The sequence below is a fragment of the Streptomyces sp. AC512_CC834 genome (assembly GCF_019049325.1).
GTDB lineage: Bacteria > Actinomycetota > Actinomycetes > Streptomycetales > Streptomycetaceae > Streptomyces.
The window spans coordinates 56860-102173 of record NZ_JAGMUO010000048.1 but is presented as its reverse complement, the minus strand read 5'-3'; the positions used below and the strand labels follow the sequence as shown (position 1 = coordinate 102173).

General features: G+C 72.2%; 42 protein-coding genes, 2 tRNA genes and 1 pseudogene (1 of these 45 running past the window's edge). 28 read left to right on the top strand and 17 right to left on the bottom strand.

Annotated elements, in window-relative coordinates:
• Positions 1-669: 669 nt before the first annotated feature.
• From KUM40_RS41420 to mnhG, 19 genes and pseudogenes are all read left to right on the top strand, one after another.
• A pseudogene (locus KUM40_RS41420) lies at positions 670-1027 on the top strand (MBL fold metallo-hydrolase); the annotation flags it as partial.
• A 224-nt stretch (positions 1028-1251) separates the two neighbouring features.
• The gene (locus tag KUM40_RS18905) at positions 1252-3072 is read left to right on the top strand and encodes a hypothetical protein (RefSeq protein ID WP_217167162.1); all 1821 of its coding nucleotides are present in this window, start codon (positions 1252-1254) and stop codon (positions 3070-3072) included.
• 405 nt (positions 3073-3477) lie between these two features.
• Positions 3478-5439 carry a sensor histidine kinase KdpD gene (locus tag KUM40_RS18900; RefSeq protein WP_217167161.1) on the top strand — a complete coding sequence of 654 codons (1962 nt, stop codon included), beginning with the start codon at positions 3478-3480 and terminating at the stop codon, positions 5437-5439.
• A gap of 65 nt (positions 5440-5504) precedes the next feature.
• Positions 5505-5939, top strand: coding sequence for a roadblock/LC7 domain-containing protein (locus tag KUM40_RS18895; RefSeq protein ID WP_217167160.1), 435 nt, complete (start codon positions 5505-5507; stop codon positions 5937-5939).
• 2 nt (positions 5940-5941) lie between these two features.
• Complete coding sequence (locus KUM40_RS18890) at positions 5942-6316, top strand: DUF742 domain-containing protein (RefSeq protein ID WP_217167159.1); 375 nt, start codon at positions 5942-5944, stop codon at positions 6314-6316.
• Positions 6294-6923 (top strand): ATP/GTP-binding protein, encoded by a 630-nt coding sequence (locus KUM40_RS18885; protein WP_217167158.1) that lies wholly within the window; start codon positions 6294-6296, stop codon positions 6921-6923. Before KUM40_RS18890 ends, KUM40_RS18885 begins: the two co-directional genes overlap by 23 nt.
• Positions 6920-7495 carry a GAF domain-containing protein gene (locus KUM40_RS18880; protein WP_217167157.1) on the top strand — a complete coding sequence of 192 codons (576 nt, stop codon included), beginning with the start codon at positions 6920-6922 and terminating at the stop codon, positions 7493-7495. Before KUM40_RS18885 ends, KUM40_RS18880 begins: the two co-directional genes overlap by 4 nt.
• Positions 7496-7699: 204 nt before the next feature.
• Positions 7700-8728: an L-threonine 3-dehydrogenase gene (gene tdh, locus KUM40_RS18875; RefSeq protein ID WP_217167156.1), complete on the top strand. Its 1029-nt coding sequence runs from the start codon at positions 7700-7702 to the stop codon at positions 8726-8728.
• 61 nt (positions 8729-8789) lie between these two features.
• Complete coding sequence (locus tag KUM40_RS18870; protein WP_217167155.1) at positions 8790-9983, top strand: glycine C-acetyltransferase; 1194 nt, start codon at positions 8790-8792, stop codon at positions 9981-9983.
• A 34-nt stretch (positions 9984-10017) separates the two neighbouring features.
• Positions 10018-10920, top strand: coding sequence for a LysR family transcriptional regulator (locus KUM40_RS18865; protein WP_217167154.1), 903 nt, complete (start codon positions 10018-10020; stop codon positions 10918-10920).
• Between the two features lie 107 nt (positions 10921-11027).
• A complete protein-coding gene (locus tag KUM40_RS18860; RefSeq protein WP_217167153.1) occupies positions 11028-11387 on the top strand; it encodes an MmcQ/YjbR family DNA-binding protein in 360 nt (119 codons plus the stop codon).
• A gap of 165 nt (positions 11388-11552) precedes the next feature.
• Positions 11553-12896, top strand: a complete 1344-nt coding sequence (locus KUM40_RS18855; RefSeq protein WP_217167152.1) for an MFS transporter — start codon at positions 11553-11555, stop codon at positions 12894-12896.
• 105 nt (positions 12897-13001) lie between these two features.
• Positions 13002-13075: transfer RNA gene (locus tag KUM40_RS18850), tRNA-Pro, on the top strand.
• Between the two features lie 179 nt (positions 13076-13254).
• A complete protein-coding gene (locus KUM40_RS18845) occupies positions 13255-16158 on the top strand; it encodes a Na+/H+ antiporter subunit A (protein WP_217167172.1) in 2904 nt (967 codons plus the stop codon).
• Positions 16155-16919, top strand: coding sequence for a Na(+)/H(+) antiporter subunit C (locus tag KUM40_RS18840; protein ID WP_217167151.1), 765 nt, complete (start codon positions 16155-16157; stop codon positions 16917-16919). Before KUM40_RS18845 ends, KUM40_RS18840 begins: the two co-directional genes overlap by 4 nt.
• Positions 16916-18724, top strand: coding sequence for a Na+/H+ antiporter subunit D (locus KUM40_RS18835; RefSeq protein WP_217167150.1), 1809 nt, complete (start codon positions 16916-16918; stop codon positions 18722-18724). Before KUM40_RS18840 ends, KUM40_RS18835 begins: the two co-directional genes overlap by 4 nt.
• Positions 18721-19320 carry a Na+/H+ antiporter subunit E gene (locus tag KUM40_RS18830; protein WP_217167149.1) on the top strand — a complete coding sequence of 200 codons (600 nt, stop codon included), beginning with the start codon at positions 18721-18723 and terminating at the stop codon, positions 19318-19320. The genes KUM40_RS18835 and KUM40_RS18830 overlap by 4 nt, the downstream gene beginning before the upstream one ends.
• Before the next feature lie 26 nt (positions 19321-19346).
• The gene (locus KUM40_RS18825; protein WP_254395314.1) at positions 19347-19634 is read left to right on the top strand and encodes a monovalent cation/H+ antiporter complex subunit F; all 288 of its coding nucleotides are present in this window, start codon (positions 19347-19349) and stop codon (positions 19632-19634) included.
• Positions 19631-19996, top strand: a complete 366-nt coding sequence (mnhG, locus tag KUM40_RS18820) for a monovalent cation/H(+) antiporter subunit G (RefSeq protein WP_217167147.1) — start codon at positions 19631-19633, stop codon at positions 19994-19996. Before KUM40_RS18825 ends, mnhG begins: the two co-directional genes overlap by 4 nt.
• Positions 19997-20009: 13 nt before the next feature.
• Here the strand turns inward: mnhG and KUM40_RS18815 are convergent, their stop codons facing one another.
• The 7 genes from KUM40_RS18815 to KUM40_RS18785 form a co-directional block, all read right to left on the bottom strand.
• A complete protein-coding gene (locus KUM40_RS18815) occupies positions 20010-20537 on the bottom strand; it encodes an NUDIX hydrolase family protein (protein ID WP_217167171.1) in 528 nt (175 codons plus the stop codon).
• Between the two features lie 85 nt (positions 20538-20622).
• Positions 20623-21768, bottom strand: coding sequence for an amidohydrolase family protein (locus KUM40_RS18810; protein WP_217167146.1), 1146 nt, complete (start codon positions 21766-21768; stop codon positions 20623-20625).
• Between the two features lies 1 nt (position 21769).
• Positions 21770-23170, bottom strand: coding sequence for a glutamine synthetase family protein (locus KUM40_RS18805; protein WP_217167145.1), 1401 nt, complete (start codon positions 23168-23170; stop codon positions 21770-21772).
• A gap of 153 nt (positions 23171-23323) precedes the next feature.
• A complete protein-coding gene (locus KUM40_RS18800) occupies positions 23324-24205 on the bottom strand; it encodes a hypothetical protein (RefSeq protein WP_217167144.1) in 882 nt (293 codons plus the stop codon).
• A 263-nt stretch (positions 24206-24468) separates the two neighbouring features.
• Positions 24469-25119: an endonuclease gene (locus KUM40_RS18795; protein WP_217167143.1), complete on the bottom strand. Its 651-nt coding sequence runs from the start codon at positions 25117-25119 to the stop codon at positions 24469-24471.
• 2 nt (positions 25120-25121) lie between these two features.
• A complete protein-coding gene (locus KUM40_RS18790; protein WP_217167142.1) occupies positions 25122-25454 on the bottom strand; it encodes a DUF3140 domain-containing protein in 333 nt (110 codons plus the stop codon).
• A gap of 158 nt (positions 25455-25612) precedes the next feature.
• Positions 25613-26425, bottom strand: a complete 813-nt coding sequence (locus KUM40_RS18785; RefSeq protein ID WP_217167141.1) for an alpha/beta hydrolase — start codon at positions 26423-26425, stop codon at positions 25613-25615.
• A 222-nt stretch (positions 26426-26647) separates the two neighbouring features.
• Here KUM40_RS18785 and KUM40_RS18780 point away from each other — a divergent pair, with 222 nt between their 5' ends.
• Together KUM40_RS18780 and KUM40_RS18775 are read left to right on the top strand one after the other, a co-directional pair.
• On the top strand, positions 26648-27835 hold the full coding sequence (locus KUM40_RS18780; protein WP_217167140.1) for a thiolase family protein: 1188 nt from the start codon (positions 26648-26650) through the stop codon (positions 27833-27835).
• Between the two features lie 100 nt (positions 27836-27935).
• Positions 27936-28709: a sulfite exporter TauE/SafE family protein gene (locus KUM40_RS18775; RefSeq protein ID WP_217167139.1), complete on the top strand. Its 774-nt coding sequence runs from the start codon at positions 27936-27938 to the stop codon at positions 28707-28709.
• Here the strand turns inward: KUM40_RS18775 and KUM40_RS18770 are convergent.
• The 3 genes from KUM40_RS18770 to KUM40_RS18760 all read right to left on the bottom strand — a co-directional run bounded on the left by KUM40_RS18770 (position 28636) and on the right by KUM40_RS18760 (position 32208).
• On the bottom strand, positions 28636-30756 hold the full coding sequence (locus tag KUM40_RS18770) for an MDR family MFS transporter (protein ID WP_217167138.1): 2121 nt from the start codon (positions 30754-30756) through the stop codon (positions 28636-28638). The two genes, KUM40_RS18775 and KUM40_RS18770, sit on opposite strands and share 74 nt — an antisense overlap.
• 86 nt (positions 30757-30842) lie before the next feature.
• Entirely contained in the window at positions 30843-31616 is a 774-nt protein-coding gene (gene cobF / locus KUM40_RS18765; RefSeq protein ID WP_217167137.1) for a precorrin-6A synthase (deacetylating), read from the bottom strand.
• A 67-nt stretch (positions 31617-31683) separates the two neighbouring features.
• Positions 31684-32208, bottom strand: a complete 525-nt coding sequence (locus tag KUM40_RS18760) for a DUF309 domain-containing protein (protein ID WP_374227393.1) — start codon at positions 32206-32208, stop codon at positions 31684-31686.
• A 91-nt stretch (positions 32209-32299) separates the two neighbouring features.
• Between KUM40_RS18760 and KUM40_RS18755 the strand changes: the two genes are divergently transcribed.
• Positions 32300-32373, top strand: a tRNA-Pro gene (locus tag KUM40_RS18755).
• A 163-nt stretch (positions 32374-32536) separates the two neighbouring features.
• A complete protein-coding gene (locus KUM40_RS18750; RefSeq protein WP_217167135.1) occupies positions 32537-33523 on the top strand; it encodes an aldo/keto reductase in 987 nt (328 codons plus the stop codon).
• Between the two features lie 35 nt (positions 33524-33558).
• Here the strand turns inward: KUM40_RS18750 and KUM40_RS18745 are convergent, their stop codons facing one another.
• The 5 genes from KUM40_RS18745 to iolC are packed head-to-tail and all read right to left on the bottom strand — an operon-like array spanning position 33559 to position 39088.
• Positions 33559-34344: a GntR family transcriptional regulator gene (locus KUM40_RS18745; protein WP_217167134.1), complete on the bottom strand. Its 786-nt coding sequence runs from the start codon at positions 34342-34344 to the stop codon at positions 33559-33561.
• 57 nt (positions 34345-34401) lie between these two features.
• Positions 34402-36276: a 3D-(3,5/4)-trihydroxycyclohexane-1,2-dione acylhydrolase (decyclizing) gene (gene iolD, locus KUM40_RS18740; protein ID WP_217167133.1), complete on the bottom strand. Its 1875-nt coding sequence runs from the start codon at positions 36274-36276 to the stop codon at positions 34402-34404.
• Complete coding sequence (gene iolB, locus KUM40_RS18735) at positions 36273-37190, bottom strand: 5-deoxy-glucuronate isomerase (RefSeq protein WP_217167132.1); 918 nt, start codon at positions 37188-37190, stop codon at positions 36273-36275. Before iolB ends, iolD begins: the two co-directional genes overlap by 4 nt.
• Before the next feature lie 25 nt (positions 37191-37215).
• On the bottom strand, positions 37216-38112 hold the full coding sequence (locus tag KUM40_RS18730; protein WP_217167131.1) for a deoxyribose-phosphate aldolase: 897 nt from the start codon (positions 38110-38112) through the stop codon (positions 37216-37218).
• Positions 38113-38125: 13 nt separating this feature from the next.
• On the bottom strand, positions 38126-39088 hold the full coding sequence (gene iolC, locus KUM40_RS18725; protein ID WP_217167130.1) for a 5-dehydro-2-deoxygluconokinase: 963 nt from the start codon (positions 39086-39088) through the stop codon (positions 38126-38128).
• Positions 39089-39334: 246 nt separating this feature from the next.
• Here iolC and KUM40_RS18720 point away from each other — a divergent pair, with 246 nt between their 5' ends.
• The 5 genes from KUM40_RS18720 to KUM40_RS18700 all read left to right on the top strand — a co-directional run bounded on the left by KUM40_RS18720 (position 39335) and on the right by KUM40_RS18700 (position 43884).
• On the top strand, positions 39335-40357 hold the full coding sequence (locus KUM40_RS18720; RefSeq protein ID WP_217167129.1) for a sugar ABC transporter substrate-binding protein: 1023 nt from the start codon (positions 39335-39337) through the stop codon (positions 40355-40357).
• Positions 40357-41433, top strand: a complete 1077-nt coding sequence (locus tag KUM40_RS18715; protein ID WP_217167128.1) for an ABC transporter permease — start codon at positions 40357-40359, stop codon at positions 41431-41433. The genes KUM40_RS18720 and KUM40_RS18715 overlap by 1 nt, the downstream gene beginning before the upstream one ends.
• 6 nt (positions 41434-41439) lie before the next feature.
• Positions 41440-42441, top strand: a complete 1002-nt coding sequence (locus tag KUM40_RS18710) for an ATP-binding cassette domain-containing protein (RefSeq protein WP_217167127.1) — start codon at positions 41440-41442, stop codon at positions 42439-42441.
• Between the two features lie 2 nt (positions 42442-42443).
• Positions 42444-43346: a sugar phosphate isomerase/epimerase gene (locus KUM40_RS18705; protein ID WP_217167126.1), complete on the top strand. Its 903-nt coding sequence runs from the start codon at positions 42444-42446 to the stop codon at positions 43344-43346.
• 124 nt (positions 43347-43470) lie between these two features.
• On the top strand, positions 43471-43884 hold the full coding sequence (locus tag KUM40_RS18700; protein ID WP_217167125.1) for a VOC family protein: 414 nt from the start codon (positions 43471-43473) through the stop codon (positions 43882-43884).
• A gap of 51 nt (positions 43885-43935) precedes the next feature.
• On the opposite strand, the gene KUM40_RS18695 is transcribed toward KUM40_RS18700, so the two are convergent.
• Positions 43936-44940 (bottom strand): Gfo/Idh/MocA family oxidoreductase, encoded by a 1005-nt coding sequence (locus KUM40_RS18695; protein WP_217167124.1) that lies wholly within the window; start codon positions 44938-44940, stop codon positions 43936-43938.
• 199 nt (positions 44941-45139) lie between these two features.
• Positions 45140-45314: the 3' end of a phytanoyl-CoA dioxygenase family protein gene (locus tag KUM40_RS18690; RefSeq protein ID WP_217167123.1), read on the bottom strand. It continues 986 nt past the right edge of the window; the window shows 175 of its 1161 coding nt (coding positions 987-1161); its start codon lies off the right edge, out of view — the gene reads right to left on this strand; its stop codon occupies positions 45140-45142.

Genomic DNA, 45314 nt, shown 5'->3' with positions numbered 1-45314 from the left:
GAGACGACACTCGGGCCCTCAGCCTGCACAACCTCAGCTCACGGCACGAAAACGGGCCACCGACTCCGTCGGCGACCCGTCACGCAAGATCGAGGCTAATCTGCATCGATGCGGCTGTTCCAGTCCCTCACCTGCGCGGATGAGTCTTCCAGTGTCATTCGGATCGTGCTGCGTTACGCGGCCGATTCGACTTCTAAGCTACATGTGTGCGCTGGCCATGCGGAGGTGCTCTTCGCCTGCGAACGGCGTCCGCAACAGGCTGCGGAAGTGGGCAGCTGACGGCACCTGGAAAGGGTCGTCACGAACCTCCTCTCACTCGGCAGGCCCTGAGATCGAACCGCCTTCAAGTGACCCGAAAGTGAACTCCTAGGCGTACAGGGTGACCCGCTCCTTCGTCGCGACTGGCGAGTACCGAGGAGCCGGGGGAGAACGCCGGCGAGGCGACGGCCCCGTCATGGGCGACGGAGGCGCCAGGAGCGCCGCCGCCAGGCCGCTGCGCACGGCCTGTCTGCGATAGATCCAGCCTCAGAGTCCGAACGTGACCGTCCTGCTGCGCCGAGGGGACTGCACGCTCTACCCGACCGACGCCGGGTGGGTGACGTGGTAGTGCTGGCCACGCTCGGCTGGCAGCGAGACGCTGTTGAGCCGCTGTGGACTGAGAGAATCAAGAACGACTTCTGGCCGGACATCCACATGACGCCCGAGGAGGGCGTACGCGCACACCTCGACCTGCAGGGCGGCCGACCGGGCGGTGCCCTGCTGCCGATCCACTGGGGGCACCTTCAACCTGGCGCCGCACGCGTGGGCGGAGCCGGGGGAGTGGACGCTGGCCGCGGCCGAGGAGGCCCGTCAGGCGGTGGCGTTCCCGCGGCCCGGTGAGCCGTTCGAGCCGGCGGGGGATCTGCCGGTGGAGCCGTGGTGGCGGGCAGTCTCCCCTGCGACCGCGTACCCGTGGCGTCGTCCCCGGCCCGTTGAGGGTGTGACCGGGACGAATAGGGATGATCTCGATCTCGCTGGTGATCGGTGACGCGGGTCTGAGACGAGCTGGGTGAGATGGGACGGATGCTGGAACGTCTCTCGGCTGAAGCAGGAACGTTCGCCGGCAGACGCGGCGCGGCGACTTGTGTGCAGTAACCTCACCTCGGCTGCTGTTCTCCTGAAACGCCTGGTTCCCACGACGTCGGAGGAGTTCCCGCGGGGCAGCCGCAGCCTCAACGGCAGAACTCTGACAGAACAAGGGGCCAGCAAGTCATGGAATCCAACCACGTCCGCCCGGCGAATCCACAGCCTGCGGACACTCTGCCCCGCACGTCGGAAAACTACAGGACGGTGACGACCCGAAACCCCGAGATACGTGTCGAGAAGTGGGGTAACTGGGAGATCGAGTACGAGTTCACGCCCGCCGCGGGCGACCATGGAAACCTTCTCGTCGTTTTCTCCTCCGTAGGTTCGAAGTACGGATTCGGAAACGCCCTGTCGGGCGTCCAGTGCAACGTCCTGCGCATTCGGGATCGGTTCGACGGGGGAACGTCCTATTACGTCTGCCGGGATATGGACTTTTCCGTCTCCGAAGCGGTCGAGGAGCTGATCTGCGCCTATACAGAGAAGCTGGGCCTGTCGCGTGACGAGGTGGTTCTCGCAGGATCGTCCAAGGGAGGCAGTGCAGCGATATTCTACGGCCTGAAGTATGGCTATCGGAACATCGTCGCCTCCACCCCGCAGTACTTCATCGGCAGCTACTCGCAGGGACACGGAGTCCTCGGCGCGTACGTTCTCGGCGAGGGGGAGCCTCAGGAGAATGTGGACACGCTCGACGCCGTGCTGCCGACGCTGCTGGCCGAGGACGAGGACCGTGACCGCAACGTCTACCTTGTCTCGTCCAGCCGGGACTACCAGTACGAGGAGGAAGTAGTCCACTTCCTCACGGCTTTGCGGAAATACTCCAACTTCAACTTGTTCATGGTGGAGTCCCCCGCTCTGGTCAAGCATGCAGAGGTGACGCGACAGGGCCTGTCCGTCATTCTGAGCATCATCTACGCGCTGACCGAAGGCACCGTTCCGAGATGGGGCGATGTCCAGATCGGCTCCAACGACGTGGACGAGCACGCCGCGGCCACGTATCTGGCGGATCTCCGGACGCGGGACACCGCGCTGGCTGTCCTGACCGGCGCCACCCTTACGCACCAGCAGGCCAGATTGACGGGGCATGCCTTCATACCCGGCGTGGCCGCTGCCACGCAGGAATCCGGGAACAGCGGATCGCGGGAGACCAAGCAGCTCGTTCTTGTGCGGGAAAGCAAAGCCTGGGTGGCCGATGCGGACAGCGTGCCGGCGGACCAGCTCTATCTCAAGTACTTCGATACGCACTTCGCCGCGTACGAGGATGGCGGGTTCGCATGCGATGTGCGGGAATTGTCGGATTCTTTGCCCGAAGGCGCGTATGACGTGTTCGCCCGGGTGATGAGCAGGAACGAGGCCATTGACCGAAGGGTTCCCCTCGTCACGTACAAGCCGATCGATCGCCGAAGCGCCTCCCATGGCTTCGAAGTCGTACTCAAAGGCGACCAGAAAGGCGTCCGGCTGATCAAACGCAGCCTCGCGGACGGCGGTCCCGGCGGCACCGTGTTCTCGGTGCGACGCTTCCTGATGGATGGTCAGAAGCTACGCGTGTACGGCGTCTTCTACCTCCCCGGTCGCAACGCGGACCACAAGAACCACGCCGCCTACTACCTGACACTGCATGGCCAGGACACCGCTCATACCTTCGACCTCAAGCCCCTGCAGATGACCGAGCAGGTCCGCCCGCATGTGAGGTCGGGCGACTTCGGCTCGTACGGATACGGGTTCTTCACCTCACCGGACGGGAAGGGCGTCGACCTCTCCGCACTCCCGGCAGGCACGTACACGGTCCAGGTCACGATGAGCGCCGGCGGTGCCCTGTTCTCCCACCCGGCAGGCCGCGTCGACCTGCGCCAGGGCGACGGCGAGGCGTTCGCCCACCCAAGCGACAGCCAGGGCGAGGCCAAGACCAGTGGTCGCAAGACCCTGCGGGCGAGACTTCGGCGATCCTAACTCCGCATCGGTCGGTCATCGGCCGCGATGCAGGCAGCATCGACGTGACGGTCCCTGTGGCGGGCGGCGAGGAGCCGACGGGCGCCCGAACTGCTCGCGCTCACTGACGCAGTCGAGCGCGTCGTCGAAGGCGCGGCGCGCTGGGCCGCCGCCGGGCGTACGGCGACGCTCCACTGTCACTCACCGTGACTGAATTTGATCGGGTCCGATCGGTCCTCGGTGCTTCGCGAACGGGTGCTTCACCGGCTTATCGGTCTGTCGTACGAGACCTCATACCAGAGCGGGACGTTGGCCGGGAGACTTTGGCAACTGCCCACCGCACATGAGGGGCAGCCGACTACTGTCAGTGTCCGTCGGGCGACGTAGGGCCGACGTATCAGTACACGGACCAGTACGAGGACACCGATGTCTCACCTCCGCGCCCCGGCCGCGCGAGCAGACCGCCGTGAGGGCGGGCGGCACGGCCGGCCGGCCCCACGTACCACCGCCGCGCTGCCCGAGCACCACATACGGCCCCAACTCCTGCGGCTCGCCGTGCTGCCGCCGGTCGCGGTCGCCCTCAGCGCGTGCGCGGTCGTCCTGTTCACCGTCCGGTCCACCGGCGCCCGTCCCGGCCTCGTCCTGTGGTGCGCGCTCGCCGGTGCGGTGTCGGTGACCGTCGCGGCCGTCGCCATCGCCGCCGTCGCCGCCGACCGCGCCGCCCGGTCCGTGCACGACCGCGTCGGTGCCCTGCGCCGCGGCACCGCACGTCAGGAGGGCGATCTGCGCGCCGTCGTCGAGGCGTTGCGCCGCGGCGAGACCCCGTCGCGGCGCACACCGCGCGGCGGTCCGCCGGACGACGCCGACGACTTCGAACTGCTCGCCGCCGATCTCTCCCGCGCCCACGACGGCGCCGTCACCGCCGTCGTCCGGGCCGCACAGCTCTCCAGCCAGGCGGGCAGCGAACAGAAGCTGGAGGTCTTCGTCAACCTCGCCCGGCGCCTCCAGTCGCTGGTGCACCGCGAGATCTCCATCCTGGACGAGCTGGAGAACGAGATCGAGGACCCCGACCTCCTCAAGGGCCTCTTCCACGTCGACCATCTCGCCACCCGCATCCGCCGCCACGCCGAGAACCTCGCCGTGCTCGGCGGCGCGGTCTCCCGCCGCCAGTGGAGCAACCCGGTCGACATGACCGAGGTGCTCCGCTCGGCCATCGCCGAGGTCGAGCAGTACTCCCGGGTCCGGCTGGTCCCGCCGATCGACGGCACCCTGCGCGGCCACGCCGTCGCCGACGTCATCCACCTGCTGGCCGAACTCGTCGAGAACGCCACCCTGTTCTCCGCCCCGCAGACCCAGGTGCTGATGCGCGCCAACCTCGTCACCTCGGGCCTCGCCGTCGAGGTCGAGGACCGCGGACTCGGCATGCCCGTCGGCGAGCAGAGCCGGATGAACGCCCTGCTCGCCGACCCCGACCAGGTCAACGTCGCGCGCCTGCTCGCGGACGGCCGCATCGGGCTGTTCGTCGTCTCCCAGCTCGCCAAGCGGCACGGCATCACCGTCCGGCTCCAGACCAACATCTACGGCGGTGTCCAGGCCGTACTGGTCGTACCGCAGGCCCTGTTGGGCGCGGAGCCTGGGACGCATCCCGGGGGCGGCGCGGTCCGTCCGGCCGAGGGCACCGGTGCCGGGCCGGTGTCGCCCGTACCGCCTGCCCTGCGGCAGCAGGGGCCGGGGGCTCCCGCCGTGTCGCAGGCCCCCGCGATGTCGCTCGCTCCGGTCGCGCCCGTCCCGCCCGCGCCCGCCCCTGCCGGATCTGCACCGGCCTCGTTGGCTCCCGTGCCGTCCCCGCCGACCGTGCCGTCCCCGCCGACCGTGCCGTCCCCGTCGGCCGGGTCGGCCGCGTCGGCTCCGCCGACACCCGGTCCGGTAGCTCCCGTGTCGGATCGGGACCGGAGGGCCGACGGCGAGCCCGTGCCGTTGCCCGTGCGCGGCACGCACCGCAACCGGCCCACCCCGGCCGCCGCCGTACCGGGCGTGCGGCCCGACGACCGGGGCGTCCTCGCCGAACACGCGGCCACCCCGCCCGTCCCGCGCCACAGCGCGGTGCGCGGCACCATGGGCAAACCCCAACTGCCCCGCCGCCGCGCCCAGGAGCACATCGCACCCCAGTTGCGCGGTGGTCCCGCACCGCGTCAGGAACCCGAGCAGTACACCGGTCACGATCCCGGCCTGATGGCGGCCTTCCAGCGCGGCATCGGCCTCGCCGAGGCCCAGCAGCACACGGAACCGACCCCCCTGGCACCGACCTCCGTGAGGCCCGCCCCGAGGGAACCGGCGCCGATGGAGCCGGCCTCGATGGAGCCGGCCCCCGGGGACCCGGCCGGATGACCACCCCCACGAGCGGCGCGACCAGCGCTCCCGCAGACCTTCGTACCCCAAGGAGTCGATCCACCATGGCCAGCGATGCGCCGACCGGCCAAGTTTCCGACCTCGACTGGCTGATGAGCGGCCTCGTGCAGCGCGTGCCGCACACGAGCAGCGCGGTACTCCTGTCCGCCGACGGACTGGTGAAGTCCGTCCACGGCCTCGACGCCGACAGCGCCGACCACATGGCGGCCCTGGCCTCCGGGCTCTACTCCCTCGGCCGCAGCGCCGGAGTCCGCTTCGGCGACGGCGGGGACGTGCGGCAGGTCGTCGTCGAACTCGACTCGACCCTGCTCTTCGTCACCACCGCGGGCTCCGGCACCTGCCTCGCCGTGCTGGCCGGCCGCGAGGCCGACGCGGCCGTGCTCGGCTACGAGATGGCGATGCTGGTCAAGAGCGTCCGCCCCTACCTCGTCACCGCGCCCCGGCAGCACGCCGCGGAACCCCCGGCGATGAGGCCTTGAGGGTGGCCGCGGCCGGCGACGGGCCCTGGCTCGACGACGCCGCCGGACGGCTGGTGCGCCCCTTCACCGTCAGCAACGGCCGTACCCGGCCCACCGTCGCGCTCGACCTGATGTCCCAGGTGATGGCCACGGGGGCGACCCCCCTCGGCTACCTCGGACCCGAGCACGCGCAGGCACTCGACCTGTGCCGGGCGCCGCTCCCGGTCGCCGAACTCGCCGCCCATCTGCGGCTTCCGGTGGCCGTGACCAAGGTGCTGCTCTCGGACCTCGTCGACTGCGGCGCGCTGACCACCAAACCCCCCGCCTCGTTCCACCACCACCCCACGGACCGGGCCCTTCTGGAGGCAGTGCTCGATGGACTACGACGACAGCTCTGACCACGCCCACGGCGAAGGCGCCGACCCGTTCCCCACCGCCCTGAAGATCCTCGTGGCGGGCGGATTCGGTGTCGGCAAGACGACCCTTGTCGGCGCCGTCAGCGAGATCGCGCCGCTGAGCACGGAGGAACTGCTCACCACGGTCAGCGCCGCGACCGACAACCTCGACGGAATCGAGAACAAACTTGAAACGACCGTGGCCATGGACTTCGGCCGCATCACCCTCGACGCCGAACACGTCCTGTACCTGTTCGGAACGCCCGGCCAGGAACGCTTCTGGTTCATGTGGGACGAACTGTGCGAGGGCGCCCTCGGGGCGGTGATCATCGCCGACACCCGCCGTCTGGAGGAGTCCTTCGCGGCCGTCGACTTCTTCGAGGAGCGCGGACTCGGCTTCATCGTCGCGATCAACGAGTTCGACGGCTCCTACCGCTACGACCCCGAGGAGGTGCGCGCGGCCATGGACCTCCACCCCGAGATCCCGATCGTGCGCTGCGACGCCCGGATCTCCAGTTCCGGCGTACAGACGCTGCTCACCCTCGTACGCCACCTCATCGCCCACACCCCGGCCCCCACATCGGGGTTCGGTGCCGGAGCCCGCCCATGAGCTACGACCCACCGCGCCCGACCGGACGTCTGCTGCTCACCCCCGAGGACCGGGAGGCCCCCGCCCGGGTGCGACGACTGCGCCGGCTCGGTCTGGCGGAACGGCCCGACCCGGCCCTGGACGCCTTCGCCGCCCACCTCGCGGGCCTCGCCGAGGCGCCGTACGGGATGGTCAACTTCCTGGTCGAGGGCGGGCAGTTCTTCGCGGGCCTCAGGGTGCCGGAGGTCCCGCCGGTGACGCGCGGGGACGGCACCAGTCCCGAGTTCCGCCGGGTCCAGCCCCGCGACCACGGCTTCTGCCCCCATGTGGTGGTCCGGCGCAAGGCCCTGGTCCTGGAGGACGTGCGCGACTACCCGCGCTTCGCGGGCAACCCCGTCGTCGACGAGTTCGGCATCCGCTCCTACCTCGGTGCCCCGCTCATCGACAGTACGGGGACGGTCCTCGGCACGGTGTCCGCCGCCGACATACAGCCCCGGACCTGGGGGACGGCGGGCCTGGCGACGATCAAGTCGACGGCGGCCGACCTCGTACGGCGCATCGAGCGCAGCGCGGAGGACGGGCTCCCCCTGTGAGGGGTGGCAGACGGGCTCTCCTGTGAGCGGCGGCAGACCCTCGCGGGCGGCGTGAAGGAAAGCTGCGACGGGGCTTAAGAAAGGCTCGATGGACCCGGGGCGGTGTCGTACGGCAGATTGCTGTGCGATTCCCCTCCCCTCCCCGGACGCGGGCCGCTTCGGCATGCCCACCGCCGGGACCCCACCCCGTCAGGAGCCGTTCAGTTGAAGGCGCTGGTCAAGGAGAAGGCGGAGCCCGGGCTCCGGCTCGCGGACGTACCCGAGCCGGTCGTCGGACCCGGTGACGTACTCATCAAGGTGCTGCGCACCGGCATCTGCGGCACCGACCTGCACATCCGGGCCTGGGACGGCTGGGCACGGCAGACCATCCGCACCCCGCTCGTCGTCGGGCACGAGTTCGTCGGCGAGGTCGTCGACACCGGCCGGGACGTCACCGACATCAAGGCCGGTGACCGGGTCAGCGGCGAGGGCCATCTGGTGTGCGGCAAGTGCCGCAACTGCCTGGCCGGACGGCGTCACCTGTGCCGGGCCACGGTCGGTCTCGGCGTCGGCCGGGACGGGGCGTTCGCCGAATACGTGTCCCTGCCCGCCACCAACGTCTGGGTGCACCGCGTCCCCGTCGACCTGGACGTCGCCGCGATCTTCGACCCGTTCGGCAACGCCGTGCACACCGCCCTGACCTTCCCGCTGGTCGGCGAGGACGTGCTCATCACCGGCGCCGGACCGATCGGCCTGATGGCCGCCGCCGTGGCCCGGCACGCCGGGGCGCGCAACGTCGTGATCACCGACGTGAGCGAGGAGCGTCTCGACCTCGCCCGCAAGATCGGCGCGAGCCTCGCCCTGAACGTGTCGAAGTCGGCCATCGCCGACGGGCAGCGCGAGCTGGGCCTGCGTGAGGGCTTCGACATCGGCCTGGAGATGTCCGGCCGCCCCGAGGCCATGCGCGACATGATCGCCAACATGACGCACGGCGGCCGGATCGCGATGCTCGGCCTGCCGTCCGAGGAGTTCGCGGTCGACTGGGCCCGGATCGTCACCTCGATGATCACCGTCAAGGGCATCTACGGCCGCGAGATGTTCGAGACCTGGTACGCCATGTCGGTGCTGCTCGAGGGCGGCCTCGACCTCGCCCCCGTGATCACCGGCCGGTACTCCCACCGCGACTTCGAGGCCGCGTTCGCCGACGCGGCCGGCGGCAAGGGCGGCAAGGTCGTCCTCGACTGGACCGCGTAAGCCACCGCTGGACCGCGTAAGCCAGCGCGCCCACACGTACGTACTCCTAGGAGCTTCAGAGATGTTCGACTCCGTGCGCGACGACCTGCGCGCCACCCTCGACGAGATCCGCGCCGCCGGCCTGCACAAGCCCGAGCGCGTGATCGGCACCCCGCAGTCCGCGACCGTCGCCGTCACCGCCGGCGGCCGCCCGGGTGAGGTCCTCAACTTCTGCGCCAACAACTACCTCGGCCTCGCCGACCACCCCGAGGTCGTCGCCGCCGCCCACGAGGCGCTGGACCGCTGGGGCTACGGCATGGCGTCCGTGCGCTTCATCTGCGGCACCCAGGAGGTGCACAAGGAACTGGAGGCCCGGCTGGCCGCGTTCCTCGGCCAGGAGGACACGATCCTCTACTCCTCCTGCTTCGACGCCAACGGCGGCGTCTTCGAGACCCTCCTCGGCCCCGAGGACGCGGTGATCTCCGACGCCCTCAACCACGCCTCGATCATCGACGGCATCCGCCTCAGCAAGGCCCGCCGCTTCCGCTACGCCAACCGCGACATGGCCGACCTGGAGGCGCAGCTCAAGGCCGCCGGCGAGGCCCGCCGCAAGCTGATCGTCACCGACGGCGTCTTCTCCATGGACGGCTACGTCGCCCCGCTCGCCGACATCTGCGACCTCGCCGACCGCTACGACGCCATGGTCATGGTCGACGACTCGCACGCCGTCGGCTTCGTCGGCCCCGGCGGGCGCGGCACCCCCGAACTGCACGGCGTCATGGACCGCGTCGACATCATCACCGGCACGCTCGGCAAGGCGCTGGGCGGCGCCTCCGGCGGCTACGTCGCGGCCCGCGCCGAGATCGTCGCCCTGCTGCGCCAGCGGTCGAGGCCGTACCTCTTCTCCAACACGCTGGCCCCGGTGATCGCCGCCGCTTCCCTCAAGGTGCTCGACCTGCTGGAGTCGGCCGACGACCTGCGCGTCCGGCTCGCCGAGAACACCGCCCTGTTCCGCGGCCGGATGACCGAGGAGGGCTTCGACATCCTCCCCGGCGACCACGCCATCGCGCCCGTCATGATCGGCGACGCGTCGAAGGCGGGCCGCATGGCGGAGCTGCTCCTGGAGCGCGGCGTCTACGTCATCGGCTTCTCCTACCCGGTCGTGCCGCAGGACAAGGCCCGCATCCGTGTGCAGTTGTCCGCCGCCCACTCGACGGACGACGTGAACCGCGCGGTGGACGCCTTCGTGGCGGCGCGGGAGCAGCTCGCCGCCTGAACGTCCGGCGACGTGACCTGAGAGAATCGATCCCGTGATCGAAGCGCGGCGGCTGCACATCCTCCGAGCGGTGGCGGACCACCGCACCGTGACGGCGGCTGCCGCCGCGCTGTACCTCACGCCGTCGGCGGTCTCCCAGCAGTTGGCCGCCCTGGAGCAGGAGACCGGGCACCGCCTGGTCGAGCGCGGTGCCAAGGGCGTACGGCTGACCCCGGCCGGCGAGATCCTGCTCAGCCACACCAACGCCGTCCTCGCCCAGCTCGAGCGGGCGGAGGCCGAGCTGGCCGCGTACAGCTCGGGCGCGGCCGGCACGGTCACGGTCGCCTCCTTCGCGACCGGCATCGCCCTCGTCGTCGCGCCCGCCCTGGCCCGCCTCGCTGCGTCGGCGCCCGGCATCCGCCTGCGCGTCCAGGACGCGGAGGGCGACGCCAGTCTGCCGATGGTCCTCGACCGGCAGGTCGACGTGGCCGTCGCCGTCGAGTACCGCGGGGCGCCGTCCGCCGACGATCCGCGGCTGACCCACGTCTCCCTGTACGCCGAGCCCTTCGACGCGGTCGTCCCGGTGGCCCACCGCCTCGCCGACGCCGACGAGGTGCCCCTCGCGGAGCTGGCCAAGGACCCCTGGATCGGCCCCTACCCGGGCAATCCGTGCCACGACGTGGTCGTGCTGGCCTGCGAGAACGCCGGGTTCCAGCCCCGACTCGAACACTCCTCGGACGACTTCCGCGCGGTGGTGTCCCTCGCCGCGGCCGACGCCGGGGTGGCGCTCGTGCCGCGCTCGGCCCTGCACGGCACCGACCTCACCGGCGTGGTCGTCCGCCCGGTCGACGGGGTCGCGCCCACCCGCCGCGTCTTCGCGGCCGTACGCCGGGGGGCCGAGGAACACCCGCTGATCCGCCCGGTCCTCGACGCGCTCGGTGAGGCGGCCCGGGCGTGAGGTTTCTCCAAGCAGGTCGCGGTGCGGGCCGGCGGGCCGGCGGCCCGGGGGACGGCGCACCCGACGGCACCGGGTGACTGTCAGTGGCGGCGGTTACCGTGCCTGACATGCCGGACGCAGAAGACGTACGCCGTATCGCCCTGTCCCTGCCGGACACGACGGAGAAGACCGCCTGGAACATGCCCACCTTCCGGGTCGCGGGGAAGATGTTCGCGACGCTGCCCGAGGACGAGACCTCCCTCGCGGTGCGCTGCCCGAAGGAGGAACGCGACGAACTGGTGCTGGCCGAGCCGGACAAGTTCTGGATCGCCGGCCACGAGGCCCAGTTCGCCTGGGTGCGGGCCCGGCTCGCCGCCGTGGAGGGCGAGGGCGAACTGCGCGACATCCTCGCCGACTCCTGGCGCCAGGCGGCCCCGACCCGGCTGCTGGAGGCCCACCCCCGGCTGGGGCTGCCGACCGGGGGCTGAAAACCCCTCGGGCGTTGTCAGTGCCCCGTGGCATGATCCGAAGACGTGCGTGGCAGCCGGTGCCGTCGGGGGGTTCCGGCCGTCGGACGTACGACGGGAGCGGGACCGCAGGGGGCGGTGCGAGGCGGGTGGCCGACGGGTCGGCCGGGGAGGGGAGAGCGCGGGATGGCCGGGACGTCGTCGCAGCCCACGGACGAGCGGGCGCCCCATGGCGAGAAGCCGACGGCGGCGCGAGCCGTCTGGTCGCGGGACTTCGGGCTGTTCTTCACCGCCCGCGCCGTGGCCCGGCTGGGCGACACCATGCTGCCCGTCGCCCTCGCCGCCGGCCTGCTCCAGCACGGGTACGGGGCGGGCGCGGTCGGCCTCGCCATGGCCGCGACGGCCGCCGCCTTCGCCGGTCTGGTCGTCTTCGGGGGAGTCCTCGCCGACCGCTTCAGCACCCGCAGACTGATGATCGGCTCCGACCTGGTGCGGCTCGGCACCCAGGCCCTGGCCGCCGCGCTGTTCTTCTCCGGCCACGTCGTGCTCTGGCAGATCTGCGCCATCGGCTTCGTCAACGGCGTCGCGAGCGCCGTCTTCCAGCCCGGCGTCGCCAGCACCGTGCCCCGGCTCGCCGCCGACATCCAGGGCGCCAACGGCGCGATACGCGTCGCGGAGTCCGCCGCCCAGCTCGCGGGCCCCGCGGTGGCCGGCCTCCTGGTCGGCTTCGCCTCACCCGGCGGAGTCTTCGCCGCCCACGCCACCACGTACGCCATCAGTGCCCTGTGTCTGCTGCTGCTCCGCCTGCCCCCGCTCGCGCCGGGGAGCCGGGCGGTCACCGGGCGGGGGACGAAGGCCTTCCGCGCCGACCTCGTCGAGGGGTGGCGGGAGTTCCGTGCACGCCGGTGGCTGTGGGGCGTCATAGCCGTCTGGTGCGTCTACATGATCGCCGTCTGGGGCCCGACCGTCCCGCTGGTGGCCACCGAGGTCGTGCGGGAGCACGGCCCCCGCGCCTACGGCCTGGTCAACTCCGCCCTGGGCGCGGGCACCGTCGTCGGCGGGCTCCTCGCTCTGCGGCTGCGGCCCCGCCGCATGCTCCGGGCCGGCGCGATCGCCCTCGTCGGCTTCGCCGCCTTCCCCGCGAGCGTCGGGGCCGGGCTCGACGTACCGGCCATGGCGGGCGGAGCCGCCGTCGCCGGGGCCGGCATGTCCTTCTGGGGCGTGATGTGGGCGACCACCGTGCAGACCCAGGTCCCGCCCGACGTCCTCAACCGCATCCACGCCTACGACGTGGCGGGCTCGCTCGCGATGATGCCCGTCGGCCAGGCACTCGCGGGCCCCGCCGCGGCGGCCCTCGGCGCCGAGCACGTACTGCTCGTCGCCGGTGCGACCAGCTTCGCCGTCTGCGCGGCGCTGCTCCTGATACCGGCGGTACGAGGACTGGTGCGGGTCGACGCCACCGCGGCCGGGTCGGGCGGGACCCCGGCCGCGTCGCCCCGCACACAGTCGTCCCGCACACAGAAGTGCTGACGCCGCCGGACCGAGCCCCCGAAAAGCGATGCGCGACCACGGGCCCGAGTGCGGTATGGTTTTCCTGCACGTTCGGCCGGGGGAAACCCCAGGTCAGACGGGCAACGGGACGTGGCGCAGCTTGGTAGCGCACTTGACTGGGGGTCAAGGGGTCGCAGGTTCAAATCCTGTCGTCCCGACTGGAGACAGTCGCGGTTCGAGGGGCGGTTTCGGAGATATCCGGGACCGCCCCTCGACGTGCGGGCCGTGAGCACGGCACCGGTCCGGCGGCGTGCCTGGACGCCCAGGCGGGATGCCCGATATATCACTGTCGGGTGTCCTGTCCTCCCGCCTCCCGGGCGCCCACCCGCGGGCCCGCATGACCGCGCTCATCCTCTGCCACTTCGCGCTCGCGCCGTTCGCCGCACCGCTGGTGCGACGGTGGGGAACCCGCGCCTTCCTCGTGCTGGCCCTGCCGCCCGCCGCGGCGACCGTCTGGGCGGCCACCCGGTGGAGCACGACGGCCGCGGGCGGCGCCGACACCACCGAGTGGGCCTGGCTGCCGGCCTACCACGTGGACTGGGCGCTCCGGCTGGACGCCCTCGCCGAACTCATGGTGCTGCTCGCCGCGGGCGTGGGCACCCTCGTCCTGGTCTACTGCGCCTCCTACTTCGACGCCCGCTCCCGGCAGCTCGGCAGATTCGCCGGGAACCTCCTCGCCTTCGCCGGGGCGATGCTCGGCCTGGTCCTCGCCGACGACCTCGTCCTGCTCTACATCTTCTGGGAACTGACGACCGTCTTCTCCTACCTGCTGATCGGCCAGAGCAGCGACCACAAGCGGAACCGGCGCAGCGCCCTGCAGGCCCTGACGGTCACCGCGCTCGGCGGACTGACCATGCTCGTCGGCTTCCTGCTCCTGGGCCACGAGGCGGGCACCTACCGCATCTCGACGATCCTCGCCGACCCGCCGCCCCCGTCGGCGGCGCTGTCCACGGCGATCGTGCTGATCCTCGTCGGCGCCCTCTCCAAGTCCGCGATCTGGCCCTTCAGCCTCTGGCTGCCCAACGCCATGGCCGCCCCCACCCCGGTCAGCGCCTATCTGCACGCCGCCGCGATGGTCAAGGCCGGCGTCTACCTCGTCGCCCGGCTCGCCCCCGCCTTCGCCGAGGTCACGCCCTGGCGCCCGCTCCTGCTCGTCCTCGGCGCCGCGACGATGCTGCTGGGCGGCTGGCGCGCGCTGCGGCTGAACGACCTGAAACTGGTCCTCGCGTACGGAACCGTCAGCCAGCTCGGCTTCCTCACCGTCCTCACCGGCGCGGGCCGCCACGACACCGGCCTCGCCGCCACCGCCATGATCCTCGGGCACGCCCTGTTCAAGGCGCCGCTCTTCCTGGTCACCGGCATCATCGACCACGCCACCGGCACCCGCGACCTGCGCAGACTCTCCGGACTCGGGCGCCGGCTGCCCGCCGTGTGCGCCGTCGCCGTGATCGCCGGAGCGTCCATGGCGGCCCTACCGCCCCTGCTGGGCTTCACCGCCAAGGAGGCCGCCTTCCAAGCGCTCCTGGACGGGAACACCGGCGACCGCTGGGCACTCGCCGCGGCCGTCGTCGGCTCGGCCCTGACCACCGCCTACACCCTGCGCTACCTGTGGGGCGCCTTCGCCCGCAAACCCGGCGTCCCCGACACCGGCGCACACCACGTGCCGGCGGCCTTCCTCACGCCGCCCGCCGTGCTGGCCCTGGCCTGCCTCGTCCTGGGACCCGGCGTGTCCTGGCTCCAGGGCCTCCTCGGCACCTACGCCGGGCAGTTCCCCGCGCCCGCCCACCCGTACCACCTGGCGCTGTGGCACGGGGCGGGTCCCGCCCTCGGCCTGTCCTGCGCGGCCTGGGCGGGCGGGGTCCTGCTCTTCCTCGCCGCGCACCGCGTCCAGCGGGCCGGCCAGGCGCTCGCGTGGCGCTCCGCGGACCGGGTCTTCGGAGGGATGCTGCTCGCCCTGGAGCGCACCGCCCTGCAGTGCACGGGATTCGTGCAGCGCGGCTCGCTGCCCGCCTACCTCGTGACGACCATGAGCGTGGTCCTCGCCGGGCAGCTCGCCGTGCTCGTCGTGGACGAACCCTGGACCGCGGTCCCCGCCCCGCGGGTCTGGGACCATCCCACCCAGGCCGGAGTCGCGCTGCTGACCTGCGCCGCGGCCCTGCTGTGCCTGGGCGTGCGGCGCCGGATGAAGGCCGTCGTGTTCGCCGGCCTCACCGGATACGGCACCGCGCTGCTCTTCGTCGCGCAGGGCGCGCCCGACCTCGCGCTGACCCAGTTCTGCGTGGAGACCGTCTCGATGATCGTCTTCGTGCTCGTGCTGCGCCGGATGCCGGTGTACTTCGAGGAGAACTACAGCCGGCGGCGGCGCCTGCTGCGGATGCCGGTGGCGCTCGCGGGCGGTGCCGCCGTCGCCGTCGTCCTGTGGATCATGGCGGGGCACCGCCGGGCCGACAGCGCCGGAGCGGCGATGGTCGAAGAGACCGCGCACCACGGACTGAAGGACGTCGTCGCGACGATCCTCGTCGACCTGCGGGCCTGGGACACGATGGGGGAGTCCGCGGTGCTCGCCGCCGCCGCGATCGGCGTCACCAGCCTCATCTACCTGCACCGCCGCGCCGACGGCGCCGAGCAGCCCGTACTGCCGCTGCCCGGCGACCACCCGCACGCCGGACTGCGCACCGCCTGGCGGGCGACCCCGTACGAATCGGCGGGCCTGCCCAGCGGCGACGAGGGCGCGCCCGAGCGGACCTGGCTCGCCGCCAGTGCCACCCTCGCCCCGGAGCGCCGCTCCGTCGTCCTGGAAGTGGTCGCGCGCCTCATCTTCCACCCCGTCCTCGTCCTCTCCGTCTACCTGCTGACCTGCGCGGAGAACCTGCCCGGCGGCGGCTTCGTCGCGGGCCTGACCGCCGGCGTCGCCTTCATCGCCCGCTATCTCGCCGGCGGGCGGCACGAACTCGCCGACGCCGTGCGCTTCAAGCCGGGCCTGTTCACCGGCCTAGGCCTGTTCCTGTCCACCGGCACCGCGCTGGGCGGCCTCGGCGAGGGCACCGTGCTGCACGGCTGGACCTGGCACGGTCACCTGCCCGTGTGGGGCGACGCCCACCTGTCCACCGCCGTCCTCTTCGACTGCGGGGTCTACCTCCTCGTGCTCGGCGTCGTCCTGGACATCGTGCGGGCCCTCGGCGCCCGTATCGACCACCAGATCGAACGGGCCGCCCCGCGCCCGGAGGCGGGCCGCGCATGACCGTGAGCCTCTCCCTGCTGGTGGCCGCCGCCGTCCTGAACGCCGTCGGTGCCACCCTGCTGCTGACCCGGTCCCTGACCCGGATCCTGCTCGGCGCCGTCGTCCTCGGCAACGGCGTCAACCTGCTGGTCCTCGCCTCCACCGGCAGCGCGGGCCACGCACCGCTGCTCTACCCGCACGTCATCCGCAACCGCGTCACCGACCCGCTGCCCCAGGCCATCGCCTTGACCGCGATCGTCATCACCCTCGCCACCACCGCGTTCCTGCTCGCCATGGCCTACCGCAGCCACCAGGTCACCGGCTCCGACGAGATCAGCGACGACACCGAGGACCGGCTGGTCGCCCTGCGCGCCGAGTTCCTCGACCGGCGCGGCGAACTCCGGGACCGCTACCGCGAGGCCCGCGCCGAGGACGGCGGCGCCGATTCCGGCCAGCGCGCCCGCTACCGCGCCGCCCGCAGACGGCTGCGCAGGCGGGTCCGCGAGGAACGCGCCTACCAGGCCCGCGCCAACGACGTCTCCGGGAACCTCTGGAACGACATCCTCGGCGCCGACCCCGAGGACTACCGGGAAGGCAGGGAGCTGGGCTCCACCGACGCCGCGGGCCGCCCGGGACCGGCCCCGGCCCGCGTCGCCGGACCCTCCAACGACCCCGAGGAGACCGGCCGCGAACCCGACTCCCGCCCCGGCGAGGACTCCTGCCACCCGCTGCCCGACCAGCCCGACGACCCCGAGGGCGCCGGCACGGAAGGAACCAGTTGAACGCGCTCGTCCCGCTCCCCGTCCTGCTGCCCCTGTGCGTCACGGGCCTGAAGCTGGCCATCGGCCCCCGGCTCCACCGGTTCCAGCGCTTCATCAGCCTCGCCGTGCTCGGCGCGGTCCTGGTGCTCTCGGTGCTCCTCATGGTGGCCGCCGACCGCCACGGCCCGCTCAGCGTGCACCTCGGCGACTTCGCACCGCCGGTCGGCATCACCCTCGTCGCCGACCGCCTTGCGGGCCTGATGCTCACCGTCTCCAGCGCCGTCACCCTGCTCGTCCTCGTGTACTCCCTGGGCCAGGGCATGGCCGACCGCGACGACCAGGCGCCGGTCGGCGTCTTCCACCCCGCCTACCTCATCCTCGTGGCGGGCGTCTCCTGCACCTTCCTGGCCGGAGACCTCGTCAACCTCTACGTCGGCTTCGAGATCATGCTCGTCGCGAGCTTCGTCCTGCTCACCATCGGCGGCACCGCGACCCGGATCCGGGCCGGGTCGACGTACGTGATCATCTCGCTGTTCTCCTCCGTGCTCTTCCTGGTCGCCATCGCCATGACCTACGCCGTCGCGGGCACCGTGAACTTCGCCCAGCTCGCGCTGCGGCTGCAGGAGGTGCCGCTCGGGGTGCGCACCCTGCTGGAGGCGATGCTGCTGACGGTCTTCGCGATCAAGGCGGCGGTGTTCCCGCTTGCGGCCTGGCTGCCCGACTCCTACCCGACCGCGCCCGCCCCGGTCACCGCGGTCTTCGCCGGTCTGCTGACCAAGGTCGGCGTGTACTCGATGCTGCGCACCCAGACCCTGCTCTTCCCCGGCCACCGCCTCGGCGACCTGCTGATGCTCGCCGCGCTCGCCTCCATGGCCGTGGGCATCCTCGGCGCCGTCGCCCAGACCGACCTCAAGCGGGTGCTGTCCTTCACCCTCATCAGCCACATCGGCTACATGGTCTTCGGCATCGCGCTCGCGGGACGGGCATCGATCAGCGGGGCGATCGTGTACGTGGCCCACCACATCACCGTGCAGACCACCCTGTTCCTCGTCGCCGGGCTCATCGAGCGGCGCGACGGCACCACGGAACTCACCCGCCTCGGCGGCCTGGCGAGGGCGGCGCCGCTGCTCGCCGTGCTGTTCTTCGTGCCCGCCATGAACCTCGCGGGCATCCCGCCGCTGTCCGGGTTCATCGGCAAGCTCGGCCTGATGCGGGCGGGCGTCGAGAACGGCGGCGGCTGGGCGTGGGCGCTCGTCGCCGGGTCCGTCGCCACCAGCCTGCTCACGCTCTACGTCATGGCGAAGGTCTGGAACCTCGCGTTCTGGCGCGACGCGCCACCCGGGACCGAGGCCGAGGGCGTGGTGCTGGAGTCCGCCGAGGACGACGAGCCGGACGACGACGAGCCGGACGACGACGAGCCGGGCGACGACGAGCCGGGTGACGACGAAGAGGCGGGGGCGACCGGCCCCGCGAAGGCGACCGGCCCGGGGAAGGCGACCGGCCCGGGGAAGGCGAGCGGTCCGGGGAAGGCAAGCGGTCCGGGAAAGGCGAGCGGTCCGGGGAAGGCAACCGGCCCCGGGCCGGCGACCGGCCCCGGCAGCGGTCTGCCGGTGCCTGCGGGTGCCGTGGTCTCCGCGGGCTTCCTGGGCCAGTCCATCACCACCACCAAGCGGCTGCCCTGGCCGATGACGGCGGCGACCGGCGCCGCCGTCGCCCTCGGCCTGCTCTACACCGTGCTCGCCGGCCCCCTCACCACCTTCACCGAGGCCGCCGCCACCGAACTCCTCGCCCGCACCCCCTACATCGAGGCGGTGCTCGGCCGGTGAGCAACCTCTTCCGCGACCGTTCCCCCTACAGTTGGTCCTTCCGCGTCGGCCGCGGCCGACGCGTGCTCGACCTGCCGCTCATCGGCTGGCTCACGGTCATCTGGATCCTGCTGTGGGGCACCCCGTCCTGGGCCAACCTCGTCAACGGCGTCGTCGTCGCGGTCTGCCTGTGCCTGGCCTTTCCGCTGCCCGCCGTGGACATCGGTCTGCGGCTGCGGCCCCTGGGCATCCTGCGCCTCGGGGCCTACCTGCTGTACGACATGTTCTCCTCCAGCGTCGAGGTCACCCGGCAGATCTTCACCAAGGGCCCCTACCGCGCCGCGGTCGTGGCCGTCCCGCTGCGGGTGCGCAGCGACCTCATGCTCACGGCCACCGCCGTCGCCGTCTCCAACGTCCCCGGCGGCTCCGTGGTCGAGGTGCGCCGGGCGACGGCCACCCTGTTCATGCACGTCCTCGACGCGGAGAATCCCGGCGGGATCGAGAGCGCCCAGCGGCAGGTGTGGCGCATGGAGGAACTCGTCGCCCGCGCCTTCGGCACCGCCGAGGACATCGCCGACGCCGCCCGTCCCGTACCGGAAGGTGACCCCTCGCCGTGACCACCCTGCACGCCGTCGAAGAGGCGATGCTGATCGCCTCGCTCGTGATGATCCTCGTCGCCGGCGCCCTGCTGCTGTACCGGTTCTGGTACGGCCCCTCGATGCTGGACCGCGCGGTCGCCCTGGACGTGGCCGCGGCGCTCATCATCGCCGGCATCGGCGTGAAGGCCGCCCACGACCGAGACTCCTTCTACTTCCCCGTGATGCTGGTGCTCGCCTTCCTCGGCTTCACCGGCTCGGTGGGCATCGCCCGCTTCATCGCGGTACGCGACCGGCCCTCCGCGCGGCCGGACGGCGAGCAGGACCACCGGTGAACGCCTGGGCCGAGGCCGCCGATCTGGCCGGGGCGGTCCTGATGCTCCTCGGCTGCCTGCAGTGCCTGCTCGGAGTGATCGGGATGGTCCGTTTCCCCGACGTGCTCTCCCGCAGTCACGCCGCCACCAAACCGCAGACCCTCGGGATGCTCCTCGTCCTGGCCGGGGTGGCGCTGAGGCTGCGGCACGGCACCGACGTGGGCACCCTCGCGCTGATCGTCCTCTTCCAGTTCCTCACCAGCCCGGTCGCCTCCCACCTGGTGGCCCGCTCCGCCTACCGCACCGGCCAGACGGGGTCCCGGGGCCTGCTCAGGGACGACCTGGACCCGCAACTGAGCGCCGCGGACCGGCGCGAGGAGTAGCCCCCGGGAGCCTTCAGACCACACAGCCCACATGCGCCAGCGCCTGCTTCAGCAGGACCCCGTGCCCGCCCGGCATCTCGCTCTGCACCGCCGGGGACAGGGCCTCCCGAGGATCGAACCAGACCAGGTCCAGCGCGTCCTGCCGGGGCCGGCAGTCACCGGTCACCGGCACGACGTAGGCGAGGGAGACCGCGTGCTGCCGGGGATCGTGGTACGGCGTGACACCGTGCGTGGGGAAGTACTCGGCCACCGTGAACGGCTGGAGCGAGGACGGCACCCGGGGCAGCGCCACCGGGCCGAGGTCCTTCTCCAGATGACGCAGCAGGGCGTCCCGGACCCGCTCGTGGTGCAGCACCCGGCCGGCGACCAGCGTCCGGCTGACCGTCCCGTCCGGCCCGATGCGCAGGAGCAGGCCGACGCTGGTGACTTCGCCGCTGTCGTCCACCCGCACGGGCACGGCCTCGACGTACAGGATCGGCATGCGGGCGCGCGTCATCTCGAGTTCGTCGCTCGGCAGCCAGCCCGGCGTGGTTTCGGTCATGTCAGACATCGCTTGATCATACTTTCAGCCGTTCCTGGTTCCCGGGCGGCGCTCCGGGACTGGACTGTGACCCCTCCCACGCCGCTCAGCCGTCGTCCAGCGGGCCGCCGGGCAACCGGTAGACCCGGCGGGCGTTGTCGCGCCCCGCCCAGCGTGCGATGCGCAGCGCGTCCGGCAGGGCCAGCTCGTCGGCGTCCAGCCGCTCCTGAAGCAGTCCGGCCAGCCCCTGCCGGAAGGCCAGTGCCCCCAGGTGGTGGAACTCGGCCAACCCGTAGGCGTCGGAGCTGTACAGCAGCTTGCGGAACGGGGTGATCTCCAGCGCCTCCGCGAGGATCGCCCCCGCCCGCGCCGGACCGACGTGGTGCAGGGTGAGACCCACGTCGAGGTACACCCGTTCGAACACCGCCGACAGGTAGGCCGCCTGCCGCTGGTAGGGCCAGCAGTGCAGCAGCAGCACCGGGATCGTGCCGGCGATCAGCCGCAGCCAGTCGGTCAGGTGGGTCGGATCCACGCGGTGCATGCGGATGTCGCTGTCGCCGAACCCCGTGTGCAGTTGCAGCGGCCGCCCGAGGTCCACGGCGGTCCACAGCAGGTGCCGCGTCAGCACCGGGTCCTCAAGCCGCCCGCCGCGCGCGAGCCAGCGCCGGGCGGCCTCGGTGACCTCGCCCGGCGACGGTCGGGCCGGGTCCAGCTCGAAGCCGGTGCGGTAGGCCGCCACCGACTTGACCCCCACCACGCCCGGCCGCCGGACCGCCTCCCACGCGGCCGTGCGGAACGCCCCCGCGTACGCGTCCGGCTCCACGCCCCCGGCCGCCACCGCCTCCGCGACCGACTCCAGCCGGACCACCTCGTACGCCGTCGCGCCCGCCGCCTCCGCCAGCTCGGCCGGCGCGGTCACCCGGTGCGGGGCGTAACCGGTGTCCACGCAGAACACGCCCGTGCCCGCGGCCCGCAGGAACCGCCTGGTCACCTCGGCGGCCCCCAACTCGGCCCGCCGGGCCAGGTACAGGTCGGGCGGCGCGTGGCGCGGCAGGTCCAGCAGGGGCGCGCAGTGCCGGCGTACGGCGAGGCCGACGGGGCTGTCGAAGGGGGAGACGCCGGGCCACGCCTCGCCCTCGGTGAGCAGGGACTCGAAACCCTCCCGGTCCAGGCCGTCCGTGGTGGCGCCGTGACAGTGATGGTCCACCAACTGCAGCGCGCCCAGCCTCTCGTGGACCGGCCCGGCCGCCATGTCAGTACTTCCAGCGGTAGGCCGCCGCCACCAGGTCGTCGTCCAGCCCTTCGACCGCCGCGATCTCCCCGAGCCGTACGGCGGCCACCGCGTCGGCCAGCACCGGCCCCAGCGCGGTCCGGAGCACACCGTCCGCGCGGAACGCCTCCACCGACTCCGCGAGCGAGACCGGCAGCCGGCGCACCCCCCGGGCCTCGGCCTCGGCCGCGTCCAGCCGGGCCGGGTCGCCGGTGATCTCCTGCGCCAGCGGCGCGGACGAGGCGAGCCCGTCAAGACCGGCGGCGATCACCGAGGCGAGGGCGAGATAGGGGTTGGCGGCGAGGTCGACCGGCTTCACCTCCAGGTTCGCCGCCCGGTCACGCACCCCGGCGGTGCCGGTGACGATCCGCAGCGCGGCCTCGCGGGTCTCCCGGCCCCAGGCGGTGAACACCCCCGCCCACTGCGAGGGCCGCAGCCGCAGCCGGCTGGCCGGGCTCGGCGCGGTCATCGCCGTGAGCGCCGGGAGGTGGTCCAGCACCCCGGCCACGAACGACTCCGCCTCGGCCGTCATGCCGTACCGGCCCGCACCGCCCGCGTGCAGATTCGTCCCGTCGCGCCAGGCGGAGAGGTGGAGATGCCCGCCGTTGCCGACGCCCTGCCCGAGGACAGCCGGGGCGAAGGACACCCGCAGCCCGTGCCGCCGCGTCACGGCGCGGATCGTCTGCCGCACCAGCACACTGCGGTCCGCCGCCGCCACCGGGTCGAGCGCGCCCACCGAGATCTCGAACTGCCCCGCCGCGTACTCGGGATGGAGCTGCTCCACGTCCACGCCCTGCGCCGCGAGCGCCGCCAGGAGGTCGGCGGCGCAGTCGCTCAGCTCGACCTGCCGGACCGCACCGTAGGCCGGTCCCGACACCGCCGGTACGAACGCGTCGCCGTCCGTGTCGCCCCGGCCCACGGCCCACTCGATCTCGACGGCGGCCCGGAACGTGACGCCGTGCCGCTCGGCGGCCCGAGCCACGGTCCGGCGCAGGACGGTGCGCCCGCACGCCGGATGCGGGGCGCCCTCCTGGGTGATCCGGTCGACCGGCGCCCACGCCCAGCCGGGCTGCGCCGCCAGCACGGTCAGCCGGTCGAGGGCGGGGTAGAGGCGCAAGTCGCCGTCCGGGGAGCCGAGGACGTCCGTGGCGACGATCGCGTCGTTCGCCAGGAAGGTGTCGAACACCGGCGACATGCCGACGCCCCAGGCCGCGGCCGAGGGGAGCTTCGCCGTCGGCACCGTCTTCACCCGGGCGATCCCGGCCGTGTCGACGTACGCCAGTACGACGCCGTGCACGCCCCGCCCGGCCAGCTCGCCGCTCAGCGCGGTGGCCCGCTCGACGTCACCGGGACGCCCGCCGGGCACCGGGTCGCTCTCGCTCACGTGTCGGCTCCTTCGCGCGTGCGCCGTCCGTCGCGCACCATTGTGCCGCCGCGGTGATCACGCCGTCCGGGTTTCACCGGATGTGCGCACACGGCGGTGCCCCGCGCGGCGCCGGTCGACGCGGGGCGGGTGCGGGGCAGTTGTGTCGGCCGGTCAGTCCAGGTTGGTGGGCTGCGGCGACGGGGTTCCCCCGGACAGCACGGTCTTCAGGCGCTCCGTGCCCTGCCGTACGCCCTGCTCGACGGAGGAGGTCTGACCGCCGTCCAGACCGCCGCCCGTGACGGTGAGGGCGGAGGTGCCGACGCGTACGGCGGCGATGTCCAGGGTGAGCGTGACGGGAGTGGCGTCGGCGGTGCCCTGCACGGTCACGTGCAGGCCCTCGCGGGCGTCGCCCACGTCGGGCACCGAGGCCTCGGTCACCTGGACCGTGCGCTTCTCGCCCTCGGAGCCGGTCGCGGTGAACTCGTCGCACGTCTGCGGCAGTGAGTCCATCCACTTCAGGCGGTCGTCGAGGCCGGCGCGGTCGTAGCCGGCGACCTGCTCGAGGAGGCGGGCGTCGCCCTGCTCGAAGCCGGTGAGCGCCGACGGTCCCGACGGCTCGCCCAGCAGGTTGTCGCGGTAGAGCCCGTCGAGCAACTGCTGACAGTCCGCGGCGTCGGTCTTCGCGGTCAGGAAGTCGGAGACGTCGACCTCGCCGACGAGCAGCCGGTCGCGCCACTTGTCCGCGTCCTGGACCTGGTTCCACTCGCCCTCCAGGTCGGCCTCGGTGAGCAGGGCGGCCTTGGCGCCGGACTCGGTGAGGGCGGAGGGTGAGGCGCTGGGCGAGCCGGTCGGGGAGGTCGTGGGCGAGCCGCTCGGGGTCTGCTTCGCCGCGTTCTGCTCGGCGACCCCGGCCTGTTCGGCGGCGGTTTCGGCGGCAGTGTCCGCGGCGGTTCCCGAGCCGCCGCCGTCCGAGCAGGCCGCTGTGGTCAGCAGCGCGCCCGCCGCCAGGGCGGAGGCCATGAGACGGACGGGGTGGGACGGACGACGGCTCATCGCGGGATGCCTCCTGGGACGGGAAACGGTGTCCTCAGCGCACCACCGCACCCGCCGACCCACCAGCGCACGGGGTTGTTCGGGTGACCGGCCACCGACATCTTGCCGGGGGCGTGGGGTCTGGCACGCGCTTCCCCACGCTCGGCTTCGCTCGCGCGGGAGGGGCACCATCGCCCCCGCTCGGGTCGGCAACACGGCACCGTTGCCTGGAGCCGCCCTGATCCAAACGGCGCCCCCTAACCGCCTCAGCCGCCTCAGTCGCCTCAGCCGACGCGGTCGAGGGTGTCCCGGCTGACGTCCTTGTCCACCGCCGCGCGCACCAGCGCGGCCGCGAGCACGGCCGGTTCCGTCGTCCCCGCCAGGCCGAGGAGCCGGTCCGGGTCCCCGGGCAGGCTGAGGCGTTCCGCGCCCTGGAGGGCCTTGCGGTCCAGGTAGGGGGCCGCCTCGGGCCAGACGAGCTGGGCCTCGCGCAGGAAGATGTCCGCGCCGGTCGGACCCACTCCGGGGAACTCCTGAAGCAGCCGTCGCACTTCGGAGACCTCGCCGTCCGCCTCCTCGCGGAGCCGGCGCAGGTCACCGCCCCACCGCTCGGTCAGCAGTCCGGCGGCCTCGCCGAGCTGGGTGGCGGTGCGCTCGTCGTAGCGCCGGTAGCCGCCCCGGCCGAGCGCGTCCACCCGTTCCTGCCATGCGGCGTCGGCCATGCGGCGCGGGTCGCGCAGCCCCGCCTCGTTGAGGGCTCGGGCGGTGGCGAGCGCGATGGAGGCGCTGATGCGGGCGCTGAGCAGGTGCGCGAGGACCAGCAGCCGGTACAGCGGCTGCGGGGTGTCCTTGAGCCGGATGCCCGCCTCGTCGGCGTACGTCTGCCCGTGCGTGTCGACGAGTTCGCGCACGATGCGTCGTTGGTCGCGGCTCATGGCTACGGCTTCAGCGGGTCGTGACCGACCGTCATGAGCCGGTGCCTGAGCCCGGTGTCGTCGGACGCGGGCTCGTTCTCCAGGTCGGCCCGCGAGGTCACGGTGTCCACGACCTTGCGCATCGCCCGCAGGTCGTCCTCCGTGAGGTCTGTGCGCCGCTTCTGCAGGATCGCGAGGACGTGCTGCCCCAGCGGCGGTCCGGCGTCGTCCGGCAGCGGCTCGGTCAGCTCACCGGAATCGCGTACCCGCAGCCAGGCGGCGAGTTCCGCGGAGGTCATGTTTACCACGCGGTGAAAGTCCTCCCACAGCGCGTCGAGTTCGAGGGCGTCGGCCATCAGGGGCCCCTCTTTTCGTGGGTACGTGCGAACGTGTGCGTCCGTGCGTACCGCGTTCGGCACTCCATGCGGGCGCGGGTGCCCATGGGGCCCAGGAGCAAACGACCGGCGGGCTCCGGGGGCAAACGCCCGGCGCCCCGGAGCGGGCGCGGTGCCGGTCAGCGGGCGAGCACGCCGTCCAGGAAGTGCGTGACGTCCGCGAACACCTCCGCGCGGTTCGTCTCGTTGAAGACCTCGTGCCGGGCGCCCGGGTAGATCCGCTCGGTCAGGTCGCCGCCGCTCAGCGGCTCGACGCCGAGGCGGCTGCCGGGCAGCGGCACCAGCCGGTCGTCGTCCCCGTGCACCCACAGCAGCGGCAGCCGGCCGACGTCGCCGCTCTTGGCCACGGTCTCCAGCGTCCGCACGAACGCCTGAAGGGTCGGCCGTTTCATCGGTCCGTGCCACACCAGCGGGTCCGCCGCGTACGCCGCGCCGACCGCCGGGTCGCGGGAGAGCGAGGCCGGGCTGATCGGGGTGTCGGGGATCTCATCGAGGGCGAGCAGTCGGCGCGGCAGCTCCCAGTCGCCGATGACGGGTCCCGACAGCACCAGTGCCGTCAGCTCACCGGGGTGGCGCTGCGCGTAGCGGGAGGCGATGAGGCCGCCCATGGAGTGTCCGATCATGACGACCGGCAGGCCGGGGTGGGCGGCGCGGGCGAGGTCCGCCACGGCGTGCAGGTCGGTGACCACGTCCTCGAAGTCCCCGATCACCACCCGCTCGCCGTCCGAGCGCCCGTGCCCGGTGTGGTCCGGCGCGTAGACGGCGGCGCCGTGGCCGGTCAGGACGCCGGCCACCTCCTCGTAGCGGCCGGTGTGCTCGCCGTATCCGTGGACCAGCAGCGCGACGTAGCGGGGATGCCCGGCGGGCCACTCGCGGACGGTGATCCGTCCCCGCGTTCCGCTCAGGGTGTGTTCGCGGGCGGCCTCGGTCATGTCTCCTCCGGCTGCGTCGGTGGCGGTCGTCCGGAGGATCTTCCCAGGACGCACCGCGGCGGTCTATAGTCTAAAACTAGCAGTGCTAATTAAGGCGTTGCTGATTAAGGCGCCGCTGATTACGGCGGTGCTCTGGATGCAGTGCCCATCAAGGTTCGCGAAGGTCGGCCGGGTGGCGGTGTGCCGCCCGGTGACCGCGCGCCGACGGTCAGGAGTCACCTCGTGCGTCCCGTCCACTTCGCGGCCGCCCGCCGCACCCCGATCGGCAAGCTGCGCGGCGCCCTGTCCGCCGTACGGCCCGACGACCTCGCCGCCGCCGTGATCCGGGGCCTGGTCGCCGACGTGCCCGCGCTCGACCCCGCCCGCGTCGACGACGTGTACTGGGGCGCCGCCAACCAGGCGGGCGAGGACAACCGCAACGTCGCCCGGATGGCCGCCCTGCTCGCGGGCCTGCCCGAATCCGTGCCGGGCGCCACGGTGAACCGGCTGTGCGCCTCCGGCCTCGAGGCCGTCACGACCGCCGCCCGCACCATCGCCGCCGGCGAGGCCGACGTCGTGCTCGCGGGCGGCTCGGAGTCTATGAGCCGCGCCCCCTTCGTGCTGCCCCGCCCGGACGAGGCCCTGCCGCACCGCATCGAGACCGCCGACACCCGGCTCGGCTGGCGCCTGGTCAACCCGGCGATGAAGGACCTGCACGGCCTGCTGGCCATGGGCGAGACGGCGGAGGAGGTCGCCGAGCGGTACGGCGTCCCGCGCGAACGCCAGGACGGGTTCGCCCTGCGCAGCCACCGCCTCGCCGCCGAGGCCCGCAAGGACGGCCACTTCGACGACGAACTCCTCCCCGTCGAGCGCCCCGACGGGGTGGTCGTCGACACCGACGAGTGCGTCCGCGAGGACACCTCCCTGGAGAAGCTGGGCCGCCTGAAGCCCGTCTTCCGCCCCGGCGGCACGGTCACCGCGGGCAACGCCTCCCCGATGAACGACGGCGCCGCCGGACTCCTGCTGGTCAGCGAGGAGGCCCTGAACAACCTGGGCCTGGAGTCGCTCGGCCGCTACGTCGCAGGCGGCTCGGCCGGCGTCCACCCGGACGTCATGGGCATCGGCCCGGTCCCCGCCACCCGCAAGGTCCTCGCCCGGGCCGGCTGGAGCATCGGCGACATCGCGGAGGCCGAGTTCAACGAGGCGTTCGCCGCGCAGGCCCTCGCCTGCGTCGACCAGCTCGGCATCGACCCCGACCTGGTCAACCCCACCGGCGGCGCCATCGCGCTGGGCCACCCGCTCGGCTGCTCCGGCGCCCGCATCCTCACCACCCTCCTGCACCGCATGCGCCGCACGGGAGCCGCCCGCGGGCTGGCCACGATGTGCGTGGGCGTGGGGCAGGGCAGCGCGGTGCTCGTCGAGCGGCACTGACCGCGCGACCGGTCGAGGACCCGTACAGCGACCGCTAAGGATCAATGGGCGAGACGGTGCTTACGGTGCCGGACCGGTGCGCATAGCATCGGTCTCCGCAATGGACACCATGACGCTCTGGCACCTCACCGGCTGGGAGTTCGCCGCCCTCGCCCTCGCGGCCCTGCTCGTCGGCTTCTCCAAGACCGCGGTGAGCGGGGCCAACACCGTCAGCCTGGCGGTCTTCGCGGCGGTCCTGCCCGCCCGCGCCTCCACCGGCGTCCTGCTGCCGATCCTGATCGCCGGCGACATCCTGGCCGTCCTCACCTACCGGCGGCACGCGCACTGGCCGACCCTGTGGCGGCTGTTCCCGGCGGTGGGGGTGGGCGTGGTCGTCGGCACGCTCTTCCTGGTGTGGGCCGACGACACGGTGGTCCGGACGTCGATCGGCGTGATCCTGCTGTTCATGGCCGGGGTGACGGTGTGGCGCCGGCGGCGGGCCGACGACGCGGAGCAGCCGGACCGGATCACCTCGCGCACCGGCCGAGTGAAGGCCCGCTCCTACGGGGTCCTCGGCGGGTTCACCACGATGGTCGCCAACGCGGGCGGCCCGGTGATGTCGATGTACCTGCTCTCCGCGGGCTTCCGCAAACTCGGCTTCCTGGGCACGTCGGCGTTCTTCTTCCTGATCGTCAACGTGTCCAAGCTGCCCTTCAGCGCGGGCCTCGGCCTGATCGACGACCGTTCACTGCTCCTCGACGCGGCACTGGTGGTCTTCGTGGTGCCCGGCGCGTTCCTCGGCAGGTGGGCCGTGAACCGGATCAACCAACGCCTGTTCGAGCGTCTGGTGATCGCGGCGACGATCGTGGGCGGTCTGCAGCTCCTGCTGGCCTGACCCGCTCCGGCAGGCCGTTGCTGAGGTCCTCCACCAGCAGGCGCTTGGCGATGGAGTCGACGGCGGCGCGCAGCTCGGTGTCCGAGGGGCGGCCGACGTCCTGCTCCACCCGGCTCTCCAGCCAGGTCGCCCAGGCCCGACCGATGATCAGGGCCTCGCGGGCGCCCGCCTCGGTGTGGGAGAGCAGGGAGCCGTCGCGGGTCAAAAACCCCTCCTCGACCATGCGGTCGAAGACCGGCAGCAGCACCTCCGGCGGCACCCGGCGGCGGGCGGCGATCAGGCCGAGGCCGGCGTGCCCGACCAGCCGCGTGAACAGCTCGACCTGCATGACGGCCCAGGCACCGGCGACGTCCAGCCGCGTGTCGCTGTCCGCGATGAGCCGGCGCGCTGTGTCCAGCTCCGTGGCGCCGATGATCTTTCCGACGGAGGCCTCCAGCGCCCGCCTGCTGCTGGCGTCGTGCGGCGAGGCGAAGCCCTCGCCCATGTCCGTGGAGCCCGCGCGGGCGCTGTCGCGCAGTTGCACCTGTTTGAGGAACAGGGCGACGAGGAAGCCGACGGCCGCGACCGGCACCGTCCACAGGAACACGGTCTGGATGGTGTCCGCGTACGCGCCCACGATCGGCGCCGACGCGTCGGGCGGCAGTCCGTGCACGCCCTCCGGGCTGGTCGCCGCCCTGCCGATCACCGACGGATCCGCGGTGCCGGTCGCCGCTGCGTCGCCGATGCCGTCCCGCAGGTTGGGGCCGAGGGCGTTGGCGTAGATCGTGCCGAACACGGCGGTGCCGAAGGAACTGCCCAGGGTGCGGAAGAAGGTGACGCCGGAGGTCGCGGTGCCGAGGTCGGCGTAGTCGACCGTGTTCTGCACGGCGATGGTCAGCACCTGCATGGACAGGCCGATGCCCGTGCCCAGCACGAACATGTACAGCGACTCGAGACCCGCGCCCGTGGACGGACCCATCAGCGACATCAGGTACAGGCCGACGCCCATCACCAGGGTGCCCCCGATCGGGAACAGCCGGTACCGTCCCGTCCTGCTGACCACGGTGCCGCTGAACACCGAGGCGATCAGCAGTCCCGCCACCATCGGCAGCGTCCGGACCCCCGAGACGGTGGCCGAGTCGCCGTCGACGTACTGCAGATAGGTCGGCAGATACGTGAGCGCGCCGAGCATCGCGAAGCCGACGATGAAGCTGAGGATCGAGCAGACCGTGAAGACCGGGTTGGAGAACAGCCGCATCGGAAGCATCGGTTCGGCCGCCCGGGTCTCCACCAGGCAGAACAGGGCCAGCGCGATCAGTCCGCCCGCGAACAGGCCGATGATGACACCCGAACCCCAGGCGTACTCGTTGCCGCCCCAGCTCGTCGCCAGGATCAGCGCGCTGGCACCGACCGCGATGAGCGCGATGCCCAGGTAGTCGATGACGGGCCGCACGGCCGACTTCACCACCGGGATGGTGCGGGCGGCGGCGATGACGACGACGATCGCGATGGGCACGTTGACGTAGAACGCCCAGCGCCAGGTCAGGTGGTCGGTGAACAGCCCGCCCAGCAGCGGCCCGATGACCGTCGCGACCCCGAACACGGCGCCGATGGCGCCCTGGTACTTGCCGCGCTCCCGCAGCGGGATGACGTCCGCGATCAGCGCCATCGCCGTCACCATCAGGCCGCCCGCGCCGATGCCCTGCAACGCCCGCCAGGTGATCAGCAGCGGCATGTTCGTGGCCAGCCCGCATAGGAAGGAGCCCGTGATGAACACGACCGCCGAGACCTGGAAGACCACCTTGCGGCCGAACAGGTCGCCGAACTTGCCGACCAGTACCGTCGCCACGGTCTCCGCGAGCAGGTACGAGGTCACCACCCACGACATGTGGGAGGCGCCGCCCAGGTCCGACACGATCGTCGGCAGCGCGGTGCCGACGATCGTCTGGTCCAGGGCGGCCAGCAGCATCCCGAGCATGATCGTGACGAAGACGATGTTGCGGCGTCGTCTGTCCAGCACGGGTGGCTGGGTGGCGGCGGTCCGCGGCGATTCCTCGGCGACTGTCACAGGGTCACGATCACACCGGTGCACTGGCCACGCATGCGGGAACGGTCCGCGCGGGTGTGGCCCGGTCGCCGCCCCCGCGTGCGTATCTAGCTTGCGCCGGGGTTGCGCCGCAGCAGATACGTGTCCATGATCCAGCCCTTGCGCTCCCGCGCCTCGGCGCGCAGCCGCTCGATGCGGGGCGCCGCCTCGGCGATCGGGCCGGAGGCGAGGATCTCGTCCGGCGTGCCTATGTAGGCCCCCCAGTAGATGTCGATGTCCTGGTCCGCGTACCGCCGGAAGGTCTGATGGGCGTCGAGCATCACGACGACGTCGTCCGCGTCCGCGGGGAAGCCCTCGGCGAGCCGCCGCCCGGTGGTGATCTGCACCGGCCGCGCCACCCGGTTCAGCCCGGTCCGGTGCCGGGCGACCAGCGCGGAGACGCTGCTGATGCCGGGCACCACGTCGTACTCGAACGCCACCGCCCCGCGCTCCAGGATCTCCTCCAGAATGCCCAGCGTGCTGTCGTACAGCGCGGGGTCGCCCCACACCAGGAACGCGCCGCTCTCGTCCTCGCCCAACTCGTCGGCGATCAGCCGCTCGTAGATGCCGGCGCGGGCACTGCGCCAGTCCCCGACGGCGGGGGAGTAGGCCGCGCCGCCCGCGCTCCGGTCCCGCTCGGGGTCGCGCGCCTCGACGATCCGGTACGTCCCCTCCGGTATGTGCGTCTCCAGCATGTCCCGGCGCAGCCGCACCAGGTCGGCCTTCGCCTCGCCCTTGTCCAGGACGAAGAAGACGTCCGTGCTCCGCAACGCCCCGACCGCCTGGAGCGTGAGCTGGTCGGGGTCGCCCGCACCGATACCGATCACATGAATTGTCCGCACACCACGAGTCTGCCGTACGCCACTGACAACGCCCCGGCCGGGCCGGACCTCGGCGGCGCCCCGGCCCTCAGCGCCGCAGCCGCGGCGCCCGCGCTCCCGCGTCCACGGACGCGCCGCCCTCCACGTCCCCCGCCAGTTCCCGGGCCCACCCGGCGACCGACCCGAGATCCATCCCGTACGGCCGCTCCTGTCCCGCCTCCGACGCGCCCCACTCCGTCACGGCCCCAGCCCCGCGCCGCAGCAGCCTGGCCCCTCCGGTGACATTGCCGCGCGCCGCGTGCGTGAGCCCGACGGCCAACTGGGCCATGCCCCGCCACAGCTCCCGCTCCTCCTCGGGGCCCGACTTCCAGGCGTCCTCGAAGACCTCGTGCGCGTGAAACGGCTGCCCCGCGTCCAGCAGCCGCTGCGCCTCGGCAACCGTCTCGTCCGGCGCCCGCACGACGCCCTCCGGCTGACGGGCGACGCCGTCCGCGCCGTACGGCAGTGGCCGCCCGAGCCCGTCCCGCGGCCGGGCGTTGCGCGCCCGCCCCTCGTCGTCGCGGTCCCGTGCGTCCACCGACTGGTTCGAGGCTGTGCTGTCCATGGGACCCATTGTCCCTCGCCCGTGCCCGCTTAGGCGTGGCCCGGCGTGTGGGGTAAAGTGCAGTCCGCGTGATCGCGCGGTTCACCGCGCGTGAGCACACCGGGACGTGGCGCAGCTTGGTAGCGCACTTGACTGGGGGTCAAGGGGTCGCAGGTTCAAATCCTGTCGTCCCGACGGTGTGAAGGGCCTTCTCGGACGTGAGTCCGGGAGGGCCCTTTCTCGCGCTTTCGCCTGTTCGCACGAGCCGAGCCCCCATGGGCGCTTGACTTGAAGTGCACTTCAAACTGAAGACTCCCTCCCATGCCCGGACGACCGGGTACGAATGGGGAGGAACGCCATGAAGTACCGCACCATTGGAACCGACCCCGCGCACCGCCGTGAGGTGAGCGTGCTCGCGCTCGGGGCGATGCTGTTCGGGTCGCTGACCGACGAGAAGACCTCCTTCGCCGTCCTCGACCGCTATGTCGAGGCCGGCGGGAACTTCATCGACACCTCCGACAACTACGCGTTCTGGACCGACGGCGGCCAGGGCGGTCAGAGCGAGGAACTCCTCGGCCGCTGGCGGCGCAGCCGCAGGGTCGGGGACGAGATCGTCGTCGCCACCAAGCTCGGCGCCAGGCCGCTGGCCCCCGGCACCGGCTACACCGACAACCCCGAGGGCCTGTCGGCCAAGGTGATCCGCGAGGCCGCCGAGCGCAGCAGGGAACGGCTCGGTCTGGAGAAGCTGGACCTGCTGTACGCGCACATCGACGACCACACCGTGCCGCAGCGCGAGACCGTCGAGGGGTTCGGCGAACTGGTCGCGGAGGGCGCGGTCGGACTGCTCGGCGTCAGCAACCAGGCGGTGTGGCGCGTCGAACGGGCCCGCGCCCTGGCCGCCGCGGCCGGACTGCCCGGCTACGAGGTGCTCCAGTACCAGCACAGCCACCTGCGGCCCCGCTTCGACATACCCGGCGAGTTCTCTCCGGACGGCAGTCTCAGTCACGCCGGCGCCGAACTCCTCGGCTACGTGCGGGCCGAGCCCGCCCTGACCCTGGTCGCCTACACGCCCCTGCTGGCCGGCGCCTACGTTCGCGAGGACAAGCCGCTGCCCCCGGACTACGACCACCCGGGCACCCCGGCGCGGCTCGCCGTGCTGCGGGACGTCGCCGGGGAGACCGGCGCCACGGTCAACCAGGTCGTCCTCGCCTGGCAGATCGGCGGCGCACTGCCGATCGTGCCGCTGACCGGCGTCTCGTCGGTGACCCAGCTCGAGGAGAACCTGGCCGCGGTGGACCTGGAGCTGACGGAGGATCAGCGGGCGCGGCTGGACGCGGCCCACTGACCCTGTCGGTCCCTGTCGGTCCCGTCGGTTCCCCGTCAGCTTCTGACCAGCAGTTGGAAGTCGAACGCGTACCGGGACGCGCGGTAGATGTGCGTCCCGAACTCGACCGGCCGCCCGGTGTCGTCGTACGCCGTGCGCTGCATGGTCAGCAGCGCGGCGCCCTCCTGCTCGTCGAGGCGTTCGGCCTCCTCGCGGGAGGCGATGCGGGCGCCGACGGTCTGGCGGGCGCTGTGCAGGGTGATGCCGGACGCGCGCATCATCCGGTACAGGCCGGTCGACTCCAGCCGGGCGTCGTCCAGGTCCAGCAGCCCCGCGGGGAGGTGGTTGCACAGCAGCGCGACCGGCTGGCCGTGGGTGAGGCGCAGCCGTTCCAGGACGGTGACCTCGCTCCCCTCCGCGACGCCGAGGGCCGCCGCCACCTCGGCGGTGGCCGGGACGCCCTCGTTGCGCACCAGCCGGGTCCCGGGCCCCTGCCCGGCCGCCTCCAGGTCGTCGTAGAGGCTGCTCAGCTCCAGTGGGCGTTTGACCTGGCTGTGCACCACCTGGGTGCCGACCCCGCGCCGCCGCACCAGGAGCCCCTTGTCGACCAGGGACTGGATGGCCTGGCGGACGGTCGGGCGGGACAGGCCGAGGCGGACGGAGAGGTCGACCTCGTTGCCCAGCAGGTTCCCCGGGGCGAGGACACCGTGTTCTATCGCCGCCTCCAACTGCTGGGCCAACTGGTAGTACAGCGGCACCGGACTGCTCCGGTCCAGGGCGAAGTCCAGAGTGCTGAGCGCCGGGGCGGTCACGGCACGTGCGGGGTCGCCGGTCTTCGCCATGGACGTACTCCCTTGCGTAGGTGACTGGCTGGCTGGGTGGGTGTCAGGGGCGGAGACTCACAGGTGGTGGCGGCGGTCGGCGACCGCCCGCTCGTACTGCGCGCGGGCGTCGGTGGCGGCCTTGCGCGCGGACACCTCGGCCACCGGCACGTCCCACCACGCCTCGGCCGGCGGAGCGGCCTGCGCGGGCGCCGTCTCGACGTACACGCACGTCGGGCGGGTCGCCGCGCGGGCGGTCGTCAAAGCCTCGCGCAGCTCCCGCACCGTCTTGGCGCGCAGTACGTCCATGCCGAGGCTGGCCGCGTTGGCGGCGAGGTCGACGGGGAGCGGGGCGCCGGTGAAGGAGCCGTCGGCGACGCGGTGGCGGTAGTCGGTGCCGAAGCGCTCGGCGCCCACCGACTCGGACAGGCCGCCGATGGACGCGTAGCCGTGGTTCTGGACCAGGACCAGCTTCACCGGCAGGTTCTCCTGGACGGCCGTGACGATCTCCGTCGGGTTCATCAGATACGTGCCGTCGCCGACCAGCGCCCACACCGGTGTGCCGGGCGCGGCCTGCTGGACGCCGAGCGCGGCCGGGATCTCGTAACCCATGCAGGAGTAGCCGTACTCCAGGTGGTACTGGCGCGGCGACCGGGCCCGCCACAGCTTGTGCAGGTCGCCCGGGAGCGAGCCGGCCGCGTTGATCACCACGTCCTCGTCGCCGACGACCGCGTCGAGGGCGCCCAGCACCTGCGTCTGGGTCGGCACCGCGCTGTCGTCGTCGGCGCGGAACGCCGCCTGAACCGCCTCGTCCCAGCGGGCCTTCCCGGTGCGGTACTCCGTCTCGTACGCCGCGTCCATCCGATGGCCCGACAGTGCGTCCGTCAGCGCCGTCAGCCCCGCCCGCGCGTCGCACACCAGCGTGCGGGCGGCGAGCTTGTGGGCGTCGAAGGCGGTGATGTTGAGGTTCAGGAAGCGGACGTCCGGGTGCTGGAACAGGGTGCCGGAGGCCGTGGTGAAGTCCGAGTAGCGGGTGCCGACCCCGATCACCAGGTCGGCGGTGCGGGCGAGGTCGTCGCTGACGGTGGTGCCGGTGTGGCCGATGCCGCCGAGGTCGGCCGGGTGGTCGTGGCGCAGGGAGCCCTTGCCTGCCTGGGTGGAGGCGACGGGGATGCCGGTGGCGTCCACGAGTGACTTCAGCGCCTGCTCGGCCTCGCTGTGGTGGACGCCGCCGCCCACGACGATCAGCGGGCGCCCGGCGGCGCGGACCGCGCGCACGGCCTCGGCCAGCTCCACCGGGTCGGGCGCCGGGCGCCGCACCCGCCAGACGCGGTCGGCGAAGAACTCCTCGGGCCAGTCGTACGCCTCAGCCTGCACGTCCTGGGGGAGTGCCAGGGTGACCGCGCCCGTCTCGGCCGGGTCGGTGAGCACGCGCATCGCCCGGAGCGCGGAGGCGATCAGGGCCTCGGGGCGGGTGACGCGGTCGAAGTACCGGGAGACCGGCCGCAGGGTGTCGTTGACCGACACGTCGGCCTCGACCGGGTGCTCCAACTGCTGGAGCAGCGGATCGGTGGCGTGCGAGGCGAAGTAGTCGCCGGGCAGGAGCAGGACCGGCAGACGGTTGACGGTGGCGAGGGCGGCGCCGGTGACCAGGTTGGTGGCGCCGGGGCCGATGGACGTCGTCACCGCCTGCGCGGACAGGCGGTTGAGCTGCCGGGCGTGGCCGACGGCCGCGTGCACCATGGCCTGTTCGCTGCGGCCCTGGTGGTAGGGCATCACGTCCGCGTACTCGACGAGGGCCTGGCCGACACCTGCCACGTTGCCGTGGCCGAAGATGCCCCAGGTGCCGGCGATCAGCCGGTGCCGTACCCCGTCTCGTTCGGTGTGCTGCGCGGCCAGGAAGCGCACCAGGGCCTGGGCGGTGGTCAGTCGGCGGGTGGCGGCGGGGCTCATGCGGACCTCTCCGGTGCGGTGTAGAGGGGGAGCCGGGGATCGACCGGCTGGTCCGGCCAGGTGTCCCGGATCCAGGCGTGGTCGGGGTGGTCGCAGATCAGCCAGGCGCGCTCGGCCTCGGGACCGGCCATGACGTTGAGGTAGTACATGTCGTGGCCCGGGACGGCCATGGACGGCCCGTGCCAGCCGTCGGGGATCAGCACGACGTCCCCGTCGCGCACCTCGGCGAGCACGTCCGTGCCCTTGCCCTGCCCGGACGGCGAGACCCGCTGGTAGCCGAGGCCGGGGGTGCCGTCGTGGCCCGCGAACTCGAAGTAGTAGATCTCCTCCAGCACCGACTCCTCGCCGGGGCGGTGTTCGTCGTGCTTGTGCGGCGGGAAGGAGGACCAGTTGCCGCCGGGGGTGATCACCTCGACCGCGATGAGCTTGTCGCACTCGAAACCCTGTTCATCAGCGCCTCCGGCGCGGGCGGCGGCACCGAAGTTGTTGACCTGCCGCGAGCAGTTCCCGGTGCCGCGCAGCTCCACCGGCACCGACGACGCCGGCACGTAACGGCTGGGCAGACGGCGGGTGCAGCGGGCGCCGGTGAGCGCGAACCGGCCGCCGCCGGTGGACGTGACCGTCGTACGGGCGTCGCGCGGGACGTAGGCGAAGTCGCTGACGCCGCTGAAGACGCTGTCGCGGCCGGTGAGTTCGAAGGTGTCCTGGCCGAAGTCGTCGGCCGTCGCGACCGTGCAGCCGCCGCTGAGCGGCAGGACGATCCACTCGCTGTCGCCGCTGTCGAAGGTGTCGCTGCCGCCGGGTGGCAGCGACACCACACGGAGGCCGGAGTAGCCCCAGCCGGCGCTCTCGGGTGTCACGTCCACGTCGTAGGGGCCGTCCGCGGCCCTGCCCGCGGGAAGGTGGTACGTCATTTCCTGGTCCTCCGCCTGTCCTCGGTCACAGCAGTCCGACGGCCGTGTCCACCGCCTGTTCCACGCTGCCCTCGGCCGGGTAGAGCAGCGAGCGGCCGACGACCATGCCCTGCACGGTGGGCAGCCGCAGTGCCTTGCGCCAGCGTTCGTAGGCCGCGGTCTGGTCCGCGGGGGAGCCGCCTATGTCGCCGCCGAGCAGGACCGCGGGCAGCGTGGAGGTCTCCAGGACCTCGGCCATGTCGTCCGGGTCGTGGGTGACGGGCAGTTTCAGCCAGGTGTAGGCGGAGGTGCCCCCGAGGCCCGAGGCGATGGCGATGGAGCGGGTGACGGCCTCGGCCGACAGGTCGTTGCGGAGCCGGCCCTCGACCCGTCGGGAGATGAACGGCTCGACGAACAAAGGCAGTCGGCGCTCGGCCATGGCGTCGACCGCGCGGGCGCTCGCCTCCAGGGTGGTCAGCGAGCCGGGGTCGTCGTAGTCGATGCGCACCAGCAGTTTGCCCGCGTCGAAGCGCAGGCGGGCGATGTCCTCGGCGCGGTGGCCGGTGAAACGGTCGTCCATCTCGAAGGCGGCGCCCGCGAGGCCGCCGCGGTTCATCGACCCCATGACGACCCTGTTCTCCAGCACCCCGAGCAGCAGCAGGTCCTCCAGCACGTCGGCGGTGGCGAGCACTCCGTCGACGCCGGTCCTGGACAGCGCGGTGCACAGACGTTCCAGCAGGTCGGCCCGGTTGGCCATGGCGAGCCGGCGGTCGCCGACGCCGAGCGCGCCGCGCGCCGGATGGTCGGCGGCCACGATCATCAGCCGGCCGGAGTCGCCGATCAGCGGGCGGCGTACCCGGCGGGCGGCGGCCTCCGCGACGGCCTCCGGGTGCCGGGCTCTGACCGCGGTGAGGTCCGGGATGCTGGAGATGCTGAGGGACAAGGGGTTGCTCCGTTCAGGGAGTGGCTCGCGCGAGGAGGTCGTCGACCTCAGCCTCGGTGGGCATCGCGGAGGAACAGGCGAGACGGGAGGCGACGAGGGCGCCGGCCGCGTTGGCGTACCGCATGATCCGCTCCAGCTCCCAGCCGGAGAGCAGACCGTGGCACAGGGAGCCGCCGAACGCGTCGCCCGCGCCGAGGCCGTTGACCACCTCGACCGGGACGGGCGGCACTTCGGCGCGGCGGCCGTCGCGGTGGACGGCGAGGACGCCCTTCGGACCCTGCTTGACGACGGCCAGTTCCACTCCGGCGGCCAGCAGTGCCTCGGCGCAGGCGCGGGGCTCGCGTACGCCCGTGGCGATCTCGCACTCGTCCAGATTGCCGACCGCGACGGTCGCGTGCCGCAGCGCCTCCGCGTAGTACGGGCGGGCCTGGTCCGGGTCGGCCCAGAACATGGGGCGCCAGTCCAGGTCGAAGACCGTGGTGCCGGCCTTCGCGCGGTGGGCGAGGGCGGCCAGGGTCGCCGTACGGCTCGGTTCCTCACTGAGTCCGGTGCCGGTCATCCAGAAGATACCGGCCGCCCGGATCGCGTCGAGGTCCAGCTCTTCCGGATGGATCTCCAGGTCGGGCGCCTTGGGCCGGCGGTAGAAGTACAGCGGGAAGTCGTCCGGCGGGAAGATCTCGCAGAACGTGACCGGAGTCGGGTGGGCGGCGACCGGCGTGACCCAGCGGTCGTCGACGCCGAACTCCTTGAGCGCCCGGTGCAGATAGCCGCCGAAGGGGTCGTCGCCCGTGCGGGTGATGACGGCCGCGGCGCGGCCGAGCCGGGCGGCGGCGACCGCCACGTTGGAGGCCGAACCGCCGAGAAACTTGCCGAAGGTCTCAACCTCCGCCAGGGGTACGCCCGTCTGCAAGGGATAGAGATCGACCCCGATGCGACCCATCGTGATCAGATCGAAATGCTGGACTGACTCGGCCATGTGCGACGCTCCTCGGGCTGGGCGGGGGGCCTGCCGCCTCCCAGGTGTATGACTCCGAGGCGACCGTGTCAATACTTTGTACTTACATTCGGACCTGCGAGTGAAATGATGTCTTGACAAAGTATTGACAGCGGGCGCCTCAAGGACTTGTATCCGGTCCCAGCGCAACAGTCGTTCTTCTCTGGTCTGGCACACGGCTTCCCCGTCGCACAGTTCGCACAGTTCGCACAGTGAGGTGCAGGAAAGATGGACCGCTCTTCGCACGCCCGCTCCCGCAGATTCGCCCCCGCGGTGGCTCTCGCCGCCGCCGCGGCCCTGACCCTCGCCGGCTGCTCGAGCAGCTCGGGCGGGAAGGAGGCCGACGACGAGGGCGATTCGGGCGCCTCGGCGGGCAAGGCGAACACCCCCCGCATGACCGTCGCCCTGGTCACCCACCAGGCACCCGGCGACACCTTCTGGGACATCGTCCGCAAGGGCGCGGAGGCCGCCGCCGCCAAGGACAACATCAAGCTCGTCTACTCCGCCGACCCGAACGCGGGCAACCAGGCCAACCTGGTGCAGAACGCCATCGACCAGAAGGTCGACGGCATCGCCGTCACCCTCGCCAAGCCGGACGCCCTCAGGAGCGTCCTCGGCAAGGCCGAGAAGGCCGGCATACCCGTGGTCGGGCTCAACTCCGGCCTCGCGGACTGGAAGAAGCTCGGCCTGCTGGAGTTCTTCGGCCAGGACGAGAGTGTGGCGGGTGAGGCGCTCGGCAAGCGGCTCAACGAGGACGGGGCCAAGAAGGCCGTCTGTGTGATCCACGAGCAGGGCAACGTCGGCCTGACCCAGCGTTGCGAGGGCGTGAAGAAGACCTTCGAGGGCTCGATCGAGAACCTCTACGTCAACGGCACCGACATGCCCTCGGTGAAGTCGACCATCACCGCCAAGCTCAAGCAGGACGAGGACATCGACCACCTCGTCACCCTCGGCGCCCCGTTCGCCATGACCGCCGTGAAGGCGGTGGACGAGGGCGGCAGCAAGGCCAAGATCGCCACCTTCGACCTCAACAAGGAACTCACCGGCGCCATCGAGAAGGGCGACATCGAGTTCGCCGTCGACCAGCAGCCCTACCTCCAGGGCTACCTCGCGGTCGACGGCCTGTGGCTCTACGAGAACAACGGCAACTACAGCGGCGGCGGTGAGCAGCCGGTGCTGACCGGTCCGGCCTTCGTCGACAAGTCCAATGTGAAGGCCGTCGCCGAGTTCGCCTCGAAGGGCACCCGGTGATGAGCATGGCCCAACAGGCTGAGCCGGCGGTGACCACACCGCCGGCCCCCGGCCCGGGGAAGGCCGACGGGCGGACCCGCGAGCGCCCGCTGGCGCTGCGGCTGCTCGCCCGGCCCGAGGTCGGGGTCTTCCTCGGTGCCGTCGCCGTGTTCGTCTTCTTCCTGATCGCCGCCCCCTCGCTCCGCGACGGCGGCTCCATGGCGACGGTGCTGTACCAGTCGTCCACCATCGGCATCATGGCGCTGCCCGTCGCCCTGCTGATGATCGGCGGCGAGTTCGACCTGTCGGCCGGTGTCGCCGTGGTCACCTCGGCGCTCACCGCCGCCATGATCAGCTACCAACTGACCATGAACGTCTGGATGGGCGTGATCGTCGCCCTCGTGGTCTCGCTCGCCGTCGGCGCCTTCAACGGCTGGGTGCTGGTGAAGACCGGACTGCCGAGCTTCCTGGTCACGCTGGCCACCTTCCTGATCCTCCAGGGCGTCAACCTCGCCGTCACCAAGCTCGTCACCGGCAACGTCGCCACCGACGACATCAGCGACATGGACGGCTTCGACCAGGCCAAGTCCCTGTTCGCCTCGTCCTTCGACGTCGGCGGCGTCCAGGTGAAGATCACGGTGGTGTGGTGGCTGGTCTTCGCCGCCCTGGCCACCTGGGTGCTGCTGCGCACCAAGTACGGCAACTGGATCTTCGCCGTCGGCGGCAGCAAGGAGTCCGCCCGCGCGGTCGGCGTGCCCGTCACCTTCACCAAGATCACGCTGTTCATGCTGGTCGGCTTCGGCGCCTGGTTCGTCGGCATGCACCAGTTGTTCTCCTTCAACACCGTGCAGTCCGGTGAAGGAGTCGGCCAGGAGCTGATCTACATCGCCGCGGCCGTCATCGGCGGCTGCCTGCTCACCGGCGGCTACGGCTCCGCCATCGGCCCGGTCTTCGGCGCCTTCATGTTCGGCATGGTGAACCAGGGCATCGTCTTCGCCGGCTGGAACCCCGACTGGTTCAAGGCCTTCCTCGGCGTGATGCTCCTCGGCGCCGTCCTCATCAACCTGTACGTCCGCCGCGCCGCGACCCGGAGGTGATCGGAAATGACCAGCAAGACCCCCGCAACTCCCGGAGCCCCCGGCACCCACGGCGCCGTCCTCGCCGACTCCGAACCCGAACCCGCACCCGAATCCGTGCCCGAGCAGGACCGGCCGATCGTCGAACTGCGCGGCGCCGGCAAGGCCTACGGCAACATCCGCGCCCTGCACGGCGTCGACCTCACCGTCCACCCCGGCCGGGTGACCTGCGTGCTCGGCGACAACGGCGCCGGCAAGTCCACCCTCATCAAGATCATCTCCGGGCTGCACCAGCACACCGAGGGCGAGTTCCTCGTCGACGGCGACACCGTGCGCTTCACCACCCCGCGCGACGCCCTCGCCCGCGGCATCGCCACGGTCTACCAGGACCTCGCCACCATCCCGCTGATGCCGGTGTGGCGGAACTTCTTCCTCGGCTCCGAGATGACCAAGGGCCCCTGGCCCGTACGCCGCCTCGACATCGCCCGCATGAAGCGGACCGCCGACGAGGAACTGCGCAACATGGGCATCGTCCTGGACGACCTGGAACAGCCCATCGGCACCCTCTCCGGCGGCCAGCGCCAGTCCGTCGCCATCGCCCGCGCCGTCTACTTCGGCGCCCGCGTCCTCATCCTCGACGAGCCCACCGCCGCCCTCGGCGTCAAGCAGTCCGGGGTGGTCCTCAAGTACATCGCCGCCGCCCGCGAACGCGGACTCGGCGTCGTCTTCATCACCCACAACCCCCACCACGCCTACATGGTCGGCGACCACTTCAGCGTGCTGCGCCTGGGCACCCTCGAACTCAGCGCCGCCCGCGCCGACATCACCCTCGAGGCACTCACCAACCACATGGCCGGGGGCGCCGAACTCGCCGCCCTCAAGCACGAACTGGCGCAGGTCGGCGGGGTCGACGTGGACGCGCTCCCCGACGATGCGGCGAAGGCCCCCGTGCCCGACACTGCTGAGAAGACCAGCGTTACTGACAAGGCCGACAGCGCCACATCCGGCACCGCCGAAGGGAAGGCCTGAAGATGCCCTCTGCCCTCGACCGCATCCGCGTCGGCTCGGCCCCCGACTCCTGGGGCGTGTGGTTCCCCGACGACCCCCAGCAGGTGCCGTGGGAACGGTTCCTGGACGAGGTCACCGAGGCCGGCTACGACTGGATCGAGCTGGGCCCCTACGGCTACCTCCCCACCGACCCGGCCCGGCTCACCGACGAGGTGACCCGGCGCGGCCTCAAGGTCTCCGCGGGCACCATCTTCTGCGGGCTGCACCGCGGCCCCTCCGAGTGGGACGCCACCTGGGAACAGGTCAGCCGCGTCGCCGCCCTGACGCAGGCCATGGACGCGAAGCACCTCGTCGTCATCCCGTCCTTCTGGCGCGACGACAAGACCGCCGAGATCCTGGAACCGCCGGAGCTGACCGGCGAGCAGTGGACGCACCTCACCAAGGGCATGGAACGCCTCGGCCACGAGGTGCGGGAGACGTACGGCCTGGACATCGTCGTCCACCCGCACGCCGACACCCACATCGACACCGAGGAGCACGTCGAGCGCTTCCTCGACGCCACCGACTCCGACCTCGTCAGCCTCTGCCTGGACACCGGCCACTACGCCTACTGCGGCGGCGACAGCGTCAAGCTCGTCGAGACCTACGGCGAGCGCGTCGGCTACCTCCACCTCAAGCAGGTCGACCCGGAGATCCTCGCCGAGGTGCGGGCGAGCGGGGTGCCGTTCGGTCCCGCCGTGCAGCGCGGTGTGATGTGCGAACCGCCGGCCGGCGTGCCGGATCTCGGCCCGGTGCTCACGGCGGCCCAGAAACTGGACGTGGACCTGTTCGCCATCGTCGAGCAGGACATGTACCCCTGCGAGCCGGACAGGCCGCTGCCCATCGCGGTGCGCACCCGCCAGTTCCTGCGGTCCTGCGGCGCCTGAGACCGACGCGCGCCGGCGGGGGAACGTCCCGCCGGTGCGCCGCCCGGCGGGCCGTTGTCAGTGGTGCGCGCTAGCCTGCGCAGCACTGACACACTGACACTTCGTCCCGCTCCGGGAGGCAGTCATGACCTCGCGTCTCAACCCCTACCTCAGCTTCGACGGCGACGCCCGACAGGCGATGGAGTTCTACGAGCAGGTGTTCGGCGGCACGCTGGCGCTGAACACCTTCGGCGCGGCCGGCATGCCGGACAGCGCGTACACCGACAAGATCATGCACGGCATGCTGGAGACCCCGAGCGGCTTCACCCTGATGGGCGCCGACACCCCGCCCGGGATGGAGTACACCCCGGGGAACACCTTCTCGGTGAGCCTCAGCGGCGACGACGACGCCGAGCTGCGCGGCTACTGGGAGAAGCTGTCCGCCGGCGGCTCCGTCGCCGTGCCGCTGGAGAAGCAGATGTGGGGCGACGTCTTCGGCATGTGCACGGACCGGTTCGGCGTCCCCTGGATGGTGAACATCAGCGAGCCGGCGAGCTGACCGCACGGCCCGCCGGCTCCGCCGCTCCGCTCAGCCGCCCCGCCGTCCCGCTCAGCCCCGCCGTACCTCCGCGATCGTCACCGGACGGTGCTCGTGCAGGGACAGGGTGCACGCCTCGGCGATCCAGCCCGCCTCCAGCGCGTCCTCGATCGTGCAGGGGGACGTACGGCTGCCCGCGACGACCTCGGTGAACGCGGTCAGCTCGGCGCGGTAGGCGGCGGCGAAGCGGTCCATGAAGAAGTCGTGGGGGACGCCGGACGGGAAGGTCACGCCGGGCTCGACCGAGCGCAGCGGAAGCCTGTCCTCCAGCCCGACGGCGATGGAGTCCTCGAAGCCGTGGATCTCCATGCGGACGTCGTGACCCCGCGCGTTGTGGCGGCTGTTGGAGACCACGGCGATCGTGCCGTCGTCCAGGGTGAGGACGGCGCCGGTGGTGTCGGCGTCGCCCGACTCCCTGATGTAGTCGGCGCCGCGGTTGCCGCCGACGGCGTACACCTCGCTCACCTCGCGGCCGGTCACCCAGCGGATGATGTCGAAGTCGTGCACCGAGCAGTCCCGGAAGATGCCTCCGGAGGCGGCGACGTAGGCGGCGGGCGGCGGCGCCGGGTCCAGCGTGGTCGACCGTACGGTGTGCAGCTTGCCCAGCTCACCGCCCCGCACGGCCGCCCGCGCGGCGACGAACCCGGCGTCGAAGCGGCGGTTGTGGCCGATCTGGACCGGCACGTCGTGGCCCGCGACCGCCTTGAGCACGTCGACGCCCTCCGCCATGGTGCGGGCGACGGGCTTCTCGCAGAATACGGGTACGCCGGCCTCGACGGCGGCGCGGAGCAGGGCCGGGTGGGCGTCGGTCGCCGCGGCGATCACCACGCCGTCCACCCCGGCGGCCAGCACCGCCTCGGGCGAGTCCGCGACCTCGGCGCCGAACCGCTCCGCGGCCGACTTCGCGGCGTCCGCGAACGGGTCGGCGACGACCAGCGAGTCGACGGCGTCAAGTCCGGCGAGGGTCTCGGCGTGGAAGGCGCCGATGCGGCCGAGGCCGAGGATTCCGATACGCATACGCTCCGCTGCTCCTTGTGTGCTGTGCTGTGCTGTGCCGTGCTGTGTTGTGCAGTGTTGTGCTGTGCGGTGTTGTGCTGTCCGGGCCGGGGCTGCGCCCCGGACCCCGTCGCCCTTCGGGCTCGTCCTCAAACGCCGGACGGGCTGGAGAGAAGCGCCGGACGGGCTGGAGAGAGAAGTCCCGTCGTGTGCAGGTGCCTCAGGTCTCTCGCCGGTCGCGGCCCGCCCGCAGCTCTCCGCGCAGGGCCTCGGGTGTCCACTCCTCGCGCAGCGCCCGCCGCACGACGTCCGCCTGGGAGGGCGGGGCCAGGCCGTCGACCGGCGGGTCGCTGTCGAGGTTCGTCGGGAAGGGGTACCCCTCCGCGCTCGCGGCG

What these genes read in the sequence shown, in the direction of transcription:
- KUM40_RS18885 (WP_217167158.1), top strand. Translation starts at nt 6,294, where the DNA reads ATGGACTACGACGACAGCTCTGACCACGCCCACGGCGAAGGCGCCGAC.
- KUM40_RS18800 (WP_217167144.1), bottom strand. Translation starts at nt 24,205, where the DNA reads ATGAGCCGTCGTCCGTCCCACCCCGTCCGTCTCATGGCCTCCGCCCTG.
- KUM40_RS18795 (WP_217167143.1), bottom strand. Translation starts at nt 25,119, where the DNA reads ATGAGCCGCGACCAACGACGCATCGTGCGCGAACTCGTCGACACGCAC.
- KUM40_RS18860 (WP_217167153.1), top strand. Translation starts at nt 11,028, where the DNA reads ATGCCGGACGCAGAAGACGTACGCCGTATCGCCCTGTCCCTGCCGGAC.
- KUM40_RS18870 (WP_217167155.1), top strand. Translation starts at nt 8,790, where the DNA reads ATGTTCGACTCCGTGCGCGACGACCTGCGCGCCACCCTCGACGAGATC.
- KUM40_RS18745 (WP_217167134.1), bottom strand. Translation starts at nt 34,344, where the DNA reads ATGGCGAAGACCGGCGACCCCGCACGTGCCGTGACCGCCCCGGCGCTC.
- KUM40_RS18710 (WP_217167127.1), top strand. Translation starts at nt 41,440, where the DNA reads ATGACCAGCAAGACCCCCGCAACTCCCGGAGCCCCCGGCACCCACGGC.
- KUM40_RS18760 (WP_374227393.1), bottom strand. Translation starts at nt 32,208, where the DNA reads ATGGGTCCCATGGACAGCACAGCCTCGAACCAGTCGGTGGACGCACGG.
- KUM40_RS18840 (WP_217167151.1), top strand. Translation starts at nt 16,155, where the DNA reads ATGACCGTGAGCCTCTCCCTGCTGGTGGCCGCCGCCGTCCTGAACGCC.
- KUM40_RS18790 (WP_217167142.1), bottom strand. Translation starts at nt 25,454, where the DNA reads ATGGCCGACGCCCTCGAACTCGACGCGCTGTGGGAGGACTTTCACCGC.
- iolB (WP_217167132.1), bottom strand. Translation starts at nt 37,190, where the DNA reads ATGACGTACCACCTTCCCGCGGGCAGGGCCGCGGACGGCCCCTACGAC.
- KUM40_RS18905 (WP_217167162.1), top strand. Translation starts at nt 1,252, where the DNA reads ATGGAATCCAACCACGTCCGCCCGGCGAATCCACAGCCTGCGGACACT.
- KUM40_RS18845 (WP_217167172.1), top strand. Translation starts at nt 13,255, where the DNA reads ATGACCGCGCTCATCCTCTGCCACTTCGCGCTCGCGCCGTTCGCCGCA.
- KUM40_RS18750 (WP_217167135.1), top strand. Translation starts at nt 32,537, where the DNA reads ATGAAGTACCGCACCATTGGAACCGACCCCGCGCACCGCCGTGAGGTG.
- KUM40_RS18855 (WP_217167152.1), top strand. Translation starts at nt 11,553, where the DNA reads ATGGCCGGGACGTCGTCGCAGCCCACGGACGAGCGGGCGCCCCATGGC.
- iolD (WP_217167133.1), bottom strand. Translation starts at nt 36,276, where the DNA reads ATGAGCCCCGCCGCCACCCGCCGACTGACCACCGCCCAGGCCCTGGTG.
- KUM40_RS18880 (WP_217167157.1), top strand. Translation starts at nt 6,920, where the DNA reads ATGAGCTACGACCCACCGCGCCCGACCGGACGTCTGCTGCTCACCCCC.
- KUM40_RS18815 (WP_217167171.1), bottom strand. Translation starts at nt 20,537, where the DNA reads ATGACCGAAACCACGCCGGGCTGGCTGCCGAGCGACGAACTCGAGATG.
- KUM40_RS18825 (WP_254395314.1), top strand. Translation starts at nt 19,347, where the DNA reads ATGCTGATCGCCTCGCTCGTGATGATCCTCGTCGCCGGCGCCCTGCTG.
- KUM40_RS18895 (WP_217167160.1), top strand. Translation starts at nt 5,505, where the DNA reads ATGGCCAGCGATGCGCCGACCGGCCAAGTTTCCGACCTCGACTGGCTG.
- KUM40_RS18900 (WP_217167161.1), top strand. Translation starts at nt 3,478, where the DNA reads ATGTCTCACCTCCGCGCCCCGGCCGCGCGAGCAGACCGCCGTGAGGGC.
- KUM40_RS18775 (WP_217167139.1), top strand. Translation starts at nt 27,936, where the DNA reads ATGGACACCATGACGCTCTGGCACCTCACCGGCTGGGAGTTCGCCGCC.
- KUM40_RS18705 (WP_217167126.1), top strand. Translation starts at nt 42,444, where the DNA reads ATGCCCTCTGCCCTCGACCGCATCCGCGTCGGCTCGGCCCCCGACTCC.
- KUM40_RS18810 (WP_217167146.1), bottom strand. Translation starts at nt 21,768, where the DNA reads ATGGCGGCCGGGCCGGTCCACGAGAGGCTGGGCGCGCTGCAGTTGGTG.
- KUM40_RS18715 (WP_217167128.1), top strand. Translation starts at nt 40,357, where the DNA reads ATGAGCATGGCCCAACAGGCTGAGCCGGCGGTGACCACACCGCCGGCC.
- KUM40_RS18700 (WP_217167125.1), top strand. Translation starts at nt 43,471, where the DNA reads ATGACCTCGCGTCTCAACCCCTACCTCAGCTTCGACGGCGACGCCCGA.
- KUM40_RS18695 (WP_217167124.1), bottom strand. Translation starts at nt 44,940, where the DNA reads ATGCGTATCGGAATCCTCGGCCTCGGCCGCATCGGCGCCTTCCACGCC.
- KUM40_RS18720 (WP_217167129.1), top strand. Translation starts at nt 39,335, where the DNA reads ATGGACCGCTCTTCGCACGCCCGCTCCCGCAGATTCGCCCCCGCGGTG.
- iolC (WP_217167130.1), bottom strand. Translation starts at nt 39,088, where the DNA reads ATGGCCGAGTCAGTCCAGCATTTCGATCTGATCACGATGGGTCGCATC.
- KUM40_RS18785 (WP_217167141.1), bottom strand. Translation starts at nt 26,425, where the DNA reads ATGACCGAGGCCGCCCGCGAACACACCCTGAGCGGAACGCGGGGACGG.